Raw genomic sequence first — 57,671 nt, forward strand, 5'->3', positions numbered from 1 at the left:
GATCCGCCTCGGCGCGCTGGCGCTGGCCGCGGGGGTCTGCACACCGCCGCTCGGGCCGGTCATGCGGACCGTGTGGAGCGGCCTCGTACCGGCACCTCCCCGAGGTGCTCCGCCCGCCCTGGACTCCGTGATGTGCCCGTGGTCCGGGGAGAACGAAGAGTCGGGCTCCGGTGGAACGGGACCGCGTCCGGCGGTCGTGGGTGACGACGGCCACCGCGCCCGTCCCGATCCGCCACCGCTGCCCGTACGACAGATCCTCCATCCGTCGCCGCGCCGACGTCGTGGGCGGTGGGGGCCATCGCCTTCAACCGCCCGTCGGCGGAACCGTCTCCGCCTTCGGCCGCTCCGCCACCCGCCCGCAGCCCGGCGGGGATCATGGTGACCTGGAGGGACGGTGCCGGACGGCGGGGATCCGGTACGAGCCCCCTCCGCGAACAGCGGGACCAGGGCTGAGCGGCGAAGGGACAGCGATGGCGTTCACGGACGAAGCGGGGGGCCGGGACCCTGGGGAGGCGGGGGGCCGGGACCGTGACGAAGCGCTTCTGTGGTCCGCGCCCGTGGGTCCGCCGCCCGCGCCGCCGATCGACACCAGGGCGCAGGTGCTGCCCATCGGCGAGCTGGAATGGTCCGACGCCGAGCGCCTGTTCCTCAGGCTGCTGCACACCGTCCGGCCCGTCCAGTACGCCAAGCTCTTCGGTGTTCCGGGCCAGGCCCAGGCCGGGATCGACGCCTATGCCCGGCTGCCGCTCGCCCTGACGGGCGGGGGGTCCGGCGGCCGGGACTACATCGTCCTTCAGTCCCGGCGGGTCAGAACGATGACCGCGGACAGGATCACGAAGGCCGTCGACGACCTGCTGAAGGGCGAATGGGCCGACAGGGCGTCGATGTTCCACTTCGCCACCTCGTTCGACCTGCAGAACACGAAGCTGGACACCGCGATCCGTGAGGAGACCGAACGGCTGGCCGGGCTCGGGATCACCTTCGTCCCGTGGGGCGTTCAGGAGGTTTCCGGCCTGCTGAAGGACCATCCCCGTATCGTCGACGACTTCTTCGGCCGAACCTGGACGGAGCGCTTCTGCGGCCCGGACGCGGCCCGGGCCCTCGCGGACAACCTGCCCCACCGGGACAGCGGAGAACTGCGCGCCGGGCTGCGCGATCTCTACCGGGCCGTCTTCTCCGCACAGGGCGGAGTCCATCCGGCCGAAGACAGCGAGCCCGGCGGCGAGTTCGTCGTCCTGGACGTCGATCCCCACAGCCGACGGGCAGACCTGATCGACGCCGAGCAGCCCGAGCCGCCCGTGGAGGAGCGGCGCCCCGCGGAGGGATCGGGCGACGGCCACACCTACCTCGCCTCACGGCTGGGCACCCGCCGGCAGTCGTTCAGATCGGCCCGTCAGCTGCTCAGGGGCGGCAGCCCGGCGGCATCGGCCGACCCGGGCGGTCCGGGTCGCCCGGGTGGCCTCCCCGCCGACGAGTGGCTGGCGGGCGGCAAGTACCGGCTGCTCGTGGGCCGTCCGGGAGTGGGCAAGTCCAGCTTCCTGCGGTTCATGGCGACGGACCTGCTCTCGCCCCGGCCCCAGTCGGTCGCGCTGCAGCGGGAACACTCCTGCGACCTGCCCCTCTGGCTGCCGTTCGGTTTCCTGTGCCGCCATCTCGAAACGTCGGCCGAGAACTCTCTCGTCTCGGCCGCCGAGGCCTGGCTGAAGTCGCAGAGCGCCGGCCATCTCTGGCCACTGGTCCGGCGCGCGCTCCGGGACGACCGCCTGCTGCTGCTCGTCGACGGCGTCGACGAGTGGAGCGATGTCGGCGCGGCCGAGCGTGCCCTCGGGACCCTCGAAGCGTTCCTCGGCCGCACCCGGGCATCAGCGGTGCTCTCCACGCGCCCGTACGCGGTCGACCGGCTCAACTGGAGGCGCCGGTGGGCCCAGGCCGAGATCACGCCGCTGTCGGACGGGCAGCGCCGGACGATCGCCGCCGGGATCCTCCGGGCCGGACGGGCCGAGGCCGACACGGCCCTCCCCCCGGCCTGGAGCGCCGGCGTCGGACCGTTCCTCGACCAGCTGGAGGCCACCCCGGAACTCGACGAACTCTCCAGGTCCCCGCTCCTGCTGACACTGCTGGCCGCGACATGGCGCGGCGAACCCCTGCCGCGTCAGCGGTTCAAGATCTACGCGCGGCTCGTCGAGCTGCTCGTCGCCAAGCATCCCCAGATGCGGCAGCGCGCCTCACACGCGCGAGGGGCCCTGCTGTCGGCGACCGACATGACCACGCTGTTCGCCGCCGTGGCCTATCGCCTCCGCGTCAAGGACCCGGCCGGCGCCGTCACCGGGCCGGAGTTGCGCGCGCTCGTCGTCGAGTCGATGACCGACGACGAAGTCCTCGGCTACCAGCGCGCCGAAGCCCGCAGGATCGCCGATGCGGTCCTGGCCGTGGCGGAGGACGAGTTCGGGCTGATCGTGTCGCACGGCGCCGGATACCGCGGTTTCCTGCATCGCGTGGTGCTCGACCACTTGGCCGGGCGGTACCTCGCCACGCTGCCCGCCGACGAGCAGATCGCGGCCGTGCGGCGGTTCGTGCACGATCCGGCCTGGCGCGATGTGCTCCTGGCGCTGCTGACCGCGCAGGCCGGCTCCCGGACGCCCCCGTCCCTCCTGGCGGCGGCCCTCGACACCGACGGCACACGATGGGCGGACATCGACGGATACGAGCTGCTCGCCGAGGCGCTCGCGGCCGGTGTCGCGCTCACGCCGGCGTCGCGGACCGACTACATCCAACGGCTCGTCGAACGGGTGGAGACCCATCCTTCGCTGCGTCATCGGGCGAACCTCATCACCTCGCTCACCGGCGTGCTCGCGAGCCACACCGCGCGCCTCCAGCTGCTGCCGGTCATGAAGCGATGGCTGACGGCACCTCGCCCCGATCCCTCGCCGGCCATGTGGGCGCTGCGCGATCTCGGCATCGCCGACGACCTCGCCTCCGAGTATCTGCTCTGGGGCATTCGGCACCCGGAGGACGGCGTGAAGGTCAACGCCGCGCTGGCCTTCGCACACCGATTCGGTGGCCGGCCCGGCCCGCCGGACCGGCTGATGGCCTTCACCGAGACCGGGCCGACCTCGGCGACCCAGGCCGCCGCCGTCCTCGCCCTCGGCAACGGCTGGCCCGACGCGCCCGAGACCGCACAGGCGATCGACTGGGCACGCCGTCAGCCGTCCAGGGCGCTCCGGCTGGTGGGCCTGCATCTGGTGCAGCGCGGCACGGCGTCGGGTGACGCCGCGCTGTACCGGCCGGAGGAACGGGACTGGCTGCTGTCCCTGCTCCGCCGGGAGGACCACCTCTCCGGGCCGTGGCCCGCGGCGGACCTCGTCAACATCGCCGCCGCCGGGGACGCGCGGGCGGCCGATTTCGCGTGGGAGACCCTGAGGAAGAACGGGCACAACGGCGGCGACCGCGGCCTCGCGTGGACGCTGGCCTGCAACGCCTTCGCCGATGACCCCCGCTTCAAGGACTGGGTGGCCGCCGGGCTCGCGGACCCGGGCAAGCACGGCCTGATCCTGTACGACGTCGGCATGATCCCCCAGCGGTGGCGCGAGGACCCGGCGTTCGCCCGGGTCCTGCACCTCTACGTGGACACCGGGCTGCGCAACGTCCTGCCCGGCCGTGTGGCCGGCCTGGCCACCGCGCTCCCGCCCGCCGACGCCCGCGCGACGCTGTTGCGCGGTCTGGACGCCTCCCGGCCGTACGCCGCGGCCCGGACGCTGGTCGAGCGGTACGGGGACGACGAGCACGTACGCGCCGTCCTCACCGGCCGGCTGCACGGCGACTTCGCCCGCGCCGCCCCGATGGCCGGTGTGGCCGTCGATGTGCTCGGCCACCAGGAGGGTTTCGCCCTCCTGGTGTCGCTGCTGCGGCGGCCCGACGCGGATGCCCGGACCGAGAAGGGCGTGGTCGTGGCCGAGGCCGTGGCCCACGCCTGGACGCGGCTGGAGACCGCCGCCCGGGGAGCCGGTGCCGACGCCGGGACCGCACGGGAGACGCTCGCCGGCTACGACCCGGCCGAGCTGGCGGCGCTGTGCACCGCGGTGAGACCGCATCCCTTGATGTGGCACGTCCCCGCGGTCATCAGTGCCTGGCCGGGGCAGCCGGCCGTCCAGGAATTCGCCCAGCGGCTCATCCATGACCCACGGCCCCTCACTTCAGGAGTTCCGGACACCATTCCGGCCGCGGTCCTCAGGGCCTACTGCGGCAGGACCGAGGCCGCCTCCCGCCGGATCCTCGGCGACACCCTCGATCTGCTCAAGCACATCGGACCGGAACTGCGTGAGGTCCTGACCTACGAACTCGCACGCGGCTCGCTCGCCGCAACCGACCTCATCGACGTCATGACGCGGTGGAAGAGCGAACCGGACACCGAGATCCGCCGACTCTCCCTCATCGGGCTCGTCCAGGCGGTCGGACTCCACCAGCAGGCCCACATCGACCGGACGGGCCCCGGCACACCTGCGTCCGCGATGGACTGGCTCCGCGCGGAGATCAGGGACGAGCTGTGCGCGTACGGCCCTGAACTCGAAGAGCGCCGGCAACTGGCCTGGATCGGCATGCTCATGCTCGGCGACCTCACCCTGATCGACGGTATCGAGGAGACCATCGGTCACACGGGTGAACCCGGCGTCGAGCTGGACGCCCTCTACGACGGTGATGTGGATCAGATCCTCGTCGACCTCGTCGCCGAGAACTGGGAGGGGCTGTGCGCCCACTTCGGCGACAGGGTCTTCGACCGGCTGAACGGGACGTCCAGCCGTGCCCGGCGAACGGCGGGCGAGCGACGGCGCCATGTCATGTCGGCGCTCGCGACGGCCGCCTCCCGGTACCCCGCCGTCGCCGAGATGCTCCGCCGTGAGGCCGACACCGATGCCACGCTCCGCCGGGACGCGCGCTTCCTCCTGTGGGCCAAGGAGGAGAACAGGGGCGACGAGGGAGTCCTCCGTGCGGTCGTGGCCAAGCTCGGACAGCCGGCGGCCCAGGGGGAGGACCGCGTACTCGAATCGATGCTGGACCGGCAGAGCTGGAATGTGTCCGACGAGGTGTTCAAGGAGATCCTCACCGGGGACATGTCCGGCACCCGGTCGGGCCGCGTGCTCGCGAGCGGCGAACTGGCCGCGTTCGCCCAGATCTTTCCGGCGGACAGCGTGTCCGGAGACGCGTTCCGGGACCTCGAGACATGGTTCGGGACAGACCCCGCGCATCGCGGGCGGCGCCACTGGGACGAGACGTTGGCCATCGCGTTCGGCGCAGCCGCGCCACGGGATCTGCCGGCCCTGGTGGCCCGCGCCCACGGCCTGTTCCGCATGGGTCTCCCCGACGTCCATCTGCCCATGTTCGTCGGGCCGCTGATGCGGCGGCTGCGAACGGACACGGACGCCGTCGAGGCGTTCCGGGCCGCCCTGCGCGATCCCCTGGGCATCCGTGAGGACAGCCCCGTACTGGCGGCGTCCTGGGACCCGATCGCCGACGCGCATCCGGAGGTGCGGACGGTGCAGCGCATGTACCTGTTCGCCGTGGTCCTGCACCAGGCGGATGCCCTCCCGCGGCCGGACGCGGTCGCGGCCGTCCGGGCCCTGGGATCCGTGTCCCCCGACACCGTCGTCCACAACCCCTTCACCCACCAGGAGGGCCCTCTCCGTCTCGCCGCACTCGACCTCGTCGCGCGCTGAGAGCGCGACCCGGCAGCGGGGGGCCGCAGCCCTCCCGGAGCCGCACGGCCGTCCGGTCCCTGTTGACCGTGGCGGGCGGCGTCGGCTTCACTGGCGCCGCGCGCACGACCATCGCGCCGCACGACCGCCGCCTCTCCGTCCCCCGGATCCCGCCGTACCGGCCCCCGGGGCGTTGCGCGTGAGCGGCCACGAGGGCCGGTCCGGACGCACCCGCCCCGCCCCGGCGACCGCCAGGGCCGCCCGCCGGGGCGGGTGCGTCCGTCCGACCGCTCGAACCATCGCGACCACCTTGGAGTCTCCGCCGTGCCCATGAACCCGCCCCCCGCCCCCCGCCCCGCCGGTGCCGCCACCGATGCCACCGCGTTCGCCCGCCCGGGTGCCTCGGACCCCCAGACCCGGGCAGTCTGGTCGGTGATCACCGGCATGTACGCGGCCTACACCCGTCAGGACCGGTCGGCGATCGATGCCTGTCTGGACCCGGACGCCACGATCTGGGACTCCGCCGCCGCCCCGCTGCTGTGCGGCAAGGCGGATCTGGACCGTATCCGCGACGAACGCCCCGCGGCGGGCGAGGGCCCGCGCGAGGCGGGGCTGGAGGCCTACGACCCGGTGATCGATGTCTTCGGCGACCTCGCCCTGCTCCGGTACTGGCTTCGCGTCGACTTCGCTCCGGACGACTCGGGCTCGCCGCTGACGCCGGAGATCGTGCGCAACACCGCGGCCCTGCGCCGGTACGAGGACCAGGTCTGGCGCATCGTCCATCTGCACGAGGACGTGCGGCAGGCCGGAGGCGAGCCGGTGCGCTAGCCCACCCGCCTGTGCGCGCCGCATTGCCCGGCCTCCTCGACCGTGCGCCGCGCACAGGCCGCGTCCTGGTCCGTCCGGTTAGCTTCTGCCCATTCCCCGAGACAGCCGGGAGGCGGCATGACATACCGGGTGGCCATGGACATCGGTGGCACGTTCACCGACGTCGTCGCGTACGACGAGACGCGCGGCACCTACTTCGCGGCGAAGGCCCCGACGACGCCGGGGGATCTGGCCGAGGGCGTCTTCGACTCACTGGGACGGGCCGTGTCCGATCCCGGCGCCATCTCCTTCTTCGTGCACGGCACCACGCAGGGGCTCAACGCGCTCCTGGAGCGCAAGGGCGCCAAGGTGCTGCTGCTCATGTCCGAGGGGATGCGGGACGTCTACCACATCGCCCGCGGCAACCGGGACCGCATGTTCGACCTCCACTACCGCAAGCCCGTCCCGCTGGTGGACCGGTACTCCACCGCGGAGGCCGGCGGGCGGCTCGACTGGCGGGGCACCGAACTCCGGCCGCTGGACGAGGACGCCGTGCGCACGGCCGCCCGTCGGGTGCGCGCCGAGGGATACACGGCGGTGGCCGTCTCCTTCCTGTTCAGCTACGTCGAGCCCAGGCACGAGCTGCGGGCCGGCGAGATCCTGCGCGAGGAGCTCGGCGACGAGGTGATGGTGGTCCTCTCGCACGATGTCGCGGGCGAGTGGCGCGAGTACGAGCGGACCTCGTCCGCGGTGCTCGACGCGTACACCGGCCCCGTCGTACGCCGCTACCTGGGCCGCATCGAGGAGCGTTTCACCGAGCGCGGCCTCGGCGTTCCGGTGCAGGTGATGCAGTCGTCCGGCGGTGTCGTCAACGCCTCGTTCGCCCGTTCCCACCCGCTCCAGACGCTGCTGTCCGGGCCGGTCGGCGGCACCATGGGCGGCGTCGCGGCGGCGGACCTGCTGAGCCGGAGGAACGCCATCTGCGTCGACATGGGCGGTACGTCCTTCGATGTGTCGCTGGTCCTGGACGGGCGGCCGGACATCTCCAACGAGGGCACCGCCGACGGCTTCCCGGTGCTGATCCCGCTGGTGAACCTGCACACGATCGGCGCCGGTGGCGGCTCGCTCGCCTACGCCGAGGCGGGCGGGCTGCGGGTGGGCCCCGAGTCGGCGGGCGCCGTGCCCGGACCCGCCTGTTACGGACGCGGCGGCACCCTCCCCACCGTGACCGACGCCAACGCCGTGCTCGGCCGGGTCGACCCGGACTGGTTCGCCGGCGGTCATATGACGCTGGACGTCGCGGCGGCCCGTGCCGCGATGGGCGGACTCGCCGCGGAACTGTCCCTGGACCCGGTCGCCCTCGCCGGCGGCATCTGTGATGTCGCCAACGCGAAGATGGCACAGGCGATCCGTACCCTCACGGTGGAACACGGGCGTGAGCCAAGGGAGTTCACCCTGCTCGCCTTCGGCGGCGCGGGCCCCATGCACGCCGTGGAGATCGCGCGGGAGCTGGGCGTCGAGGAAGTCGTGGTGCCGCTGTTCCCCGGGGCGTTCTCCGCGTGGGGGATGCTCGGCACCGCCGTACGCCGCGATCTGACGCGGCAGTTCTTCACCCCGGGACACGCCCTCGACAACACCGCCATGGCCGCCGCTCTCGCCGGACTGGAGGCGCAGGGACTGGCCGCGCTCGACGAGCAGGGCGTCCCCGGCGAGCGCCGGACCGTCGAGCACGCGGTGGACATGCGGTACGAGGGCCAGGACTACACCTTGGCCGTACCGCTCACCGGTGCGGACGAACCGCTCACGGACGGCTTCCTCGATGCGGCCTCCGCCCGCTTCGCCGCACTGCACGAGCGCCGCTACGGGCATGCCACACCCCAGGCACCGGTCGAGTTCGTCACCCTGCGCACGACCGCGCTCGGCGCTCCGCCCGAGCGGGAGACCCGCCCGTACGCCCCGGAGACGGGCGACACCCCGCGCGCCGGGCGCACCAAGCCCGTCGTCTTCGGCGGCAAGACGCACGAGACCCCCGTGCTCCGGCGTGAACACCTGCCCGTGGGCGAGCAGTTCACCGGACCGGCGATCATCGTCGAGGCCACCTCCACCACCGTCGTCCCGCCGGACGCGCTCGTCACCGTCGACACGAACGGTTTCCTCGTCATCAAGCTCGGAGGCGCCGCATGAACTCCCCCGCCGGGACCGCCATCGACCCCATCACCACGGAGATCATCCGCTGCGCCCTGCTCCAGGCGGCGGAGGACATGAACACCACGCTGATCCGTTCGGCGTACACCCCGACGATCTACGAGGCCAAGGACTGCGCCGTCGCCCTGCTCGACCGGGACCACCACGTCCTGGGCCAGTCGTCGGGCCTGCCGATCTTCCTGGGCAACCTGGAGGAGTGCACCCGCGCCACCGAGCGCATGTACGGCCGTGACGTCTGGCGCGAGGGTGACGTCTGGGTGCTCAACGACTCGTACATCGGCGGTACGCACCTCAACGACGTGACCGTCTACGCGCCCATCCACGTCGGCGGCGAACTCGTCGGCTTCGCGGCCTCCCGCGCCCACTGGATCGACATGGGGTCCAAGGATCCCGGTGGCTCCATGGACTCCACCACGATCTATCAGGAGGGCCTGCGCATGGGCCCGTTGAAGATCTACGAGGGGGGCGAACCGTGCGTGCTCACACAGGATCTGATCGCCCGGCAGGTACGGTTCCCGCAGCCCACGCTCGGTGACATGCGGGCCCAGGTCGCCTGCGCGCTCACCGGGGCCCGGCGGCTCGCCGAGATCGTCGGGCGGTGGGGCACCGATACGCTCGCCGCCGCCCGGGACGCCATCTTCGAGCAGACCAGGCAGCTGGAACGCGCGCAGATCGCCGCCATCCCCGACGGGGTGTACGAGGCCACCGGCAGGCTCGACAACGACGGCATCGACCTCGGCACCCCGCTGCATGTCACCGTGCGCGTCACCATCGACGGTGAGCGCATGGTCATGGACGTCACCGACTGCGCCGACCAGGCGACCGGCCCGGTGAACTGCGGCGCGGCACAGACCGTCGCCGCCTGCCGGGTCGGCTACAAGCTCCTGGTCAGCGGCGAGGTGCCCCTCAACGGCGGCTCGTTCGATCCCCTTGAGGTGGTGACCCGGCCCGGCTCCATGCTGGCCGCCGTCGAACCGGCCGCCTGCCAGTACTACTACTCGCACCTCGGACTCGTCATCGACCTGGTGGTGAAGGCCCTGGCTCCCGCGATGCCGGACCGGGCCGCGGCGGCTTCGTACGGCGACTCCATGATCGTGCAGTTCACCGGGCTCGACCCCCGCAGCGGCCGGCTGTTCGTCTCCCAGGAGGCGACGGTCGGCGGCTGGGGAGCCTGGGAGGCCGGCGACGGCGAGAGCTGTCTGATCAACAATGTCAACGGCTCCCTGCGGGACATGCCCGTGGAGGTTCTCGAAACGCTGTTCCCGGTGCGGGTGGAGCGGTACGCCGTCCGTCCCGACTCCGCGGGTCCCGGCCGTACGCGGGGCGGCAACGGCGTGGTGCGTGAGTACCGCTTCACCGCCGACCAGAATCTGTCCCTGTGGTGGGAGCGGTCGGTCACGCCGGCCTGGGGGCTGTTCGGCGGCGAGGACGGCGCGGCCCCTCGCGTGACTCTCAACCCGGGCGGCCCAGAGGCCCGTTCGCTGCTGAAGGCGAACGCGCTGCCGGTGCGCGACGGTGACGTCCTGCGCTGCGAGAGCGGCGGGGGCGGCGGCTACGGTCCGGCGTCCGAGCGCGCCGCCGAGGCGCTGGCCCAGGACGTCCGGCAGGACGTGCTCACCGCGGACCACGTCCGGGAGCGGTACCCGCGCTGAACCGTGCGGGGATGGCTGGACGACGGCGGCGCCGCGCGGGGAGGACTCACTCCCCGCGCGGCGCCGCCGTTCATCCGGCGTCCTCGTCGAGCAGCACCTGGCACGCCAGATGCAGCGGAAGCCGAAGCGCGGGGTCCTCCAGATCGCAGCCCAGAGCGCGCAGCCGCTCCAGCCGCGCCGTCACCGTGTTGCGGTGGACCCCGAGACGGGCAGCCGCCGCCGACGGGGCGCCGCCGACGTCGAGCAGGACGGCCAGGGTCCGCAGCAGGGCGCCATCACGGTCGGCGGCGAGCAGGGGAGCGAGGAGCGCCGCGGCCGGTCTGCGCAGGGACTCCCGCGGCAGTGCGGCCAGCAGCTGGGCCGGGCCCGCGCGGTCCGCGCGCACGACCGTACCCGGCCTGGCGACACCCGCGGCGGCGACGGCGTCGTCGAGGGCGGCACCCAGCCCGGTGAGCGAGTCGACCGGTCCGGCGAGGGCCGCGGACACCCGCCAGGGCCCCGCGGCCGTGGCGAGGACCGCGGCCAGCCGCCGTTCGGCGGACGCGAAGAGTCCGGCCGGTGGACCGTCGCCGGCGAGCGTGTGCCAGGCGACCCATACGCCCCGGTACATCACGAGCGGACCACCGATCCCAGCGCGGTCCCACCACGGTGCGAGCAGCGGCCCCGCGTCGGCGGCCGGGGCGGCTTCCGGCCGCAGCGCGCAGGCGACGAAGGGGCCACTCGTCGCCCAGCCCAGCGCCACCGCCGAGCTCAGGACGAGGTCGGGTCCGCTGTCCCCGGAATCGGTGACCTCCTCGGACCGGTCCCCGGCCGGGGGCCTGCGGCCCACCTCCGGCGCGTACCGGGCGAGGAGCGTGCGCAGCAGGGCCGAGGCCGCGCGTTCGGACCGCTCCGCGCCGAGCCGTTCACCGGCCGCCCAGGCGGTCAGCGGCGCGACGGCCAGTTCGAGGATCTCCGTCATGGTCGTGGTCCAGTCCGGAGCGCGCGACCGCGACCGCGCCGTCAGCACGGCCAGCCGCCCGCCGTCGGGATCGGGCACCGGGACCCGGACACGCACCGCGCCGGCCTCGGTGCTCAGGGCGGACGCCCGGCCGGCGAGGACGGCACCGGACGGGCCGGTGAGCGCCACCGAGGTGCGGGGCAGTACGTCGTGCAGGGCGGCGAGCACGGCGCCCGGCCGGTGCCCCGCCCGCGCGATCCGCTGGGCGGCCCGCGCCGTCAGCGCGGTACGGCCCGCCTCGGGCCGCGCCACGGCCGACGCCAGGAGTACGGCGGTGTCCAGCGGGTCGCCCTCGACCACGAGGAGCGGAACACCGAGCCGGCCGGCCAGTTCGACCACCGAGCCGGCGCGGACCGGTCCCGGCGGGACCACGACGCAGGCCGCCGCGTGTTCCCACGCCTTGCGCAGCGCCATCTCCACCGTCCAGGCGGCCGAGGCGACGTGCCCGACCAGCACCACGGCGGTCCCGGGCTGCAGGGCGTCCAGCGACTCGACACGGTCCACGATCCGCACGGAGAGGATCTCCGCGGGCAGGTCGGTGGGGCCGTGCACCGCCACCTCGGGCAGGGGGCCGTGCCGCAGGAGTTCCACCAGTGTCAGCGGGCGGCTCATGGCAGTGCTCCGATCGCTCCGGCCAGCGCGCGGCCCCGGGGGGTGTGCCAGGCGGGTGCCGCCTCGATCACGACCACCTCGACGGTGAGTCCGGGCACGGCGCGCTCCACGTCGAGCACCCGGCCGTCGGCACCGGTGACCAGCAGGATGTGATCGGGGGCGGACGCGAGGACCGCACCGTCGGCGAGTACCAGCAGCACTTCGTTGTGGGCCTCCAGACGGAACCGCCGCCGCAGCCCGCCCTCCTCGTCGACCAGGACGCTGGTCGGCCGGGACGGCAGGGGGACGGGCACGGCGGCGCCCCGCGGGCCGTACGGCCCCGGCGAGGGTTCCAGGGCGACGAGCCGGCCCCGGCACAGACGGCGCGGACGCCACGCGGCGAAGCGCGCGGGCCCCTCCAGCGATCCGACCTCGATCGCCCGGCTGACCGTTCCCCGCACCAAGCAGCGCGCCAGGGCCGCGCCGTCCATGGGGTATCCGGCGACGACCGCCCAGCCGCCGGCGGCCAGCACCAGGGGACGGACCACTTCCTCCACGCTGCTGCGCGCCGACTCCAGCGTGATGACGTCGCCGCCGGGGGTGGCCAGGGCGAGTGGCGCCGCGTTGACGCCCGCCAGGGTGAACAGGGTCTGTTCGAGCAGTGGGAGCACGCGTCCGCAGCCGTCGCCGTCGACCAGGGGCAGGCCGCAGCGGGCGGCCGTGGCGAGGGCGATCAGGGCGTTCTCCGCGGCGGTGTTGAGCGGCACCACGGCCTCGGCGGTCCGGCCGGTGATCCGTTCCACCGCGCGTACGGCGCGCACCGGCTCGTCGCCGGTGGGCAGTGATTCGGCGAGTGCCGCGGAGGCCCCGGCCAGGGTCACGGCGACGCACAGGCCCGCAGGCCCGATCCGGTCGGCGGCGAGCAGGCGCACCGGGCCGTGGGCGGCCAGTTCGGCGGCGGCCCAGTCGAGTGCCACCTGGTAGGCGGACTCCTCGGTCCCGGCGGCGAGCACACGGGCGCCGACGGCCAGGTGCTCCAGTTCGTCCGGTCCGATCACCCGGTCCGGTCCGGACGTCATGAGGGCACGTCCGTGAAGGGTTCGCCGGTGGCCTGCACGGTCACCCGGTGCACTCCGGCGGGCAGGTAGGCGACCGGTGCGTGGGTGAGGGTCCGCACCCGTACGGTGGCGGGGGCGGCGCCCGCGGCGATGGCGAGCGACAGCGCGTGTCCGCGGGCGGCGTCCAGCAGCTGGTCCAGCTCCGCGCGGCCGGCCGCCGAGACGATGTGCTCGATCTCCGCGCGGCAGTCGGCGCGGGCGGCGTGGCGGGCGGCGTCGAAAAGGCTCTCCGGTGCGCCGGTGTCCGCGAAGGCTTCCGCCCCGCCGCCGGTACGGATCACGGGCGCTCCCGGCACCCGCTCCCCGAGCCGTGCGACGACTGCCCGGATCTCGTCGGCGGTCCCTTCCGCCGGTTCGGTCACCTCGGGGGCGCGGAGCTGGACCCGTACGCCCAGGGCTCCCGGATACGGCCGCTCGTGCCGCACGGGCTCCCCGTCGACGACGGTGAGACAGCGCACCGATCCGGCACCCGCGTCCACCACGACGGCACGCTCGCTGCCGGTGCGGGCGGCGGCTCCGCGAGCGGCGCAGGGGGTGGCGGGCGAGGTCGCGATGACCGGATGCCTGCGGAAGTAGTCGGCGGACACCAGTCCCCCGCTGTCCCGGGCGAACAGCAGGGGGGCGTCGATCCCGGCGGAGCGCAGGGCCCGTCGGCAGTCCTGGACGAGTTCACCGGCCCAGCCGCCGAGTGCCGCGTTCAGGACCGTGGCGTTCTCCCGCTCGCGCAGACCCGGGGAGCCGATCTCGTACGAGAGGCTGAGGGCGGCGTCCGGAACGCTGTCGGCGATGATCCCGGCGGCTTCCAGTTCCGGCCCGTGCGCGGTCGGGGCGCCCGCGGCGCAGACGGCGAAGGCCGTGACGCCGGCCGCGCGGGCACGGTGCGCGAAGTCGGCCGTGGCGACGCGGTCGAGCGCGGCCAGCGGCCGTCCCGTCACGGAACTGCCGCCGTCCACGGTCCGGTACGGTCCGGCCACGGCGGCGCGGGCCTCCGGCGGCCATCCGACGAACGGGCCGAGCGCCGGGTGGCAGCCGGGAGAGATCCGCAGCGCCGCGACACGGCGGGGGACGAGCGGGCGGCGTGCCAGGTCGCAGACCACGGCGACGGCCCGGACCGTGCCGGGGAGCGGGCCGAGCCGGGCCAGTGCCCGGCGCAGGCTCACCGCCGTCGTCGGCGCGCTGTCGGCCAGCGCCCGGCCGACGACCCGGCCGGCGGTGTCGGTGAGGACAGCCGCGGTCGTCGCACGTCCCACATCGATTCCGAGCCTCACCCGGTCATCTTCCCATCGGCCGCGCCGGCGGCCAGCCGGGCGCGGATCGGCCGGGGCCTATTCCAGGTCCTTGCCCTCGGTCTCCGGGAGCGGAGCGGCGCAGACCAGGGCGATGGCGAGGAAGGCCATGATGAACAGGATCGTGGACGAGGAGCCGGTCGCACGGGCCAGCAGGAAGCCGACCACGGACGGTGCGAGCGAGGTGGCCCCGAGCTGGGCGGCGGTCGCCCAGGAGTATCCCGTGGCCCGCAGCGCGGTCGGGTAGAACTCGCCGTTCCAGGTGTTCCACACACCCCAGGCGCCGAGACAGAAGAACGACAGGGCGAAGTTGGCCACGTACATGGTCGTGAGGGTGTCCGCGTAGGCGAAGGCCACCCCGGAGACCGCGGCGAGGCCGACGTACGGCAGGAAGACCTTCTTGCGGCCGTAGCGGCCCGTCAGCAGGGACGCCGAGATGTATCCCGGAATCATGAACACGGCGCTCAGCGCGACGAAGCCCAGGCTCGCCGACATGCTCAGCCCCTTGTCCTGCAACAGGGTGGGCAGCCAGGTCTGAAGCCCCCAGTAGCCCCAGTTGAAGGCGAAATTGACGACGAGCATGAGCAGGCTCACACGGAGCAGCGGTCCGCGGAAGAGATCGACGGGCCGCCCCGCACGGGCCTCGGCCGCCGGGGCGGAGGCGAAGACCGTCCCCTCGGGCACATCGGCCCCGAGCCGGCGCAGCACCTCGGCGGCCTCCTGGTGCCGCCCCTGCTCCGCGAGCCAGTACGGGGACTCCGGGACCCAGGCCCGGATGGCGAACACCCACAGTCCGGCGAGCCCACTGGCGATGGTCACCACGTGCCAGCCGAGGCCGCCCAGGACCTGGGTCACGCCGACGGCGAGCAGGACACCGATGGGCCAGCCGATGGACAGATAGACGGCCGCGCGGCCACGCAGCCGGGACGGCAGCAGTTCCAGGAAGTAGGGGAACGTCACCGTGTAGATGCCGGCGAGCGCCAGCCCGGACACGAACCGCGTCACCATGAGCACGGTGAAGTTCGGTGAGAAGGCGCTGGCCAGCGCGATGACCCCGTACGCGGCGAGCGACCACAGGCAGACCGAGCGCCGCCCGATCCGGTCGGACACCGGCCCCCACACCAGGCTGCCCGGGATCATGCCGAGCGCCACCGCGGACAGGGCCCAGCCGATCGCGGACTCATCGATGCCGAAGGCGCCGCCGAGGTCGCCGGACACGTACACCAGCGCCAGCTGTTCCCACGACTCGATCACGAACGCCATGAAAAGGGCGGCGGCGGCAAGAAGGTGCGCCCGTCCCAGGGGCATGCTCTCGAACCACGCGCCGACGGGGCGGTCCGCCGTCCCTGCGGCATCCGCGGCGTGCGTGATGCCACGGCCCGCATCTCTCATGGTGCTCATCGGCTGTCCTTCCGGCCTGCTCAGGCTACGGCCCCCGGGATCAGGGGTGGCGGCACCATAGACATCGGCGGCCTTCCGCACGCGTGCACGACGCACACCCGCCCCGCGGGGAGGGGGTGCGTCGTGCACAGGGCGACCGGATCGTGACCCGGCCGCCCCCTACAGCAGCTCCACGATCTCCCTCAGCTCGCCGGTGGTGGGCACCCACTCCCCGGCCGCCGCGTTGGCCCTCACCTGTTCCGGCTTCGTGGCCCCCGCGATCACCGAGCCGCAGCCCGGGAACGCGGCGAGACCGCCGACCGCGATCTCCAGGACGCTGCGACCGTGCTCCGCGCCCCACGCGATCAGTGCCTCCACGGTGTCGAGCCGCGCCTCCGTCACCTGATAGGCACTCCCGGCGATGCGGGTCCCTGCCGGGATGGCTCTGCCGCGCCGCACCTTTCCGGTCAGCAGGCCGTTCGCCAGCGGGAAGTACGGCAGCACTCCGAGTCCGAAACGACGTGCGGCCGGGACGACCTCCTTCTCGCTGTCGCGGTCCAGCAGCGACCAGTGGTTCTGCGCGGACACGAAGGGCTCGAACCCTCCGGAGCGGGCGGCACACGCGGCTTCGGCGATCTGCCAGCCCGCGAAATTGGAATTCCCGATATAGCGGACCTTGCCTTCACGGACCAGCTCGGTCAACGCCGCGAGCGTCTCCTCGATGGGAGTGAGCGGATCAGGCGTATGGATCTGGTAGAGGTCGATGTAATCCGTGCGCAGACGCCGGAGCGACGATTCGACGGCGCGGCGGATGTACGCGCGTCCGCCCTTGGCACCGGCCGCGGGTCCGTAGCCCATGTCCATGGTCCGGTGCCCGAACTTCGTCGCCAGGACGATGTGCTCCCGCTGCGTCCGAAGGCATGCGCCGAGCACGGATTCGGATTCTCCGTAGACGTCGGCCGTGTCGAAAAGGGTGATCCCCGCGTCCAGTGCGGCGCTCACCGTCGTACGTGCCTCGTCGAGCCCGACGGAGCGGCCCAGTTCATTGCATCCCAAGCCGACCGCGGAGACCCGTAGACCCGAATTCCCCATGGGTATATAGCGCATGGGCTCACAGTCTACGGATGCCTGGCGGGCATTCAAGAGGCCCGTTTCCGCGTGCGTGCCACCTGCCGGTGGTTCACTCGCCGGCCGTGTCCGCGTCGGCTGGTCCGCACTCCGCCCTTCGGGACCCTGCGGATTTCCGGGGCACCCGGGCGTCACGCGAGAGCACCTCCTGAATCAGGACTCATCGGCGTCATCGAGATCGGGGCGGAAGGGAGCGCCAGGTGTCCGTTGCCGTGGAGCGACGGGGTGGGAGTGGTGCGTGGGGCGGGCGGGACGGAGGATTCCGTTCCAGGACTTGGCCGAATCCACCGGCAGGACGAGCGGGGACTCTTGACGGACCCTCATGGCTGCCGACAATCGGATCGGTCGGCACTGATTTCGTCATGCGCCAGGCGGAGAATCCCGGCGGCAGGAGGGCGCGAGCGGTCCGCCGGGCATCACGGAACAGTCCTCGGCACCATGCCGCCCGATGACCCGCCCCACATCACCGCGATGGCGGCGCGGGAGGAAAAGGAGCTGGGCTGTCGCAGTCATGCGAGAACGTTCGCGCAAGGGAAACGGCGCGCCGCGGAATGCACTGTGCTTCGCCCGTCGGTCCCATCTGCCGCAGAGAGGATGTCGGCAATGGCGGATGACGCCACGCCTGTCAGGCTGACGGGCGTCGTGAGCCCGGCCGAGTATTTCCGTTTCGAGGAACGCGACGAACTCGACTGGGACGTATGGTCCGATGTCCTTCGTGGGAGAATTGTCGGCGCCGTCTTCCGGGGCGTCCTTTCTCCGGAGGCCTGCGAGAGTGTCCGGAGCAATTTCCGGAGAAGCCCTCTCCGGAAGGATTCGTCCGATGGACTGTCCCTCAACGGCGACGCGTTCGGCGCCCTGCTGGTGGGGAACTCCAGCCTGTCGGCCTATCTGGACGAGGTGGAACGCAACCGCCCCTGTGTCGAGGAGCTCTTCGCGGGACCGGGCCGCGCCGTGCCGGACCTGGTGGACGGGTGTTCCCGTCATCTGGCACGGCAGGGGATCCGGCTGCGGGTGGCGGAACACCGAGGCCGTCGGGCGGGGGTGTTCAAGGTACGGAGCCGGGGCGGTGACGGATCCTATGTGCTGGCGCCGCACACGGACGCTTCCGCCTTCCGGGCCATGCCGCACCTGCGGGGGTTCGAGATCCAGCGGGCCCTTCGCTACTACTCGGCGCTGGCGTGTCTGAAGAACGACGCGGGGGGTGAGCTGGTGTGCTGGAACATCACGCCCGACGAGGAAAGCAGCCGCGCGCTGCGCTCCGGCCCCGATCCCCGGTACCCGGAGGAGGCGCTTTCCGCGTTCGACAGGATCACGATTCCTGTCCGTACCGGTGATGTGTACCTGTTCGACGTGGGGAAGATCCACGCCGTCGCGCAGCGGCACGACGAGAAGGCCGTGCGTTGTGTCGCTCAGTGGAACATGGGTGTGCTCGACGACACGACCATTCTGCGCTGGGCTTGACCGAAGGGGCGGACTGTGACCGAGGAATCGTTCAGGACCGACGTACGCCGCATCGCGGGAAGGATCGGGGCGGAGATCCGCGGTGTCGAACTGCGGGAGCCGGACAAGCTGGAGCCCGAAACGATGGCGGAGATCCGGGCCGCCCTGCTCCGGCACAAGGTGATCTTCTTCCCCGGCCAGCACCTGAACCACGCCGACCATGTGGCTCTCGCCCGTCGTTTCGGCGAGGTGACCCGCCTGCCGGGCTCGAAGCACGGCACGCATCCGGACGGGTTCCCGGAGATCCTCGTCGTCGATCCGGACGTGAACGACGCACGGCACGGCATGAGGTTCGAGGAACGGCTGCACCGCAAGTCGCTGCGTCATGACTCCGGTTGGCACGTGGACGTGGCCTCCGTGGTGAATCCGCCGGCCATCTCGGTGCTCCGGTGCGAGGTGGCCACGGAGTTCGGCGGCGACACCCAGTGGACCAACCTCGTCGCCGCCTACGAGGGGCTGTCCGGTCCGCTCCAGCGGCTGGCCGACGGTCTGCGCGCCGAGCACGCTCTGCACGCCGGGGTGCGGCTGCTGTTCTCCGACGAGGAGGACCTGGCGATCATCCGCAAGCGGGTCCAGGAGACGCTGGTCTCCCTCCACCCCGTGGTGCGGGTGCACCCGGAGACCGGGGAGAAGGCGCTCTTCCTGCCACCGGCATCCGTCTCGCACCTCGCCGGACTGCTCCCCTGGGAGAGCGACGGTGTCCTCGACGTCCTCCTCGCCCACCTCAGCCGCCCGGAGTACACCCTGCGCTACCACTGGGCGCCCGGCGATGTCGCCGTCTGGGACAACCGCGCGGTCGCCCACCTCCAGCCCGCCGATCTCCACTACACCGACTACCGGCGCAGGATGTACCGGGTACTGGTCCTGGGCGACCGCCCGGTCGGACCGGACGGATTCGTCTCCGAGTCCGTCCGGGGCGAACCGCTCACGCCGTTCCACGGACCCGGGGAGAGCCTGCCCACCGGACCGGCACCGGAATAGAGGTGCGGCGGACGGGGCGTCGGCGGACGGACCGGCCCCCGCCGCGATGGCGTGCCCACGGTGTCCCCGCGGCTGTTCGCCGTCCACAGCCGCGCGAACCGGGCGGCGAACGGCACCGCGAACCCGCTTCCGCGCCCGCCCGCGCACATCCGCGCACCGGGTATCGGCCCGGTGCGCGGGCGCGTCGGTCCGCCGGATACGTCAGGTGCCGGTGAGGCCGCCGCCCATCGGCCGGACGTCGCGCAGCGCGTGTGCCATCAGATGGTCGGGGATGTCGCCGGCGCGGTCGTCCCAGGGGATGGGCAGCACACGGACACCCGGCAGGTGAACGGCGTGGTAGGTGGGGAGCGGCGTCGTGGTGCTCAGCGGGCGGGCGGCGAGGAGGACGCGTCCCTTGGGCACGACCGAGGCCAGGGCCTCACGGATGCCGGCCGTGGTGCCGGTCGTCTCGACGACCACTTCCGGCCGGTGCCCGGTGCCCGGCGCCGGTCCGGGCAGGGCGAGCCGGACGAGCCGGGCGAGCGCGCCGTCCCCCGTCACCTGGACGGCGGCCCCGCCCGCGGCCGTCGCGGCGGCGTGCGCGGTGGCGGCCCAGGCGTGCGCGGCGCGCTCGCCGGCGCCCGTCGGCGGGTACCCGTACGCCCAGGTCTCGGCCGCTTCCGGGTCGTCCGCGAACCACACCGCTTCGGCCGCCGCCGGGAGCCCTTCCGAAGGGCGCGTGACGCGCCGCCAGGTGCTCACGGTGTGCCGCCTTCGAGGAGACGGGCCGGGGAGACCGCGCGGCCGAGTCGCGCGGAGGCGTAGGCCGCCTCCACCACCGCCTGGGTGCACAGCCCGTCGGCGAGGCTCACGTCCACCGGGGTTCCCTCGTCGACCGCCCGCGCGAAGCGGGTGAACGCCCAGGTGCGCAGGTCGATCGCGGTCGGTGCCGCCCCGGTGGCCGCCCCTTCCGCCGGGTCGGACGTCCCCCGCCGGGTCAGTTCGTAGTCCGGCGTCAGCCGCACCTCGCCCTTCTCGCCCCAGACGCGGGTCCGCATGCCCCGGCCGCCGGCCACGCTGGCGCTGCCGACGAGGGTCGCGACGACGCTGCCGAAGCGCAGCACGACGCTGACCACGTCCTCGATTCCGGGAGCCGCGGCCGTCGCCGAGGGAGCGGTCTCGGCGTAGACGCGGTCGGGTTCCCGGCCGATGAGCGCCCGGACCGCGTCGATCTGGTGGATGAGGTTCATGATGAGGAATCCGCCGCCCGCGCGCTCCTTCGACAGCCGCCAGGTGGTGGAGACGCGACCGCTGATACCGCCGAGGAAGTACGCGACCGGCTTGTCGGTGAAGTACGTGGTGGCGACGCCGAGCGGGTCGCCGATCTCCCCCGCCGCGACGGCCGCGACGGCCTGACGGAACCTCGGGTCCGTGCGGGTCGGGAAGAGGACGCCGGTGCGCAGCCCGCTGCCCTCCGCGAGGTCGGCCATCCGCCGGGCCGAGACCAGGTCCTGGGCGACGGGCTTCTCCAGCAGGACGTGCTTGCCCGCGGCCAGGGCACGGGTGAGCAGCGGTTCGTGGGTGTCGTGCGGGGTGGCGACGACGACCACATCGACGTCGGGCCGGGCCAGCAGGGCCGATACCGATGTCTCCCACGCGCCGCCGAACCGGGCGGCGGTCTCCTCGGCCAGCTCCGCGACGGGGTCGTGGCAGGCGGTCAGTTCCGCCTCGTCCGCGGCGGCGAGCGCCCTGGCGTCCTCGATGCCGATGTCTCCGCAGCCGAGCAGGCCGAAGCGCAGCGGACGTGCGACGAGAGCGGGCCAGCCCGGGGCGGGGGGCGGGGTGTCCCAGTGCAGTACGGCGCTGACGAAGGCGCGATCGTCGGCGAGGCGCCGGTAGACCTCCGGGGCCCGGTGCGCCGGGTAGTCGGCCAGCACGTCCCTGACGGTGAAGCGGCGCTGTTCCAGCAGGGAGAAGAACAGGTCGGTGAGCCGGTCCTCGTCCGCCTCCGTCATCCCGGAGACATGGGCGCCGCGCAGGTCGATCCGGCGGTCGTGGAGTTGCTGGAGCGGGACATCAGCCTGCTCGGCCCGGGGTGAACCGAGCAGGACCACCCGGCCGCCGTCCGCGGCCGCGGCGATGGCGACGGCCAGGCCGGGGCCGCTGTCGGTGGCGTCCACGACCAGCGGGGTGCCTCCGTCGAACTGTCCCGGTTCCCCGAACACGGTGGAGGGTTCCGTTCTGCACGTCCATGTCCTGGCCGTGGACGCGGCGACCGCACGCACCCTCGGTGCGCCGAGGGCCGAGGCCAGACGTCGGGTGATGACGCCGAGCAGGCCCTGGCCGATCACCGTCACCGGCTCGCCCGCGAGCTGTCCTCCGGTGTCGAGGCCGTGCAGCGCTGTGAGGGCGAGCTGCCAGACGGCGGCGTCGGCCGGCGCGACACGGTCGGGCACGGCCCGCACATGGCGTGCGGGCACGACAGCCGTGTCGGCGTGGCGCGCCCGTCGCACCGCCACCCGGGTACCCGGGGCGAACCCGGGACCGCCGCGCACCGTGCCGGCGGCCATGTAGCCGGGGAACTCCGGGAAGCGGGAGCCGGCGGTCGGGCGGTCCAGCAGGATCGCGCGTTCGGTACCGGGCGACAGGACGCTCACGCCGACGTCGACCACGACATGCCCGGGACCGCCCGGCGGCTCGTCCCGTTCGACGATCTCGCACCTGCCGGGGCCGGGCAGAACCACCTGTCGCATGCACGCCTCCACGGGGAATTCAGAGATTTCGATCGAGGACAGGATCAGATTTCCTGAGGGATGCCCGAATGCCGCGTCCCACAGGCATGGTTGACCGGACGTTGTTTCTCAGGCACGGTAAATCGGGTGATAGCTTTGACATTGCGAAAGCTGAATTTTGATCCCCGCACCATCGCACTCGTCGAGCATGATGTCTCCCGCCTTCTCGCGCGGTTCAGACAACGCCGCCGGGTACGGAGGCCGGAGGGTGTGCCGCAGGCTCGCAGAATCCATTTGGGCTGTGGCGACCGGCGCGTTGCCGGCTGGCTCAACTGCGATGTCGCCGACTCGGAATTCGACATCGATCTGGCGGCCGGCCGGCTGCCGTTCCCGGACGGCTCGGTGTCGGTGGTGGTGATGCAGCACGTCGTCGAGCACCTCGAACTGCACGGTCAGCTGATCCCGCTGTTCCGGGAACTGCACCGGGTCTGCGCGGACGACGCCACGCTCTGGCTGTCCTGCCCCGATCTGGCCAAGGTCTGCGCCGCCTACGACGCGGACCGGGGACAGGCCCTCAAGGACGACCGGTGCAGCCGCTGGCCGGACTACTCCCTCGGCGGGGCGCCCGTCCAGCAGTTCATCAACGACCTCTTCCAAGCGCGCGGCAGGCATCGCAACCTCCTCGACCTCGAACTGCTCGCCTGGGCTCTCGACCAGGCAGGCTTCACCGCCGGCGAGCGGATCACGGAGGCCGACCTGCTCGCCGCTCACCCAGAGTTCCCGCCGCGGCACGACGACGCGCAGTCCCTCTATGTGCGGGCGTGCAAGTCCCGGTAGTGGCACCACAGGTCGTAGAGGGGGATGTCCGCCGGGTCGGCCTGGGTCGGTTTGACCGGCTCGGTCCAGTGGACCATCAGCGGCGGGGGGACGGAGGGGTGCACGATCGCGCCGTCCTTCGCCCGGACGCCGGGTGTCCAGGCGAAGACCTCGGCCGGGACGGTCCGGTCTCCGGTCGTGGTGCGCAGGTGGTGCAGGCTGGTGTAGGCCAGGCCCGACGTGACGATGAGGTAGTTCAGGAACGGCTGCTCATATCCGAGTTTCATGTGCGGGGCCAGCTCGCGGGCCGCGGGCAGCGCCGCGGTGATTCCGGCCATCGTGAGCGCGCCTTTCCGGGAGGCCACGAATCCCGTGTTGGCGGCGTATTCGTACTGCTCCGCCGTCAGCTTTCCGGACTCCTTGACGCTTTCCAGCCAGGCGCGTCCCGGAAGGTTGGACGTAGCGGTGACGAATCCGTAATCCATGAGGTAGTCGAAGACGAAGTCGATGTTCCGCAGAACTGCCGTGTCGCTGTCGATGTAGAGGAATTCGTCGAATTCGCCCTCCCACGCCGCGAGTTTCCTGAAGTGTCCCCTCCGCCGCTGATGGAACGACAGGCTGGTCCCGTCGCACCGCGCCAGCAGCTGTTCGTCCTCCCACACGGTGAAGCCGTACCGCTCGCCCAGGGCGGCGACCTGCCCGTACTCCCCGTCGAAGGGGATCAGCCGGAGCGGGATGTCGGGGTTGGTACGGCGGAAGCTGCTGAGGAACACGGTGACCAGTTCCACCACACGGTCGTTGGCCACGAAGTACACACCGCGTTTGCCGGGCATGGCATCTCGCCCCTTCTCGTCCGGGAGTGTTGGGTGGGGACAGCCTTCTGGGATCGCGGAGAGCAGGACGTCCCCCGGTGGGTCCGGGGGTACGAGGGGCGGGTGAACCGGTCCGGTGTACGAGGAGCCGGGGCACCGGTCCGGTGTACGAGAGGCCGGTGTACGAGAGGCCGGTGAACCGGTCCGGTGCGCGGGCCCCGCCCGGAACCGCTGGTTCCCGCCCCGCCCGCTTCCCGGGCGCTCCTCAGTAGGCCGCGCTCACCACGGTGTTCGGTGACCCGTGCACCTTCTGCGCGCGCTCCTGCATGGCCATCAGTCCGGCCAGCCCCTCCGGGGTGTAGAAGGCGCTCAGTTTGGTGTACCCGTCGAACTTCACGTCCTCCCCGCTCCATGAGACGGCAGCGGCGGGCTCCGCCAGCAGGCGCGCGTCCTGGGCGACCCAGAGATGGCCCGCCGCGGTGTCGGCGCGGACACGGTCGAAGAGGGCGCGCAGCGCCGTACCGGAGAAGCTGCCCGCGTAGTAGACGGCGCGGCTGCCCCAGTTCAGCGTCGGGTGATGGCTGCCGAACTTCACGTAGTAGCGACGCCTCCCCTGACCCAGCCGGCAGTACTCGTCCAGGGTGATCCAGGTGCCGTCGGGCAGGTGGAACCCTTCGGGGGTGATGATCTCGGTGTGCGGGAAGATCCCGCGGATCTCGTCGGGGTAGAACTCCCGGGCCTTCGACCAGAACGGCCAGGCCATCGTCACCTTGGCGTCGTACAGCGGCGTGGGCGGATGGTCGAAGACGAGCTCGCCCTGTTCGCACGCCTCCATCCACTGGTCGAAGAAGCCGTTGTACCTGAGGTCGTAGAACTCGTGGGCACGGACGAACCCGCAGTCCTTCCAGTGAACGGCGTCCCAGGCGAAGTGCCGGATGCCGGCCTCGCGCAGTCGCTGCACGGTGTAGTGGACGCCGTGCGGCCGGGAGGCGTTGCCGGTCAGGTGGTGGATGACGGGGCTGTCGCCGAACCGGGTGCGCAGGGAGGCCGCGAGGTTGTCGATGAGCGGGTCGAAGCGCCGTCCCGCGGCGTCGAAGTCGTCGGGAAAAGCCCGGTAGAGCGCGTGCACCTGGTCCGCGATCTCCCAGCCGGAGGCCGGACACTGGACCTCCGCGATCGCGCCGGGGGCGGGCTCGTCGGTACGGAAGTAGAGCGGGAGTGCCAGATGGCGCTCCGTCAGCTTCAGATGGAACTCACGGCCCCGCTCCGGCGGCTGTCCGGCCACGATGGTCTCCGCGATGGCGGGGTCGGCCTCACCGTGCAGACTGGCCAGGAAGACGTCGCGGGTGATCCGCTGGAATTCGCGGATCAGGGCGTTCCGGTCGATGAACCCTCGCAGGGTTCCGGGATCCAGTGTGTAGGGACGGCTGGAGATCAGGTTGGTGAAGCCGACGTCGGCCCGGGTCCTGCGCTCGATGTCGTCGCCGATGAAGCGGTACCAGGGGTGTGTGCTCTGTTCCGGCATACGGGTCTCCTTCACTGGGCCGACAGTGCCGCGAGATCGAACCGGTACAGGCGCGCGCAGTTGCCCGAGGTCACCTGTTCCCGGGCCGCTTCGCCGGCGTCGGCCAGGCCGCGGTCCAGCACCTGCGCGGAGTGCGGCCAACTGCCCTCGTAGTGCGGGTAGTCGCTCCCCCAGAGGAAGTTGTCCGCACCCAGCCGGCGCATGGTCAGCACGCCCACCTCGTCCTCGGTGAAGGTGGCGTGGACCTGGCGGCGGAAATAGTCGCTCGGCGGCATCGTGAGGTCGGTGCGCAGCGCCGGGCCGAGCTTGTCGTAGATCCGGTCGGCGTGCAGCAGGTGGTAGGCGATCCAGCCGATGTCGTTCTCGGCCAGGACGACATGGAGGCCGGGGAAGCGCTGGAGGACTCCGGAGAAGATCAGGTCGGTCAGGGTGTGCGTCATCTCCTCCGGGTAGGCCATGTTGCGCTGGATGCGGCCCATCGGTGTCGCGTAGTCGAAGAGCCGGGGACTGTCGCGGTAGCCGCTGAGGCAGTGCATGGAGACGGGCATGCCCAGCTCCTGCGCCTCCCGCCAGAACGCGTCGTTGGCCGCTCCGGCGAAGTCCCGCTCGGCCGGGGCGGAGGCCCAGACGGCAGCGCCCCTGAGGCCGAGGCCGTGGCAGCGGCGCAGCTCCCGAACGGCCTCCTCGGTGTCCCAGAGCGAGATCAGCCCGAGGCCGGCCAGCCGCTCGGGCGCGTACCGGACGTAGTCGGCGAGCCAGTCGTTGTAGGCCCGGAAGCAGGCGCGCTGGAAGTCGCCGTCGGCGAGCCAGAACAGGTGCAGGGCCAGGCTGGGGTACAGCACCTCCCCGGCGACTCCGTCCAGGGCCATGTCCTTGAGCCGCGCGGCCGGATCGCTCCCGCCGGCGCGGGCCGCCTCGACCACGGTCTCCGCCCCGTCGGCGAAGTTCTCCGGCGTGGTGTCGGTGGCATAGAGGGTGTTGACCAGAGCGGGTCTCAAGTCGTCGCAGGTGAAGTACCAGCCGCCGCGTCCGGAGTCCCAGGTGACCCGGGGCGCGCGGTCGCGGTACCGGCGTTCCAGCCCCTCGGTCCACAGCCGTACGGGTTCGACGACGTGGGAGTCCGCTGACAGCACAGGGGCGATCACAGGCCCACTCCTCCCCATGGGTGGAAGCGGCAGGCCCACAACGGCAACCGTGACCTGCGGCGATGACGGAAAGCGGTAGGACGCTTACGCGGAAGGCCGCCGCGGAGTCCCGTTCGGACGGCGGCGACGCTCCCCCATCCTCCGGGTTGCTCATGACCAGTCAAGGGTGCGGACAACCGAGCGCACCGATTCGGACACCCGGCGTGACGGACGGCTGGCGCGGTGAACCGCAGCGTGTCACCATTCGCCGCATGCTGGTCGACCACACGACCGCCCGAGCGCGACAGGGCGCGGACATCCTTCTCCTCAGCGCCTCCAACTACCCGGCGCTGCCCATCTATCCCTACGCCTTCGTCCAGGTCTCGGCGCTCGCCGCGCGGCACGGCCTCTCGACCGCCCGCCTCGACCTGCTGCACACCCCCAAGGAGTCATGGCGCGCGACCCTGCGCGAGGCCCTGGAGCGCACCGACCCCCGGCTCATCGGCATCCATCTGCGCCAGCTGGACTCCATCTTCATCTGGAACTACGCCGACCACGACCTCCCGGGCGCCCCGCCCGTGCGCAGGAACAGCTACTGGCCGTTTCATGACACCCAGCAACTCATAGGAATTTTACGAGAGTTGACGGAGTGTCCGATAATGCTCGGCGGCTTCGGCTTCACCACCCGCACTCCGGACCTGCTGGAGCGGCTCCAGCCCGACTTCGGGGTGACCGGCGAGCCGGACGAGGTACTGGAGCATCTGGACGACGTACTGGCCCATCGCGACGTGGAGCGGATCGGCAACCTCGCCCACCGCTCGGGCGACGGCTACACCCTCACCCCCCGGGTCTTCCTGCCGCCCGCCGACCACACCGAGTACACCGAAGCCGTCCTGAGCGACCTGCTGGACTTCTACGGTCCGCAGCGCGTCACCGGACCGGACGCGGATGTCCATGTCGCGGTGGAGATCCAGCGCGGCTGCCCGTACCGCTGCTACTTCTGCACGGAGCCGATGGTCAAGGGACGGCGCCACCGCGTCCGTGACCTCGATGTGGTGATGGCCGACATCACCTTCCTCGCCGACCGTGGGGTCTCCCGTGTGTGGCTGGTCTGTTCGGAGATCAACGTCGGCAGCAACGAACTGCTCTTCGAGATGGCCGCACGGATGCGGAAGCTGAACCACGGCCGCGCGAAGCCCGTGAGCTGGACCTGCTACCTGCTGCCCAACCCCGCGCTGGAGCGGGGAGAGATCCGGGCGCTGCTGGAGTCGCGCTTCGAGCCGAGCTGGAACCAGTTCGGCTCGTACGACGACGACAACCTCAAACGCACCCGCGTCCCCTACCGCGCCCGGCACGCCGTACGGGCCCAGGTCGACTGGCTGGAAGAGGACGAGGCGTTCCGCCGCGACCACGGTCTGCCCCTGCCGCCCCGGCGGCTGGACATGTTCCTGGGGAACACCTACGCCACCCCGGAGACGGTCTCGGCCACCTTGCGCACCGTCAGTGAGCTGCGCCTGGGCGAGCGCTTCGACGACTCGCTCATCACCCGCGCCACCCGGGTCTTCGACCTGGGCGACGGCCTGATCGAGGACACCTCGGCCGCGGCGTACTCCGTCGGCCCGGACGGGCCGCTGGACGAGGTCGACCTGGTGCACCCCACCTTCAGCTACCCGGCAGCGCTGGTCGAGGCCCTCGGCAGCGCCCGCGCCGTGGACGAGTTCTTCGCCCACGTGGAGAAGACGTTCCTGTCCCGCGCCTACCGGGCCCGCCTCGACTGGCCCGCGTTCCTCGCCCGCCATACCGACGAGGAGCGGCTGTACGAGTGGTGCGAGCGCCTCCGTTCCGCACCGGGTCGGCCCGATGAGGACCGGGCGGCGGGAAGGGTCCGGGCCATCATCGCGGCGGACGGGGTCATGGCGCTGCTCAAGCAGCTACGGGAGAGCGGCCCGGCGCGGGAGAACGCACCGGCACGGGAAAGCGCCCCGGCGCGGGAAGTTACGCCGGCGCGGGAAAGCGCCCCGGCGCAGAAGAGTCCTCCGGCGCGGGAGAGTGCCGGTCCGCTCGCCCGCGCGCTCGTGGAGCTGGTCGTCGGCACCGAGCCGGACAGCACCCGCGCGGTCCTCGCGGCGATCGGTCTGCCGGGCTACTGGGACGACCGCGCCGCCCGGACCGCCTACGACGTCTGCGCCGGGCTCGCCGCCCGCTTCGCCACCGTCGACGCCGTGCGCGACGCGGCGCGCGCGGCGGCGGGCCCGGACGACCCGGCCCTGCCACTGCTGGCCGTGGAGTACTGCCTGTACGACAACAACGTCCTGCTGCGCCCCGACTACTCGCGGGTCATGTTCCCCGCCTGACGGTCCCGTATCACCGGCCGTCGGGCACGGACAGATATCGCGCGGGCCCGCCCTCACGCACGGTGTCCAGCGTGACGCAGTGGAAGGATCCGCCGAAGGTGTAGACATGCCGGAAGTCCACCGGTACGCAGCGGAATCCCCAGGCCGTCAACGCGTCGATGAGCGGCTGTTCCTGGCGCTCGACCACCACCGTCTCCGGGTCGAGTGAGAGCACGTTCATGCTCACCCATGGGCTGCAGAAGTACATCGGCCAGTCCTGGGGAAGGGTCGGCGCCGGGGCGGGCCGGATCTCCCAGCCCTCGAAGAGCTCATGGGGGACGTACCGCTCGGGGTGGACCAGGAGTTTGCCCGGCGCCAGCGGAGCCATGGTGGCATCGATGTGCATCGCGTGCGGGTCGTCGGTGTCGACCACCGTCACACTGAACTCCGGGCCGAGGGAACGCCGCACCCAGTCGATGCCGAACTCGTTGGTGACATGGCTGCGCTGGACCACGAGATCACGGCCGAAGCGCAGGAAGTCGGCGGCGTCGAAGACGGGCTCGAACTCGGTCACCGCCCACTCGCCCGGCTCGGCCCCGGTGCGGTACAGCTCATCGGTCAGCTGCGGGCGCGGAGCCGGCAGCCACCGGGCGCCGCGCCGGAAGTACGACTTGATCAGCGAACGGAAGGCATCCACCTCATGGTGGCGGCAGCGCCAGGACATCGGGGCCTCGATGATGGCGTCGCCGACGACCATCAGCAGATCTCTGGGCATCCCGGCGTAGAGTCCGCCGCCGGAACTCCATCGCGGCGTCCGGAACGGCACCTGGTGCTGAACGGTGTCCGGCCGGACCACCGCGATCCCGTGGTCCTCCAACACCTGGGCCAGGCCCTCCAGTTCCTCCTCGGCCGCTTTGAGAAGGTCTGCGGGCAAGGGGGACCCGCCCAGCTCCCGGAAGACGGACTGGGCGGATTCGGGCACGACGTGCGCCATGGATTCCTGCCAGTCGGGAAAGACCCCGCCCAGCAGGCTCCCCACCACCACCTCCCGCAACGGGTCCCACTCCGTGTACGAGCTGACCGCCGGGAGCAGTGCCCGCTCCGGTGCCTCCGGCTGCTTCGCGTCGTTCATCGTGCTCCCCCACTCATGCGCGGTCCTGTTGTCGGTTCCCTGTGTACGTCGATTGCCCGGGTCCGTCGGGTCCGTCGTGCCGCCGGGCGGCACTGGCCAGTCCCCCGGCCGTCTCGCCCCCGTCGATCACGAACGTCTGGCCCGTGACGAACGCGGCCTCCCGGGAGGCCAGATAGGCCGCCAGGGCGGCGATCTCCTCCGGGGAGCCGAGCCGCTTCAGCGGCAGTGTCCCGGCCTGCTCGGCAAGCTGCGCCTCGGTGTACTCGGCCCGTTGCATGGGTGTGAGCACATAGCCGGGACAGATGGCGTTGACCCGGACCCCCGGTGCCAGCTCCAGGGCCAGGGTCCTGGTGAGTTCGATCAGCCCGGCCTTGCTCACGTTGTACGCGGCGTAGTCGGGCATGCCCACCATGCCGCTGACCGACGCGGTGTTGATGAGGACACCGCCGCCCGTCACCATCCGGCGCCCCGCCTCGCGGGCGACCAGGAAGGCTCCGGTGAGGTTCACCCGCAGCGTCTGTTCCCACTCCGCGAGCGAGGTCTCCAGGAAGGGCCGCCGGATGCTGATCCCGGCGTTGTTGCACACCACGTCCAGTCCGCCCCAGGACGCGTCCGCCTCGGCGAACGCGTCCTGTACGGATGTCTCCTCCCCCACATCCGCGTGGAGCAGCAACCCCGCTCCGGGAGTGTCCTTCGCGAACCGCGCGAGGGCGTCCCGGTCGCGGTCCAGAACCGCCACCCGCGCGCCGTCCCGTACGAAGCGCCGCGCGATGGCGGCGCCGATGCCCGAGGCGCCGCCGGTGATCAGCACGCGCCGCGATTGATGTCCGGCCTTCTCTGCCAAGCCTGGTCTCCTGAGTCGGTGAGGTGTCCCGCTGCGCTGCGGGAAACCCTGGCGGGCCGGCCCTCAAGGGCTGTCCCGGAGTCTCCGGCGGATCAGCGCGCGGCATCGGATGCGGTGCGTCGCGGGACGGAGGGACATCCGCGTACGGGATGTACGCGGACGTTCCGGCGACGCCGCGAGGTGCGGCGGCCGTCGTCGCGCGCCCGCCGGGGATGACGGGCCGGCCCCTAGGACGCGCTGGGATCGTTCCCTCGGGAGAAGTCGCCCGAACGCAGCGCGTCGTAGAGCCGCTTGCCCGTGGACGGGGGGCTGAAGAAGAAGCGGGTCGGCTCCTCGCGGCGCAGCAGCCCGTGCGCGATGAAGTCGCGGGCGGTGGCCTTCCAGTAGGCCGGCCCGAGAATCCCGAGCAGCGCCAGATACTGCGGGAGGCCGATCGGCCGCCCGAACCAGTGGTTGACCGAGACCGACGGGGTGTGTGCCCGGATGTCGTGCCACCAGCCGCGCGGGATGTAGAGCAGGTCGCCGGGGCCCACGCGCACATGGTGGAGCACCGCGTCCCTCAGGCGGGGGAAGCGGCCCATGTCCGGAGCGGCGATGTCCACCTGGCTGTTCACCAGGTTGTCCGGAAAGGGGTACGCGGCCCTGCTGTTGCGCCAGGAGAGCAGGGTCACGCTCTTCTCCCCCCAGAGCTGGCAGAAGAAATTGTCCTTGAGATCCGAATGCAGCATCGACCGCGTCCCGGCGGAGCCGATCCACACCCGTGTATCGGTGGGGTACCGGTCGGGCGGCAGCAGGGAGGCGAAGTCGCAGTCGGCAGGATCGAAGATCTCGTGAGCCCGCTGATACGCCAGGTAGCAGGGTGCGGAGGGCCCGGCCGATTCCATCCGCCCGATGAACTCGGCGAAGCTCAGCTTCCGCTCGTAGTGCCGCTGGTCCCTCGGAAAGAGGACACCGGTGTCCGGGAGGTCCAGCAGGGCCGTCACCTGCCGTGCGCCGTGGTGCTCCGCCAGGGCGGCCGGATTCCACGCGCTGCGGGCCGGCCAGGTGTCGAGGAGGCCGGAACAGAGCAGTGGTCCGGAACGCCGGGCGACCGCACGGCGCAGTGCGCCGATGTCGGAGGCGGCGGCCCGCGCCACCGGACGGGCCTCCAGCCCTTCGCCCAGCGGCTCCATCGCCGTCATGGCCGCCGGATTCGGTACGCCCGCAGGCGAGTCCCGCCGCCTTCCGAACCGTAGTGCTCCGGATCGTTCGATTCGGCTCATGACACCTCACTGTCCGGGCTCACCCGCTCCTTGCCTAGACCCCCTCGTTCGGGCCCCCCGCACCAGCACCCACTTCCGGCCAGCGGTGGACCGGGGGCCCGTGCGCGTGGGGATCAGGTGGCATTCGGGGCAGGCGGTACCGCGTCCGGGCGGGATGGAATCCGCGGCGCGGCGTCCACCACGGACGGCCGGACGCCCCCGCCCGCCGGCGGGCGGGGTTCGGTTTCCCGAACCCCTGAACCGGGGGCCGGCACGATCGATCGCCGTGCCGTGTCCGCCGAGGATGAGGGCATGGCTGGGACGACGACGGAAAACGGGGCGGGAACCGCCGCCCGGACGAATGACCTGCACCGTGAGTACGGGCGCGGCGCTGCCGCGGTGCATGCGCTGCGCGGGGTGTCGGTAGACCTCGCGCCCGGGACGTTCACAGCGGTGATGGGGCCGTCGGGCTCCGGCAAGACCACCCTGTTGCACTGCCTCGCGGGAATGGACCGGCCCACCCGTGGCTCCGTGTGGTGGGGCGGTACCGAGGTGTCCCGGCTGCCCGAGCGGCGGCTGGCGGAGCTGCGGCGCGGCCGGGTCGGGTTCGTCTTCCAGGCGTTCAACCTGATGCCGGCGATGACAGTCGCGCAGAACGTCGAACTCCCCGGTCGGCTGGCCGGAAAGCGACCCGACCGGGGCCGGGTTCTGCACGCGCTCGACCGGGTCGGACTGGCCGGGCGTGAGCGGCACCGCCCCGGGCAGCTGTCCGGCGGGCAGCAGCAGCGGGTGGCCATCGCCCGGGCCCTGGTCTCCCGCCCTCAGCTGCTCTTCGCCGACGAGCCGACGGGTGCGCTCGACCGGGCCACCGGCCACGAGATCCTCGCTCTGCTGCGCGCCGGTGTGGACCGGGACGGCCGGACCTGCGTGATGGTGACCCACGATCCGGTCGCCGCCGGATACGCGGACCGCGTGCTGCTGCTCGCCGACGGCCTGGTGGTGGACGAACTCGACCGGCCCTCCGCCACCCAGGTCGGCGAGCGCCTGAACCGGCTGGGCGGGTGAACACGATGGCCTCGATCGCCCTGGGACAGATGCGCCGGCGCCCGGCCGCCTTCGCCGGTCCGGCAGTCGCGCTCTTCCTCGCCATTGCCACCGTGACACTGTTCGGCTCCCTCTTCGCCGCCGATGTCACCACACCGGCCTCCGTCCGAGAGGCGACCGCAGGCCCCGGGCTGATGGTGATCGCCGGCGCCTTCGGCGAAATCGCCGTCCTGGTCGCGTTCTTCGTCGTGGTCAACGCCTTGGGTTTCGCTGTCCGTCAGCAGCACCGTGAGCTGGCCCTGCTGCGCACCATCGCGGCGTCGCCCCGTCAGGCACGGCGGCTGGTCCGTTTCCAGGTCCTCACGACCACCCTGCTGATGGCCGCGCCGGGCTGGCTCGTCGGGGTGGCCGCGGCCCGGCGTCTCCTCGCCGAGCTCCAGCGGCTGGGGTTGGCCGCGCCGGGCGTTCGGGTACCGGTGACACCGGTACCGATGCTGGTCGCGCTGGCCGCCGCGCTCGCGGTCGGCCTGGCAGCCTCGGCCGTCGCGGCCCGGAGGATCTCCCGCATCGCGCCCGCGGCAGCCCTCACCGCGAGTTCGACAGAGCACGGGCGGACGGGTGCGCCACGCCTGCTCGCCGGAATCGGCGTGCTGGTGGGCGGCGTCCTGCTGCTGCGGCTGGCCGCGACGAGGCCGGCGGAGCAGTCGGACAAGGCGGGGCAGGCGGCGTTGCTCGCTTCGCTGGTCCTGCTCATCGCCGTCGCCCTGACCGGGCCGTTCACGGCGCGTCTCCTGGCGGCCGCGTTGGGAGCACCGGTACGGGCGCTGGTACCCGGTGCAGGATGGCTGGCCGACGCCAACCTGCGCGGGTACGCGCGGCGGATGTCGTCCGCCGTGGTCCCGGTGGCACTGCTCGTGGGACTGTCGGGCACCATGCTGATCATGACAAGCACCGCCGAGCATGTCGCGAACCCGGCGGCGACGAGCGTCACCTCCGCGACGGACGTCTGGCTGCGCCAGGCCGAGTTGGCGCTGCTGGCCTGCTTCGCCGCCGTCTCCACCCTCAACACCCTGGTCGCCGTGACCGCTGAACGACGCCGCGAGTTCGCGCTGTTGCGGCTGGTCGGCGCTACCCGGCCGCAGCTGATGCGCATGCTGACCGTGGAAGCGGCGCTGACCACGGCGGTGGGTGTCCTGCTCGGAGCGGCGGTCGCGGGCGCCGCGTCGGCGGCGTTCAGCACGGCGGTGACCGGCTCGCCGGTGCCGTCCGTCCCGGTGGCCGCCTGCTGGTTCATCGTCGCGGGTGCGGCGCTGCTGACCGTCCCGGGCATCCTGGCCACGGGCCTGCGGGCGGTCAACGGCCCGGCCGCGGAACTGGTGGGCGGTGGCCGTGACTGAGCACGGCAGCGGATCCGTTGCCGGAGATGCGGCGGGCGACCGGACGCCCACCCGCACGGGACTCCGGACCGGGGTGAAGGCACCGCCCGCAGGCTCGGCCGTGCCGCCCGCCACGCGGGACCGGCCGGGGCGCCCGGTGCCGGAGACGGCTGAGCGGCGGCGATACCTGTCCGTCCGGGGCGGCGAATGGGCCTTCGCCGTCGTCGGGCTGCCGTTTGCCCTGCTGGGCGGTGTCTACGCTCTCGCCGTCCTGTACGCGGGGGCGCTGCTCTCGCTCACCGTGCTCGGTCTGCCGTTCGTGGTCGCCGCACTGCTGGGCACGCGGGGCCTGGGGGCGCTGCACCGGCGGCTGGTCGGCCGGTTGCTCGGCGAGTACGTCGAGGCACCGGCGAAGCCGGTTCTCCCGGCGGGCGTCATCGGCCGTGGCCGTACGGTGCTGACCGATCCGGTCGCCTGGCGGACGCTGCTCTATCTGGTGCTGCGGTTGCCCCTCGGAGTGCTCGGATTCGCCTCCGCCGTAGCGCTTCCCCTCGGCTGCGGCTGGCTGATCGGCTTTCCGCTCTGGATCCGCCTGCTGCAACCGGGCCCGCGGCCGGCCGGCTGGCCGGCCGCCGCCTCCACCGTGCTGGGCCTGCTCCTCCTGTCCGCGGTGCCCGCCACGATCCGTTCGCTGAGCGGGGCGAACCGACGACTCGCACGGCTGCTGCTCGGCCCGGCCCGTGCCCAGCGGCGCGTCCGGGAGCTGGAGACTGCCCGTGCCACCCTGCTCACGGACACCACCGACCAGTTCCGCCGCCTGGAGCGTGACCTGCACGACGGCACCCAGGCACGGCTCGTCGCCCTGGCGATCACCCTCTCGTTGGCCGACGACGCGCTCTCGCCCACCGCGGGTCCGGACCTCGGGCGGCTGCGGACCCTGGTGGACCGCGCCCGCACCCAGACCGACGACACCGTCGCCGAACTGCGGCGGTTCACCCGGGGAATCCACCCGGTGGCGCTGGACGGCGGTCTCGGCGAGGCGCTGCCGGGCCTTGCCGCCGCCTCGCCGGTACCGGTCGCCGTCCACCTGGACCTGCGGGAACACCCGCACCCAGCCGTCGCACGGGCCCTCTACTTCTGCGCCGCCGAGCTTCTCACCAACATCGCCAAGCACAGCGGCGCCCGCTCGGCCGGCCTCATGGCCGTCGCCGCGGACGGCCGCATCCGGCTGATCGTGCGCGACGACGGCCGCGGCGACGCGACGCTCGGCACCGGCACCGGCCTGACCGGTCTGGCCGAGCGGCTCGCGGCGGTGGACGGAACCCTGCGGGTGGACAGCCCACCCGGCGGGCCCACGGTCGTCACCGCCGAGCTGCCGACGAATCTGTGCTGAAGCCTCGACCGCCGCTCTCCGCCAAGTAGGTCAGGACGGCCTTCACCCGCCTGTTGTCGGTGTGGGTCGCCCGGAGACCGAACTTGCTGAAGACAGCGGCGACATGCTTCTCCACCGCACGCTCCGACACCACCAGCAGCGCGGCGATGGAACGGTTGGAGTGGCCTTGCGCCATCAGCTCCAGTACCTCGCCCTCGCGCGGCGTCAGAGTCTCCACCCGTGTGCGCCCGCCACCGCGCATCAGGAGGGTGACCACCTCGGGGTCGAGCGCCACGCCCCCTTCGGCGACCCGGTGCAGCGCGTCCACGAACTCCGAGGTCCGGGCGACCCGTTCCTTCAGCAGATACCCGATACCCACCGCGCCGCCGGCCAGCAGCCGGGAGGCCCAGGCCGTCTCGACGTGCTGGGAGAAGACCAGGATGCCGACCTCGGGAGTCCTCGCACGGATCTCGACCGCGGCGCGAATGCCCTCGTCGGTGTGGGTGGGCGGCATCCGGATGTCCACCACGGCCACGTCGGGCCGGTGCTCGATCACCCCGGCGAGCAGCTCGGGTGCCGTCCCGGCGGTGGCCACCACCTCGCATCCGCGGGCGCCGAGAAGCTCGACCATACCGTCACGGAGAACGACGGAGTCCTCGGCCAGCACCACACGCAGACGCCTCTTGATCATGACGCCATTATCGGGCCCGGCCGACGGCCGTCGTTGTGCCCGGTGCCATGGCCCGAGCACATCCCGGGCACGCGGTGTTCGCAGTACTTCCGCGGGCTCCACCGCACGGACCAGGAGTGGCTCCAGACATGGGAAACCGATCCGGCTCCACTCGCGGCCGGGAGGGGTTCGGGGACGCACCCGGGGCACCGACCGCGCCGCCGGACCCGCGGTTCCGATTGACGGCACGGCCCGGGCGGTGTGACGATGCGCCGATGTCGGACCTGCACGCCCGGATGGCCGCCCGGGTCGGTGACCTCACGGCCGTCGTGGTCGCCCGCTGCGCGGCGGAGGCGCCGTTCTACGGGGCGCTGCCCCGCGCCACCCTCCAGGGCGAGGTGACGCGGTCCATCGCGGCGGTGCACGCGCTGTTGCTCAGGGCCCTGCGCGACGGCGTCGGCGAGGGTCCGATGGGGCCGGGCGATCTGACCCGGCTCATCGAGTGGTCGGCGCGCCGGGCCGAGGAGCGCGTCCCCCTGGAGGCGGTGATCGCCGCGTACCTGATCGGCGCCGAGGTGTGGTGGCAGACGCTGACCGAGGTCGCGGAGCCCGGTGAGCTGGCCGGGGCGGGCGGCAAGCTGCTCGCCTGCCTGCACACCGCGCTGCCCGCGGTCGTCCTCGCCCACCAGAACGCCCAGGAGGACCTCCACAGCGAGGACAAGCGCGTACGGCGGGCCCTGCTCGGCGCCCTACTGGCAGGACGGCCCTACGAGGAGCTGGCGGGCGTGGCACGGGTGGCCGTGGTGGGTGAGCACGAGGTGGTCGCCTTCGCGTTCGAGTCCGACCCGCCGAGCAGACTGGTGCAGTCCTCGCTCGACGCCTTCACCGGCATTCCCGTACTGATGGACCACGTCGCCCGGATCGCCTTGTTGCCGGGCACGTCCGACGTGCCGGGCCTGGTGGCCCGGCTGGAGAAGGACGTGGGGCAGCCCGTGCGCGCCGCCGCCGCCCGCTCCTCCGTACCGGCGGCCATCTCCTCGGCGGCGCAGGAGGCCGTCCGCGTGCTGGACCTCGTCCGGCGCCTGGGACGCCCGCCCGGGTGCTACCGCCTCGACGACGTGCTGCTGGAGCACCAGATCGCGCGCCCCGGGGACGGCCTGGTACGGCTGGCGGCCAAGCTCGATCCCTTGGAGGAGCATCCGTACCTGCTTGAGACGCTGCGCGTGTTCGTGGAGCGGGGGCTCAACCGCCGCCGGACGGCGCTGGAGCTGTGCGTCCACCGCAACACCCTGGACTACCGGTTGCAGCGAGTGAGCGCGCTGACGGGCCTCGACCTCGCGATTCCCGCGCAGGCGCGGCTGATCCAGGCTGCGCTCGTCGCCAGGGACCTGGCCGGGCCCGCGGATCAGCGCGGGGTCACCGGAGGGCAGGGATCCGCGGGAGCCGCGGAAGGCGGATGAACCGTGGCCGGATTCGGCGAGCGCCCGGCGTGGGCGAGCAGCCGCCCTCGCCGGGCGCCCGGCCCGTCATCTCTCAGAGCCAGGCGCCGAGTTCCTCGTCACGGGGTGCGAGGACCGGGCCGGTGCCGGGGTGGTCGAAGACCATGACGGGCCGGTCCGCGTTCCAGCCGGACCAGCCCGGCTGTCCGGTCGTGGCGAAGGCGACCCAGGCCCGGTGCATGGCGTCGGCCAGTGGCTGGGGCGCGCCGGGCCCGGTCAGGTCCTCGGCGGCGCGCAGGTTGTCGAAGACGAAGCCCAGTTCCAGCGCATGGCACGCGCCGAGCCCCATCACGGGCGAGCGCCAGCGGAATTCGTAGACGAAGGTGCGGGCGGGCCGGGAGTCGGCGAGTCGGTTGATCGGCCCCCGCAGCAGCAGATCGGTGGCCATCTCCCCCAGGATCTCACCGGGTTTGGCGTGCGGCCGGGTGGCTCGGTACAGGCGTGCCACGCGTTGCGGGACACGGATCTTCAGCAGCGCCAGCCGCAGGGTGAGCCGGCTGATCCGGTCCACGGTTCCGCCGGGTACGAACCACAGCCGGTACTCCTCCCGGTTGCAGCCCAGCAGCAGGTCGGCCTCGGGAAGCGGCGGGGCGGCGGGCACCACGTCGCCGTCGACCACGATATGGAAGCCGGGACCGCCGCCGATGGGGTCGGACCGGTCGACGACGGCGGCCTGCGCGTCCAGCAGCAGGTCCCGGTCCACCGCCGCGAACGCCTCGGCGGTGGCGGGGATCCGCAGTCTCTTCGCCATCGACCGTACGGTCCTCGCGCCCTCGCGGCGCGACACCGTGTGCGGCGGGCCGCTCTGCAGGATCGCCCGGTGGAACAGCCCGGCCGCGCCGGGGCTGGTCATGAGGGCCGCGATGCTGATCGCGCCGGCGGACTCCCCGCACACGGTGACATTCGCCGGATCCCCGCCGAAGGCGGTGATGTTGTCGCGGACCCACTTCAGGGCCGCGATCTGGTCGAGGAGGCCCCGGTTGGCAGGGGCGTCGGGAAAGACCCCGAACCCCTCGACGCCGAGCCGGTAGTTGACGGAGACGAGGACCACCCCGTCGCGTGCGAAGGCGCCCCCGTCGTAGAGCGGCAGGCTCGCCGATCCGTTGCGCAGGGAACCCCCGTGGATCCAGACCATGACGGGCAGCCGGCCCTCGCCGACGGACGGGGTCCAGACGTTGAGGTTGAGACAGTCGTCCCCGGGGATGCTCGGATCGGGTATCAGCCGGTCGAGGGGCGGGCGGTAGGGGCGTTTGGGGGCGGTCGGCCCGTACTCCAGAGCGTCTCGTACCCCTTCCCAGGGCTCGACCGGGGCGGGAGCGCGGAAGCGGTGGGCGCCGAAGGGCGGGGCGGCGTACGGGATGCCGAGGAAGGTGGCGATCCCGTTGTGGAAACGGCCTCGGACCTTGCCCTGCCCGGTGGTCGCGATGAGGTCCATGGCAGTCCTTCTATGTGCGAACGGGAACCGGCCGCCCCTGGTCGCGGTCGCGTCAGGGGCGGACGGTGTGGATCGGGACGGCCGCCGGTCACGGCGGCAGGGGTCTCCGGGAGCGGGTCACCGGTTCGCGAGGCCGTTGCGGCGGACGTCGGACCAGGTGCCGCTGTCGGTGCAGATCCCGCAGTCGGCCCCGAAGAACTGCGCACGCGCCGTCTGGTCCCCCATCAGGTGTGCCTTGAACCAGGCGGTGGTGGGCGCGGCGAACGGGCCGGGGTCGCCCACGACCGTGAGGTGATCGGCGCCGCGCAGTTCCCCGTAGATGGCCGGTATGTGGTCGGCGTCGTTGTAGAAGGCCTTGACCAGGAAGGGGAAGACGATGCTGTCCTTCTGCCCGGCCAGCAGGAGCGCGGGTACGTGTACACCGTCGATGTCGGCGAGCGGTCCGGGCTGGATGGGCAGGATGGTGTCGATGCGCGGGTCCGCGCCGACGACGATGGCGGCGGCGCCGCCCTGCGAGTGACCGGACGCCCCGATGTGCTCCAGGTCGACACGGTCGTGGAAGGGGCTGCCCTGGTCGGCGTTGCGGCGGGTGAGCAGGTCGATCCCGGCGCGCATGGAGATGCCGAGGTTGGACTGCGGGGTGTTGGCGGCGGCGACGATGAAGCCCTGACTGGCCCAGTGGAGCAGCAGGTCGCGGTAGACGACCGGGAAGGCGAAGGTGCCGTTGCCCCACACGATCACGGGGTGGCGGCGGTCGCTGGTCGCGATGTCACGCGGGTAGTACAGGGTGGTCACCGCCCCGACCTCCACGGCGGTGGCGTAGGGGCCGGGAGCGCCGTAGTCGGCCGCGGCCACTTCGGTGCCGGCACCGGCGGGGGAACCGGTGGACGCCGCCGCCGCTCCCGCGCCGGCGGAAGCCGTCACAAGGAGCAGGAGCGAGGTCAGGGGGACGAGCAGTTTTCTCCAGTGCACAGCGGACTCCCGATGTCGTCACGGTGAACTGGATGTTTCATCCGGCTCACGCCTTGTCTGATCGCACATCCTGAAGCACGGTTCGAGACCCGTCTCTGCGCAATCGCGGCAAGCAGCGACGTCGGAGTTTGTGCAACCTACCGAGAGGCCCGAGCGCGGTAGGGGTGCCATGCTCGGTTCCACCACTACGACGGAGAGCCCGCCGCCCGGTCCCGGGAGGAGAACTCGGGAAGGGTCGGCCGCCTCCCGGCCCGGGTCAGCTGGTGGATGAAGCGTTGCGGTAGAAGTCCTCGACCGCGCCGACCCGCCCGGCGTCGGGGTCGGCCCGCGGATCCCCCACTCGACCGGCTTGTCCAGTGCCTTGACGACCCCGTCGAGCTCACCGGGCCGCCCTTCCCCGGGCAGCGTCCGGTCAACGCCGGTACGCGGGGCGTCCGGCCGCCTCCGAGTGACCGGATGCCTTGGACGACGAATCCCCCATGGCTCTTGCAACCGACAGGCCCGGGAGTGCTGATGCCCTGCGTGTGCGCGCCCGCTGAGCTCAGGGGTCCTACTGACGGATGCTCTGCAGCAGATTCCCCGTGGACGTGACCGTCCAGAACGCCCAACCGTTGCGGTTCGGTTTGACGAGCGGGTTGAGAGCGCTCACCACGGCCGCTGCCGCTCCGCTGGGCGACTCGTACTCACCTCGGCCGGGACCGGAGTGAATGCTCACGACGCGGGACGACGGATCGTAGAAGGCCTGGGCGCGCCGGCCCTCGTAGATCGCGTGGATCTCGATGCCTTGTTCTGTCCGGAGCTCCTGAACCCGCGTCCCGACGAGTGTGGGTGCAGCTCTTTCCTCTGCGATCACCGCCTCGTCGTCCGGCAGTTCGTCGGTGTCCTGGTGAGCTGCTTGCCCGGCGTAGGCGGGAAGCCCCAGCAATCTGTTGAGGACATCGACCAGCAGGGCCCTGCGCGCGGCCAGAAAGTCGGGGAACCGATCGAGAGTCCGCAACTCCGGATCGGCGGGGATCCACTGTTCCGCCAGCCGTTCGGTGGCGACGCCCTGCATGTACGCGTCGGGGAGGCTGGACGAGATCATCTTGTTCGTCTGACCGGTGATGAAGGCCAGGTTGGCCAGGCTGTTCCACTCCTCCTTCGCGTAGACCGGCTGCACCCGGGCGCGCGGGAACACATGGTGGAACTCGATCCTCGCGCCGGTGTTCATCGGCTGGTCGTTGATCGTGATGTTGGTCGCCCAGTCCCGCGCTCCGCCCCGCAGCGCGGCAATGTAGAGCAGCTTGAAGAAGGGATGAGTGGAGTACTTCTGCTCCAGGTCCCTGGGGTGCAGAGAGCTGTCGGCGGAGCGGGGGCCGGAGGCCCGGCGGATGAGTTCGGCGAACAGGTCCTCGCCACCCCGCGCCCGGATCAGCCTGGCCTCCGCTTCCAGCTTTCCCTCGACCTGCAGCGAATAGTGGCTGAACGCCATCGCCGTGTAGACCCATCGGCGCAGCAACTGCGCCTCGCCCGGACGGAGCTTGCCGCCCCGATCGTGCAGCAGGAGCGCCGGCACGATGGTGAGGTTGGGAGAAGACAGGATCTCGGACCGGGGGATCGAGCACTCAGCCCGCAGAAAGTCGATGGCGTGGCGCAACGCCGCTTCGGTGGCCTGCCAGGCTTCCTTCAGCGCGACTTCGTCGACCTCCGCCCCGATGAGCTTGATGTGGTGTGCGCCGGTCCCCGCGAGAAGGCTCATGAGGCGCAGCACGGCCTCCCTGTTCAGCGCGAAGTTGCTGTCCTGCAGTTCCTGGTGGAAGGCGTCCATGGCATCCAGGCCGTCGGACCACCGCGCCGCGATGGCGCTGTACACGAGATCCCCCTTGGACAGCCGGCGACCGCCTTTGTTCAGTCGAGCGAAGAGCTCCGCGACCTCCTCGTAGTCATCGGACTCGTAGGTGATGACAGCCATCTGGTGGTGCCTGATGTTGTTCACCTTTTGCAGCCGATGCATCCAGGCGGCGAACCCGGGATCGGTGAGAGGCACGCCAGCGTCTTGCAGAACCTGATAGAACTGCACGTTCTCCTGCAACAGCAGCGACACGGGAAACAGCAAGGGGTCCTTGCGCTGAACCGCGCTCGGATTGACGAACTCCTCGGTACGCACATCGAAGCGCAGGTCGATGTGACGGCCGTCGGCCTTCGATTCCGGTCGGTACACCCAGGCCAGGGAAGTCAGCCGCTGCTGGCCGTCCAGCAAATAGAGAGGCTGATGCCGCGACTTGGCGGTCTGAACGACGGCAGCTGTCTTGAAGGGGACGGTCAGATTGGTCTTCCAGAGCAGCAGGGCTCCGACCGGGTACCCCCGGTACAGCGAATCGAAGAGGTCCCGGACATCGGGCCGCATCCATACGAAGTCACGCTGGATGGAGGGGATCACGACCCTTCCGGTCAGCAGGTCCTCCACCTGCGAGATGATTTTCTCGTTCGCCAGCCCCATGGTTCCCCCACCTCGTGTGTCGCCCAGGGGAATGTTACCGATCGTGAGTGACACGGCATCGGGTTGAACGGGTACTCCCGGCCACCCCGGAGCGACTCGGCGACGCACCCGAAAGCGCACGCCACCCGCTCCCCACTCGTTGACATCGCCCCATCGATCAGAGCCATGCGTCTGCCCGGTGATCTCGTGACGGCCAACACGCTCCTTCCAGTGCCGGGCTCGCCGCTCACCGGATGGCCGGACAGGTGCGTGCGGTCGGGCCCGCGCCTGCCCGGCCCATGCGTCGTCGTGCGTCAGGAGACGGGGAACCAGGCCGACAGGCGTTTGGCGATGACCGGTACGTCGATGATGTCCTGCGCGACCTCCTCGACGAACGGGCCGGCGATGGAGACGGGCGGCGGGGCAGTACCGGCACTGACGCCGTTGAACCGCAGGAAGACGCGCATGGCGAGCCACGCGGTGCGCTTGTTGCCATCGATCAGCGCGTGATTGCGGGCAACGGAGTGCAGCAGTGCCGCCGCCTTCTCGTGCAGCGTGGGATACAGCTCGGCTCCGAACACGTGGGTCCGGGGCCGTTCGACCGCTGACACCAAAAGCCCCATGTCACGCACGCTGTGCTCGGTACCGTTGACCGTGCGGGCGATGGCCAGGATCTCGTCGATCTGGATGTAGCGCACTGCGGTCACTTCAGGTAGTCCAGGATCTCCGCATCGCTGTGCATCAGCTCGGCCAGGACATCGTCGACCTTCAGCTCCGCCCTGTCCTGGGCATCACGGATGGCCTCGATGGCGAGTTCCTGTTTGCTGCGGCCCTCGCGGCGGGCACGCTCGGTGAGCTTCGCATCAAGGTCATCGGGAAGCCGGAGTGTCATCGCCATACAACGATGATACCGGACTGGTATCAAGGTGCGAGGTGATCCAGCCGCTCAAGATCCCGGACCACGGAGCCACGTTGTCCGGCTCGGCCGGGCCGCGCTCCCGGCTCCGAGGAGCGTGGGCTCCGGTGAGCAGCTCGTGCCCTCGCCAGGGATCTGCGGCGGGACGCCCGTACCGAAGTCCTTTGCCCCCTGAAAGCGTCCCCGCCGCAGCCCCTCCCTCATGAATGCGCAGGTCAGGTGGCCTGCGAGAGTCGATCCGTCCACTCGACCCGCTGCATGGCGGAAACAGGCCGAACGACCGCCCTACGCCACAAACCCGCAGGTCACGCGTCTTTCTTCACCGGCTCCAGAATCGCCACGCACTCCACGTGGTGCGTCATCGGGAACAGGTCGAACGCCCGCAGCGTCCGCACCGTGTAGCCGCCGTCGCGGAAGTACGCCAGGTCGCGTGCCAGCGCCGCCGGGTCGCAGGCCACGTAGGCGATCTTGCGGGCGCCCAGGCCCGAGAGGTGCTTGACGACCTGCTTGCCGGCGCCGGCGCGGGGCGGGTCCAGGACGATGAGGTCGCACTCGGTGATGCCGGTGCGGGGCAGGACCTGGTCGACCTTGCCGTGTTCGATGCGGACCCGGTCGAGGTCCTTGAGGTTGTGGCGGGCGTCCTCGACCGCGCGCTTGCCGGACTCGATGCCGAGCACCGCGCCCTTCTCGCCGATGCGCTGGCCGATGGCGCCCGCGAACAGGCCGACGCCGCAGTAGAGGTCGAGGGCGGTGTCGTTCTTGCGAGGCAACAGGCCCTGCATGACCGCGCGGACCAGGGTGTTGGCGGCCTGCGGGTGGACCTGCCAGAAGCCGCCGGAGCCGACCCGGTAGGTGCGGTCGTCGGCGCGCTCGCGGACGAAGGCGCGGCCGTGGACGCGGTGGATGCCGCCGTCGTGCTCGTCGACGCGCAGCACGGAGACCGGCTTGTCGAGCTCGACCAGGGGCAGCCGGCCACCGGCCTTCGGGGTGAGGATGACCTGGCGGTCGTGGGAGCCGGTGGCGGAGATGGCCTCCACCGCGGCCATCTGCGGCCACTCCCGCTTCTCGATGCCCAGCTCGGTGACACCGGGCGCGGCGATCATGCAGTGCTCGATGGGCTGAACGTCGTGCGAGCGGTGCTTGCGCAGACCGGCGCGGCCGTCCTCGTCGATCGTGTACTGGACCCGGGTGCGCCAGGCGGGCACCTCGCCCGGGGGGAGCTTGTCGCCCTCGGCCGGCATGACCGTGCCGTCCCAGCCGGCCTCCTCGGGCGTGAGGCCCGCGAGGCGCTGGAGCTGCTCGGCGATCACTTCGCCCTTGAGCCGGCGCTGGGCGCCGGGCTTGGCGTGCTGCCAGTCGCAGCCGCCGCACATGCCGGGCCCGGCGTACGGGCACGGGGCCTCGACGCGGTCCTTGGACGCCTCGATGATCCGTACCGCGTCGGCGCGCAGGAAGCGGGAGTCGCTCTCGCCGTCCGTGACCCTGGCGACGACCTTCTCGCCCGGGAGGGTGTGCCGTACGAAGAGGACCCGGCCCTCGTCGGTACGGGCGATGCAGTGACCGCCGTGCGCGACGGGCCCGATCTCGACCTCGTACTCCTCCCCGACCAGCGACGACGTGGATTCGTTCTGCATGAGGGGAGGCTCCAGAGCTCAAAGGACAAACGGCCGGGCGTACGGCCGGACAACAGCCCACCAGTCTACGTGTGCGGCGTCCGACCGCTTACCACAATCACCGGCCGGGGCGTCAGCCCCTGTTGCTGGGCTCCTTCTGCCGGCGTTCCACCGGCCCCCGGCGCACCGAACCCGGCGCGCTCCACTCCGCGCGCTTCCTCGCCCGCTTCTTCGCGGCCTCGGAGGACTCCAGCTGGTACGGCACGGAGGTCACCATCACCCCGGGGGTGAACAGCAGCCGGCCCTTGAGGCGCAGCGCGCTCTGGTTGTGCAGCAGGTGCTCGTACCAGTGCCCGACGACGTACTCCGGGATGTAGACACTGACCACGTCACGCGGGCTCTCCCGGCGCAGGCCCTTCACGTACTCGATGACCGGACGGGTCACTTCGCGGTACGGCGAGTCGAGGATCTTCAGCGGTACGTTGATGCCGCGCCGCTCCCAGTCCTCCTTGAGCGCCTTCGTCTCAGCAGCGTCGACGCTGATGGACAGGGCCTCCAGATGGTCGGTGCGCATCAGCTTGGCGTACGCCAGGGCCCGCAGCGTGGGGCGGTGGAGCTTGGAGACCAGCACGATCGAGTGGACCCGGGACGGCCGGACGCTCTCGTCCGAGGGGGTCTCGTCGGCGGCGATCTCCTCGGCGACCCGGTCGTAGTGCCTGCGGATCGCGCTCATCGTCCCGTAGAAGATCACCATGCCGAGCAGGGCGACCCAGGCGCCGTGGGTGAACTTGGTGGCCAGGACGACCACGAGGACCAGGCCGGTGAAGAAAGCGCCGAAGGTGTTGATCGCGCGGGAGCGGATCATGCGGCGCCGCTTGGCCGGGTCCTTCTCGGTGCGCAGATGGCGGTTCCAGTGCCGGACCATGCCGGTCTGGCTGAGGGTGAAGGAGACGAAGACCCCGACGATGTAGAGCTGGATGAGGCGTGTGGAGTCGGCCCCGTAGATCCAGACCAGCAGGATGGCGGCGCCCGCCAGCAGCACGATGCCGTTGGAGAAGGCGAGCCGGTCCCCGCGGGTGTGCAGCTGGCGCGGCAGATAGCGGTCCTGCGCCAGGATCGAGCCGAGCAGCGGGAACCCGTTGTACGCGGTGTTGGCCGCCAGGAACAGGACCAGCGCGGTGGCGGCGGCGAGGACGATGAAGAAGAACGAGCCGTCACCGAAGACCGCCGCCGCGACCTGCGAGATCACCGGGTCCTGGACGAAGCTCTCACCGACCGCGGCGCCGTTGTGGATCAGGTCCTTCGCCGGGTTCTCCGCCATCTTCACATCGGTGGCCATGGCCAGCCCGATGATGCCGCAGAACATGGTGACGGCCAGCAGGCCCATCGCGGCCAGGGTGGTCGCGGCGTTCTTGCTCTTGGGCTTGCGGAAGGCGGGGACACCGTTGCTGATCGCCTCGACCCCGGTGAGGGCCGCACAGCCGGAGGAGAACGCGCGCAGCAGCAGGAAGACCAGGGCGAAGCCGGCCAGTCCCTCGCGTTCGGGCCTGATCTCGTAGTCCGAGGTGGGCGCGTGCATCGTGTCGCCGAGGACCAGTCCCCGGAACGCGCCCCAGAGGATCATGATGAAGACGCCCGCCACGAAGAGGTACGTGGGAATGGCGAACAGCTTCCCCGACTCCTTGACGCCCCGCAGGTTCATCAGGGTCAGCAGCACGATGGCGGCGATGGCGCAGAGCGTCTTGTGCTCGACGACGAACGGGATGGCGGAGCCGAGGTTCTCCACGCCCGAGGAGATGGACACGGCGACGGTCAGGACGTAGTCGACCAGCAGCGCGCTGGCGACGGTCAGCCCCGCCTTGGGGCCGAGGTTGGTGTTGGCGACCTCGTAGTCACCGCCACCACTCGGGTACGCGTGCACGTTCTGCCGGTACGAGGCGACGACGGTGAACATCAGGACCACGACGGCGACCGCGATCCACGGGCTGAAGTGATATGCCGACACGCCCGCGATGGACAGCACCAGGAGGACTTCTCCCGGTGCGTACGCCACCGAGGACAGCGGGTCGGATGCGAAGACGGGGAGCGCGATGCGTTTGGGGAGGAGCGTTTCTCCCAGCTTGTCGCTGCGCAGCGCCCGGCCGATCAGGATCCGTTTGGGCACGTCGGTCAGTTTGGACACGCAGAGGATCGTAAGCGCTGGGCAGCGGGGTCACCGCCGCCCAAACGCCGTGGCCTCGCATTCTCCTGCGATCAGCGGAAAAGCTCACACATTCCTTAACGCAATCCTTGCGCCAGCCCCTACGAGAACAACGCGCTGTAACCGTTCAGTGCCGGCTGGCCGCCCAGATGGGCGTACAGAACGGTCGACTCGCGGCCGATCTCACCGCGTGCGACGAGGTCGGCCATGCCCGCCATCGACTTCCCCTCGTAGACCGGGTCGGTGACCATGCCCTCGGTCCGGGCGGCCAGCCGCATCGCGTCGAGCGTGGTCTCGTCGGGGATGCCGTACGTACCGGCGTGGTACCGCTCGTCCAGCTCGATGTCGTCCACGGTCAGCTCCCGCCGTACACCGATGCGGGCAGCGGTGGCGCGGGCGATCCTGGCGATCTGCTCGCGGGTACGGGCCGGCTCGGCGGAGGCGTCGACGCCCAGCACACGACGGGGTCGGCCGCCCGCCTCCTGGACGGCGGCGAAGCCGGCGACCATGCCCGCCTGGGTGGAACCGGTGACCGAACAGACCACCACCGTGTCGAAGAAGACGCCCAGCGCGCGCTCCTGCTCCACGACCTCGTACGCCCAGTTGGCGAAGCCGAGTCCGCCCAGCGGGTGGTCGGAGGCGCCGGCCGGAATGGCGTACGGGCGGCCACCGCCTTCCTCGACCTCACGCAGCGCCTGCTCCCAGCTGTCCTTGACGCCTATGCCGAATCCGGCGCGGACCAGACGGATGTCCGCTCCGGCGAGCCGGCTGATCAGGATGTTGCCGACCTTGTCGTAGACCGCGTCGGGCCACTCGACCCAGCTCTCCTGGATCAGTACGCACTTCAGTCCGGCGCGGGCGGCGACCGCGGCCACCTGGCGGGTGTGGTTGGACTGGACTCCGCCGATCGAGACGAGGGTGTCGCAGCCCTGGGCCAGCGCGTCGGCCACGAGGTATTCGAGCTTGCGCGTCTTGTTGCCGCCGTAGGCGATCGGGGAGTTGCAGTCCTCTCGCTTGGCCCAGAGGTCGGCGCCGCCGAGGTGCTCGGTGAGCCGTTCCAGCCGGTGCGTCGGCGAAGGGCCGAAGAGGAGCGGGTAGCGGTGGGGAGCGGAGAGCGCCTCGGGGAGGACGGGGGCGGGCGTGGGAGTGGAGGCTGTGGTCACGGGGGCTCCTGAAGGTGAGGTCGGGTCCGGTCGTCCATGGAGTACGTGAGGTGGTTCATGGGACGCGTCGGGTGCTGGGGGCTCGTGGAGTAAGTGGGGTGCTGGGGGGACGGGGGGTGCTGGGGGTACGGGGGGTGCCGGCGGAGGCGGACCGGCTCGGTGCCGTTCCCGGAGGCCCGGCGCGCTCGGCTGTTCTGGCCGCTCACACCTCCGGGGCCGTGGCGTTCTCCTCCTCGTCCGCCAGCCCCTCCAGCGCGCTCCAGATGTCCGCGGTGATCCGCGCCGCCGCCTCCGCGTCGCCCTCCGCGCAGGCGTCGATGAGGCGGTCGTGGAGTTCCGCCGAGCCGTGCGCCGCGTCCGCCGTGCCGAACTGACGCCACTCCAGCCGGCGGATCAGCGGCGTGTAGCGCTCGATGGTGGCGGCGACCGCGCGGTTGCCGCAGGCGGTGACGAGGGTGTCGTGGAGTTCGTCGTCCGCGCGCAGCGCGGCCGCGACATCACCCACCCTCGTCGCCGCCCGGAACCGCTCGTTCGCTTCGCGCATCGCCGCGATGTCCCGCTCCGTGAGCCGCGGCACCGCCCCGCGCGCCGCCAGCTCCTGCATGGCCTGTACGACGGCGGCGGCATCCCGGACATCGCGCGGGACGAGCCTGGTCACCCTCGTATAGCTCTGCGGCTTGCTCTCGACGAGCCCCTCCCCCACCAGCCGGGACAGCGCGTCGCGGACCGGCGCTCGGGAGAGTCCGAGACGTTCGGCGAGGTCGGCGTCGCGGACGGCGGCCCCGGGTGGGATGTCCCCGCGGACGATGGCGTCGCGGATCGCTTCGTACGCGGTGTCCCGCAGCAGTGTCCGCCGGACCGGGCGAAGAGTGTCCATGAACTGACATGTTAGATGTCTGTTCATCGGTACGGAAGGGTGCGCAGGGCGACACGTTCGGGGACGGGAGCCCGGGGGGGGCGGGAGTCCGACGGGAACCCCGGGGCGGGAGTCCGACGGAAGTCCGGGGGCAGGAGTCCGGGGGCAGGAGTCCGGGGGCAGGAGTCCGGGGGCAGGAGTCCGGGGGCGGCCAAGGGCCGGGGTGGTAGCACGCCCGTCCCACCCCCTTTACTTCCCCTTTGCCGGAGCGTCCCGCCGAACGCACACTCGGATGAGGCAAAGGATTCAAGGCCGCATAAGCTCATCCCGGGGCAACGCCGAAGGTGGTTGCCCCGTTGTTTGCCCGGCAAGCTGAGAGAGAAGTGTGAGCAGGGTGTTTTCGCAGGTCAGCCGGACGACCAGGACTGCGAGGTAGGCGCAAGGTGCACATCGTCATCATGGGCTGCGGGCGAGTCGGAGCCGCGCTCGCGCAGACTCTGGAGCAGCAGGGGCACACGGTCGCGGTGGTCGACCAGGACCCCACGGCGTTCCGTCGCCTCGGGTCCGGATTCGGCGGCCGTCGGGTCACCGGGGTCGGTTTCGACCAGGACACCCTCCGCGAGGCGGGCATCGAGGAAGCCGGGGCGTTCGCGGCGGTGAGCAGCGGCGACAACTCGAACATCATCGCCGCCCGGGTGGCCCGCGAGATGTTCGGCATCGAGAACGTCGCCGCCCGGATCTACGACCCGCGACGTGCCGAGGTCTATCAGCGTCTCGGCATTCCCACCGTGGCCACGGTCCGCTGGACGGCGGACCAGATGCTGCGGCGGCTGCTGCCCTCGGGCGCCGAGCCGCTGTGGCGCGACCCGAGCGGTGGTGTGCAGCTCGCCGAGGTGCACACGACGCCGTCCTGGATCGGCCACAAGATCAGCACGCTCCAGGAGGAGACCGGCGTCCGCGTGGCTTTCCTCACCCGTTTGGGTGAGGCGATCCTGCCGACGTCGCAGACCGTGCTGCAGGAGGGCGACCTGGTCCACGTGATGATGCGTACGGACGAGATCGCCAAGGTCGAAGAGGCCTTTGCCGAGGGTCCTGAGGAAGGCGGTCACTGATGCGCGTGTCGATTGCCGGGGCCGGAGCGGTGGGCCGTTCCATCGCGGCCGAGCTGCTGGAGAACGGGCACGAGGTGCTGCTGATCGACAAGGCACCGACCGCCATCTCGGTGGAGCGGGTCCCGATGGCCGAGTGGCTTCTCGCGGACGCCTGTGAGATCACCTCGCTGGACGAGGCCGCCCTGCAGCGGTGCAACGTCGTCATCGCCGCGACCGGCGACGACAAGGTCAACCTGGTCGTCTCGCTGCTCGCGAAGACCGAGTACGGGGTGCCGCGCGTCGTCGCCCGGGTCAACAACCCCAAGAACGAGTGGCTGTTCAACGAGTCCTGGGGCGTCGATGTCGCCGTCTCCACACCACGCCTGATGTCGGCCCTGGTCGAGGAGGCGGTGAGCGTCGGTGATCTGGTCCGGCTGCTGCGCTTCAGCCATGGCGACGCCAACCTGGTCGAGCTGACGCTGCCGCCGGAGTCGGCGCTGGCCGGCACCTCGGTCGGGGACGTGGCGTGGCCGGAGGACACCTCGCTGGTCACCATCATCCGCGGTACGCGGGTGCTGACGCCCAGCACCGAGGAGACTCTGGAGGCCGGTGACGAGCTGCTGTTCGTGGCCGCCCAGGCGCGCGAGGAGCAGTTGGAGGACCTGCTGTCGGTCCGCCGGGGTCCCGAGGACGACTGAGCCGGCGCTGTCGGCGTCGTACAACCCGCAGACGCCTCGGCTCGTACCACCGCGGACAGCCGGACACCCGCAGATGCACGGGGAGGGGCCGGGAACCGTGAGTCACGGTTCCCGGCCCCTCCCCGTCGGTCTGCGGGTGTCCGGCGGTCAGGCCTCGTGGTGCCGGGCTGCCGCCGCCTGCTCCTTGCGTGCCTTCTCGGCCTGCTCCTCCGCCTCCATCTCGGCGAAGACGTCGATGGGCGGCGGTGCCTTGGCGAGGAAGACCCAGGTCAGATACACCGCGAGCAGGAACGGCGGAATCTTCAGCGCGACGAGCACCCAGCCCAGCTGGGTGGTGTCGGCCCACCAGTAGAGCGGGAAGAGGATCGCGCACTTGGCCAGGAGGATCAGCCCCCAGGCGTAGCTGGCCTTGGCGTACGCCTTCTTGCGGCCGGGGTTCCTGGCGCGCCAGGAGAGGTTCTCCTTGAAGACCGGGCCCAGGATCAGGCCGATCAGCGGCACCCCGGCGAGGGTCGTGACGAGGTAGGCCAGCGCCAGACCGAGCGTGTAGATCATGCCCGGCAGATAGAAGTCCTTGGCGTTGCCCGTCATCATCGCGAAGACCACGCCGAAGGCCACTCCGAAGACGCCGCTGAAGGCGTGCTTGACGGTGTCCTTGCGGATCAGCCGTACGGCGACCAGCGCGAGGGACACGACCAGAGCGGCGATGGCCGAGGTGTGCAGGTTCTTGTTGATGGTGAAGATCGTGACGAAGAGCAGCCCGGGAAGGACTGTCTCCACCATGCCGCGCACGCCGCCGAAGGCCTCGAAGAGTGCGGCCTCGGTGACCGCTTTCGCTTCTGCTTCCTGCTGTTCGGTGCGGTGGGTCTGGTCCGTTTCGGACGTCGGCTTGTCGAGAGACGTCACCGGCTACTCCTTGCCGAGCGGTCGGAGTTCGTATTTGGGGTTGAACAGCACCCGGCGCCCGTGGCTCATGGCGATGCGGCCCGAGGCGATGAGTCTGCGGCCGGGCTCGATGCCGACGATGGAGCGCCGGCCCAGCCAGACCACGTCCAGCGGCGCGGTCCCGTCGAAGAGCTCCGCCTCCAGTGCGGGCACTCCGGCCCGCGGACGCAGGGTGACGGTCCGCAACGTACCAGCCACCTTCACGATCTGGCGGTCCGAGCACTCGGAGATGCGCGTGCACCCCGACGCCTGCGTGTCCTCCTGCAGCTCCTCGGACTCCAGGTCCTGCTGGGAGCTGGACAGCCGGTCGAGCATGCGGCGGAAGCGGCCGGAAGGCTTCTCCGCCTTCCCGCCCTTCTCGAATCGAGGAACAGCACTCATACCCGAAGGGTACCGGTCCCCTGTGCTACGGGCGGGGGCCAGGGAGGATCACTCGAAAGGGTTACCCGGACGGACGCCGCGGGTTGCCGGGCCTGGCCGTCAGCCGCGTTCGAAGCGGTAGCCCATGCCCGGCTCGGTGACGAAGTGCCGGGGGTGCGAAGGATCGGCCTCCAGCTTCCGGCGCAGCTGGGCCATGTAGACCCGCAGGTAGTTGGTCTCGGTGCCGTACGAGGGGCCCCACACCTCCTGGAGCAGCTGCTTCTGGCTGACCAGTCGGCCGCTGTTGCGGACGAGGACCTCCAGCAGGTGCCATTCGGTCGGGGTCAGCCGTACGTCGCGGCCCTCGCGATGGACCTTCTTCGCCGCCAGGTCGACCGTGAACCCCTCGGTCTCGATGGTCACGACATCGTCGGCTCCGCCCTGGCCGACCGGTTCGGCCCGGCGTACGGAGGCCCGCAGCCGGGCCAGCAGCTCGTCCATGCCGAACGGCTTGGTGACGTAGTCGTCGGCCCCTGCGTCCAGCGCCTCGACCTTCTCGTCGGAGGTGTGACGGGCCGAGAGCACCAGGATCGGTACCCGGGTCCAGCCGCGCAGCCCCTTGATCACCTCTACGCCGTCCATGTCGGGCAGCCCGAGGTCCAGGACGACGACATCGGGGTGGCGGGCGGCGGCGAGCTGAAGGGCGGTCGCCCCGTCGGGCGCCGCGTCCACCTCGTACTTGCGCGCCTTCAGGTTGATCACGAGGGCGCGTACGATCTGCGGCTCGTCGTCGACCACAAGCACCCGGGTCATCGCGGACCTGCCTTTCTGCTGTACGGAGAGTGTGTGCTGTACGGGGGTGGGGCTGCCGTCACGCGAGGGGAACCGCGTCACGAGGTGACCCGGGCGGGCAGGTCGGGGCTGGCGGCGACGTATCCCGGTGCCGCTTTCAGGGTCAGCACCATGGTCAGTCCGCCGCCGGGGGTGTCCTCGGCGTCGAGCGTGCCGCCCATGGATTCCACGAAGCCGCGGGCGACGGCGAGTCCGAGGCCGACGCCGGCACCGCGCGGGGCGTCACCGTACCGCTGGAAGGGCTCGAAGATACGCTCCTTGCCCTCGTCGGGGACACCGCGGCCGCGGTCGACGACCCGCAGTTCGACCCGTTCGCCGAGCGCGCTGGCGGCCACGGCGACGGGCTGCCCGTCGGGGCTGTACTTGACGGCGTTCTCGACGATGTTGGCGACGGCCCGCTCCAGCAGCCCCGGGTCGACGGCGACCATCGGCAGCGTCTCGGGGATGTCCAGGTCGACGCTGCCCTCGGGGACGCCGCCCAGGGCCATCGGCACGACCTCGTCGAGATCGATCTCGCGGATCAGCGGGGTGACGGTGCCGGTCTGGAGGCGGGACATGTCCAGCAGATTGCCGACCAGGTGGTCGAGGCGGTCGGCACCGTCCTCGATGCCTTCGAGGAGCTCGGCCTCGTCCTCGTCGGACCAGGCGACGTCGTCGGACCGCAGGGAGCTGACGGCGGCCTTGATGGCGGCCAGCGGCGTACGCAGGTCATGGCTGACGGCGGCGAGCAGGGCGGTCCTGATCCGGTTCCCCTCGGCGAGCCTGCGGGCCTGCTCGGCCTCCCAGACCAGGCGCTGGCGGTCCAGGACGACGGCGGCCTGGGCGGCGAACGCGCCGAGCACCCGCCGGTCCTCGGCCGGCAGCACCCGCCCCGAGAGGGCCAGCGCCATGTGGTCACCGACGGGCATGTCCACATCGGCGTCGTCGGGGCGGACGGCCGGAGCCGGACCGACGGACCCGGCGCAGGTCCACGGGTCGACGTCGCTCTTGCGCTCCAGCAGGGCGACGGATTCCATGGCGAAGGTCTCGCGGACCCGGTCCAGGAGGGCGTCCAGGGTGGTCTCTCCGCGCAGGACGCTGCCGGCGAGGAAGGAGAGGATCTCCGATTCGGCGCGCAGCCGGGCCGCCTGGTGGGTACGGCGGGCCGCCAGATCCACCACCGAGGCCACCGCCACCGCGACCGCGAAGAAGATCACGATGGCGACGAAGTTCTCCGGGTCCTGCACCGTCAGAGTGTGCGTGGGCGGGGTGAACCAGTAGTTCAGGAGCATCGAGCCGACGGCGGCCGAGGCGAGGGCGGGCCGCAGCCCGCCGAGCAGGGCCGCGGAGACCGTCAGGAAGAGGAAGAGCAGGACATCGTTGGCGAGTCCCGGGCCGTTCTCCAGGCTGGTGAGGAGCAGGGAGAGGAGTGCGGGTCCCCCGACGCCGACGATCCATCCCCAGATGATGCGGGCGCGGCCGAGGCGGGCGCCCCGGGCGATGGGCAGGCCGCGCCCCTTGGCGACCTCCTCGTGCGTGACGATGTGGACATCGAGGTCGGGGCCGGACTCGCGCGCGACGGTGGCGCCGACGCCGGGGCCGTAGATGTACTGCCAGGTCTTGCGGCGGCTGGAGCCGAGCACGATCTGAGTGGCGTTGACCCCGCGGGCGAATTCGAGGAGGGCCGCGGGTATGTCGTCGCCGATGACATGGTGGAACGTTCCGCCGAGATCCTCGACCAGGGTGCGCTGGACGGCGAGCTCCTTGGGGGACGCCGCGGTCAGCCCGTCGCTGCGCGCGATGTACACCGCCAGGATCTCGCTCCCCGAGCCCTTCGCCGCCATCCGGGAGGCGCGCCGTATCAGCGTCCGGCCCTCGGGGCCTCCGGTGAGGCCGACGACGATGCGTTCGCGGGCCTGCCAGGTGGTGCGGATGTTGTGTTCGCCGCGGTACTGCTGGAGGTATTCGTCGACGCGGTCGGCGACCCAGAGCAGGGCCAGTTCCCGCAGGGCGGTGAGGTTGCCGGGGCGGAAGTAGTTCGACAGGGCCGCGTCGAGCTTGTCCGGCTTGTAGATGTTGCCGTGGGCCATCCGTCGCCGGAGCGCCTGCGGCGACATGTCGACAAGCTCGATCTGGTCGGCCCGCCGGACGACCTCGTCGGGCACGGTCTCCCGCTGCCGCACACCGGTGATCGACTCGACCACATCGCCCAGCGACTCCAGATGCTGGATGTTCACCGTCGATATGACGTCGATCCCCGCACGCAGCAGCTCCTCCACGTCCTGCCACCGCTTCGCGTTGCGCGAACCGGGAACATTCGTGTGGGCCAGCTCGTCCACCAGGGCGACCGTCGGGGCCCGCTCCAGCACGGCGTCGACATCCATCTCGGTGAAGACCGCCGAGCGGTACTCGATCTCGCTGCGCCGGACCTGCTCCAGACCGTGCAGCATCACCTCCGTGCGCGGCCGGTCGTGGTGCTCCACGAACGCCACGACGCAGTCGGTGCCCCGCTCCACCCGTCGATGTGCCTCGGACAGCATCGAGTACGTCTTGCCCACACCGGGTGCCGCACCCAGATATATCCGAAGCTTGCCGCGCGCCATGGCCCCATTGTCTTCTCGAATCCGGCTTCGTCTCTCCTCAGCCGGCGGCGGCCTGTGCGGCAACCGCTGTCGACGCTACTCCGAGGATTTCGGACATGTGGGACCGAGAGTGGGGGCGGAGGACGTATTGACGGAATTCTGATGCCCGGCCGGTAGCCGGCCGGGCACGGAACGGAGCCCCTGACATGGAACGGACGAACGGACCGCCGCACGGTCTCCCTGAGCGCGCCGCACGGTCTCCCTGCGCGCGCTCGGGTCTTCTACGCGGCTCGGCCTCGCTTACGCGTGCTCGACGATGTGCCCGTCGCTCAGCTCCAGCACCCGGTCGGCGAAGCCGAGCAGCTGCGGGTCGTGGGTGGCCACCAGGGCCGTGACGTTCTCGCTGCGGACGACCGCGCGCAGCAGTTCCATGACCGCGAGCCCCGTCTCCGCGTCGAGCTGCCCGGTGGGTTCGTCGGCGATCAGGAGGGCGGGGCGGTTGGCCAGCGCCCTGGCGATGGCGACGCGCTGCTGCTGGCCGCCGGAGAGCTCTCCGGGGCGCTGCTGGGTGTGGTCGCCGAGGCCGACCAGGGAGAGCAGCAGCGCTACTCGCTCCTCGCGCTCGGCGGGGTCCGCCCTGCGCAGCCGCATCGGTACACCGACGTTCTCGGCGGCGGTCAGGATGGGGATCAGGCCGAACGACTGGAAGATGAAGCCGATCCGGTCGCGTCGCAGTTCGAGCAGCCCGTCCTCCCCCAGATCGGAGAGGTCGGTGCCGTCGACGGTGATCCGTCCGCTGTCCGCCGAGTCCAGGCCGCCGACCAGGTTGAGCAGCGTCGTCTTGCCGGAGCCGGAGCGGCCCTTGAGCGCGACCAGTTCACCGCGCGGGATCTCGAACGAGACGCCGCGCAGCGCGTGTACGGCGGCGGAGCCGGTCCCGTACGAGCGGTGCAGGTCCTCGACGCGCACCATGGGCCCGCGGGCCGGATCCTCGGCGACGGCCGTGCTGCTGTGTCCGCCGGTGCTGCTTTCGGTCATGTCTCTCCCCGTGCGTACGCGTGTTCACCGCCGTCAGTATGTGCATGAGGCACACGGCCGGGCAATGGCCAGTTCTCGGGAGGCCGGACGGATCGCCCCGAGGCACACCCGTCACAGCGGCCCCAGTGGCGCCGCACCGCCATCGGACCGGGCCCGCAGCGGGATCCGGACCGGGCCCGCCCGTAGCCCCGTGCCCGCCCCACCGTGGACCCTCCCGTGGTTGCACGGGGAGTCCTTGCGGCGGGCGGGCACGGCGGCTCGCGGCAGACCTCGGGCATTCGGCCTGGTCAGGCGCCCTTCACCAGGTCACGGAGTGCGATGTTGAGTTGGAGGACGTTGACGCGGGGTTCGCCCATGAATCCGAGGACGCGGCCGGTGGTGTGTTCCTTGACGAGTTTCTGGACCTGGTTGACGTCGAGGTGGTTCTTCTCGGCGACGCGGCGGGTCTGGAGTTCGGCGTAGGCGGGTGAGATGTCGGGGTCGAGGCCGGAGCCGGAGGAGGTGACGGCGTCGGCCGGCACGTCGTCGGGGTCGATTGGGTGGCCGGGGACGGAGTTGTCCTTGATGACGGCGGCTTTGGCGGTGGTGACCCAGTCGATGAGTTCCTTGTTGTCGCCGGAGCGGTTGGTGGCGCCGGAGAGGATCAGTGCGTACTGGGTGTTGACGCTGTTGGTGC

43 protein-coding genes (1 of these 43 running past the window's edge) are annotated in these 57,671 nt (G+C 71.5%); 14 read left to right on the top strand and 29 right to left on the bottom strand.

Features of this window, described 5'->3' with window-relative positions; genetic code table 11:
* Window positions 1-557: 557 nt before the first annotated feature.
* The 4 genes from ABT170_RS22010 (at window position 558) to ABT170_RS22025 (ending at window position 10,354) form a co-directional block, all read left to right on the top strand.
* Window positions 558-5,711 carry an NACHT domain-containing protein gene (locus tag ABT170_RS22010; protein WP_351869969.1) on the top strand — a complete coding sequence of 1,718 codons (5,154 nt, stop codon included), beginning with the start codon at window positions 558-560 and terminating at the stop codon, window positions 5,709-5,711.
* Between the two features lie 309 nt (window positions 5,712-6,020).
* Window positions 6,021-6,518 (top strand): nuclear transport factor 2 family protein, encoded by a 498-nt coding sequence (locus ABT170_RS22015; RefSeq protein WP_351869972.1) that lies wholly within the window; start codon window positions 6,021-6,023, stop codon window positions 6,516-6,518.
* A 117-nt stretch (window positions 6,519-6,635) separates the two neighbouring features.
* On the top strand, window positions 6,636-8,681 hold the full coding sequence (locus ABT170_RS22020; RefSeq protein ID WP_351869975.1) for a hydantoinase/oxoprolinase family protein: 2,046 nt from the start codon (window positions 6,636-6,638) through the stop codon (window positions 8,679-8,681).
* On the top strand, window positions 8,678-10,354 hold the full coding sequence (locus tag ABT170_RS22025) for a hydantoinase B/oxoprolinase family protein (RefSeq protein ID WP_351869977.1): 1,677 nt from the start codon (window positions 8,678-8,680) through the stop codon (window positions 10,352-10,354). The genes ABT170_RS22020 and ABT170_RS22025 overlap by 4 nt, the downstream gene beginning before the upstream one ends.
* Window positions 10,355-10,424: 70 nt before the next feature.
* On the opposite strand, the gene ABT170_RS22030 is transcribed toward ABT170_RS22025, so the two are convergent.
* The 5 genes from ABT170_RS22030 to ABT170_RS22050 form a co-directional block, all read right to left on the bottom strand.
* On the bottom strand, window positions 10,425-11,966 hold the full coding sequence (locus ABT170_RS22030; RefSeq protein WP_351869980.1) for a PucR family transcriptional regulator: 1,542 nt from the start codon (window positions 11,964-11,966) through the stop codon (window positions 10,425-10,427).
* Window positions 11,963-13,024 carry a DUF917 domain-containing protein gene (locus ABT170_RS22035; protein WP_351869982.1) on the bottom strand — a complete coding sequence of 354 codons (1,062 nt, stop codon included), beginning with the start codon at window positions 13,022-13,024 and terminating at the stop codon, window positions 11,963-11,965. The genes ABT170_RS22030 and ABT170_RS22035 overlap by 4 nt, the downstream gene beginning before the upstream one ends.
* Window positions 13,021-14,331, bottom strand: coding sequence for a hydantoinase/oxoprolinase family protein (locus ABT170_RS22040; RefSeq protein WP_351869984.1), 1,311 nt, complete (start codon window positions 14,329-14,331; stop codon window positions 13,021-13,023). The genes ABT170_RS22035 and ABT170_RS22040 overlap by 4 nt, the downstream gene beginning before the upstream one ends.
* A 57-nt stretch (window positions 14,332-14,388) precedes the next feature.
* Entirely contained in the window at window positions 14,389-15,750 is a 1,362-nt protein-coding gene (locus tag ABT170_RS22045) for an MFS transporter (RefSeq protein ID WP_351869987.1), read from the bottom strand.
* Window positions 15,751-15,909: 159 nt separating this feature from the next.
* Complete coding sequence (locus ABT170_RS22050) at window positions 15,910-16,836, bottom strand: aldo/keto reductase (RefSeq protein ID WP_351869989.1); 927 nt, start codon at window positions 16,834-16,836, stop codon at window positions 15,910-15,912.
* A 624-nt stretch (window positions 16,837-17,460) separates the two neighbouring features.
* On the opposite strand from ABT170_RS22050, the gene ABT170_RS22055 reads away from it, so the two are divergent.
* A complete protein-coding gene (locus ABT170_RS22055) occupies window positions 17,461-18,318 on the top strand; it encodes a 2OG-Fe(II)-dependent halogenase WelO5 family protein (protein ID WP_351869992.1) in 858 nt (285 codons plus the stop codon).
* 15 nt (window positions 18,319-18,333) lie between these two features.
* Window positions 18,334-19,338 carry a TauD/TfdA dioxygenase family protein gene (locus ABT170_RS22060; RefSeq protein ID WP_351869995.1) on the top strand — a complete coding sequence of 335 codons (1,005 nt, stop codon included), beginning with the start codon at window positions 18,334-18,336 and terminating at the stop codon, window positions 19,336-19,338.
* 201 nt (window positions 19,339-19,539) lie between these two features.
* On the opposite strand, the gene ABT170_RS22065 is transcribed toward ABT170_RS22060, so the two are convergent.
* Both ABT170_RS22065 and ABT170_RS22070 read right to left on the bottom strand, forming a co-directional pair.
* A complete protein-coding gene (locus tag ABT170_RS22065; RefSeq protein ID WP_351869998.1) occupies window positions 19,540-20,079 on the bottom strand; it encodes a hypothetical protein in 540 nt (179 codons plus the stop codon).
* Window positions 20,076-22,070, bottom strand: coding sequence for a Gfo/Idh/MocA family oxidoreductase (locus tag ABT170_RS22070; RefSeq protein ID WP_351870001.1), 1,995 nt, complete (start codon window positions 22,068-22,070; stop codon window positions 20,076-20,078). Before ABT170_RS22070 ends, ABT170_RS22065 begins: the two co-directional genes overlap by 4 nt.
* A gap of 273 nt (window positions 22,071-22,343) precedes the next feature.
* Here ABT170_RS22070 and ABT170_RS22075 point away from each other — a divergent pair, with 273 nt between their 5' ends.
* Complete coding sequence (locus ABT170_RS22075; RefSeq protein ID WP_351870004.1) at window positions 22,344-22,886, top strand: methyltransferase domain-containing protein; 543 nt, start codon at window positions 22,344-22,346, stop codon at window positions 22,884-22,886.
* Here ABT170_RS22075 and ABT170_RS22080 read toward each other — a convergent pair.
* The 3 genes from ABT170_RS22080 to ABT170_RS22090 form a co-directional block, all read right to left on the bottom strand.
* Window positions 22,859-23,698 carry a glycosyltransferase family protein gene (locus tag ABT170_RS22080; RefSeq protein ID WP_351870007.1) on the bottom strand — a complete coding sequence of 280 codons (840 nt, stop codon included), beginning with the start codon at window positions 23,696-23,698 and terminating at the stop codon, window positions 22,859-22,861. The two genes, ABT170_RS22075 and ABT170_RS22080, sit on opposite strands and share 28 nt — an antisense overlap.
* A 244-nt stretch (window positions 23,699-23,942) precedes the next feature.
* The gene (locus ABT170_RS22085; RefSeq protein ID WP_351870010.1) at window positions 23,943-25,202 is read right to left on the bottom strand and encodes a hypothetical protein; all 1,260 of its coding nucleotides are present in this window, start codon (window positions 25,200-25,202) and stop codon (window positions 23,943-23,945) included.
* An 11-nt stretch (window positions 25,203-25,213) separates the two neighbouring features.
* Window positions 25,214-26,347 (bottom strand): amidohydrolase family protein, encoded by a 1,134-nt coding sequence (locus ABT170_RS22090; RefSeq protein WP_351870013.1) that lies wholly within the window; start codon window positions 26,345-26,347, stop codon window positions 25,214-25,216.
* Window positions 26,348-26,598: 251 nt separating this feature from the next.
* Between ABT170_RS22090 and ABT170_RS22095 the strand changes: the two genes are divergently transcribed.
* Window positions 26,599-28,680 carry a radical SAM protein gene (locus tag ABT170_RS22095; RefSeq protein ID WP_351870019.1) on the top strand — a complete coding sequence of 694 codons (2,082 nt, stop codon included), beginning with the start codon at window positions 26,599-26,601 and terminating at the stop codon, window positions 28,678-28,680.
* Between the two features lie 10 nt (window positions 28,681-28,690).
* Here the strand turns inward: ABT170_RS22095 and ABT170_RS22100 are convergent, their stop codons facing one another.
* The 3 genes from ABT170_RS22100 to ABT170_RS22110 all read right to left on the bottom strand — a co-directional run bounded on the left by ABT170_RS22100 (window position 28,691) and on the right by ABT170_RS22110 (window position 31,816).
* Window positions 28,691-29,791 carry an amidinotransferase gene (locus ABT170_RS22100; protein WP_351870022.1) on the bottom strand — a complete coding sequence of 367 codons (1,101 nt, stop codon included), beginning with the start codon at window positions 29,789-29,791 and terminating at the stop codon, window positions 28,691-28,693.
* A 13-nt stretch (window positions 29,792-29,804) separates the two neighbouring features.
* Window positions 29,805-30,635 (bottom strand): SDR family NAD(P)-dependent oxidoreductase, encoded by an 831-nt coding sequence (locus tag ABT170_RS22105; protein WP_351870025.1) that lies wholly within the window; start codon window positions 30,633-30,635, stop codon window positions 29,805-29,807.
* A 227-nt stretch (window positions 30,636-30,862) separates the two neighbouring features.
* A complete protein-coding gene (locus ABT170_RS22110; protein ID WP_351870028.1) occupies window positions 30,863-31,816 on the bottom strand; it encodes a cupin-like domain-containing protein in 954 nt (317 codons plus the stop codon).
* Between the two features lie 372 nt (window positions 31,817-32,188).
* Between ABT170_RS22110 and ABT170_RS22115 the strand changes: the two genes are divergently transcribed.
* The 3 genes from ABT170_RS22115 (at window position 32,189) to ABT170_RS22125 (ending at window position 35,689) form a co-directional block, all read left to right on the top strand.
* Window positions 32,189-32,941: an ABC transporter ATP-binding protein gene (locus ABT170_RS22115; protein WP_329946914.1), complete on the top strand. Its 753-nt coding sequence runs from the start codon at window positions 32,189-32,191 to the stop codon at window positions 32,939-32,941.
* A 5-nt stretch (window positions 32,942-32,946) separates the two neighbouring features.
* The gene (locus ABT170_RS22120) at window positions 32,947-34,317 is read left to right on the top strand and encodes an FtsX-like permease family protein (RefSeq protein ID WP_351870032.1); all 1,371 of its coding nucleotides are present in this window, start codon (window positions 32,947-32,949) and stop codon (window positions 34,315-34,317) included.
* A gap of 136 nt (window positions 34,318-34,453) precedes the next feature.
* The gene (locus tag ABT170_RS22125; protein ID WP_329946912.1) at window positions 34,454-35,689 is read left to right on the top strand and encodes a sensor histidine kinase; all 1,236 of its coding nucleotides are present in this window, start codon (window positions 34,454-34,456) and stop codon (window positions 35,687-35,689) included.
* Here the strand turns inward: ABT170_RS22125 and ABT170_RS22130 are convergent.
* On the bottom strand, window positions 35,658-36,359 hold the full coding sequence (locus ABT170_RS22130) for a response regulator (RefSeq protein WP_329946911.1): 702 nt from the start codon (window positions 36,357-36,359) through the stop codon (window positions 35,658-35,660). The two genes, ABT170_RS22125 and ABT170_RS22130, sit on opposite strands and share 32 nt — an antisense overlap.
* Before the next feature lie 254 nt (window positions 36,360-36,613).
* On the opposite strand from ABT170_RS22130, the gene ABT170_RS22135 reads away from it, so the two are divergent.
* On the top strand, window positions 36,614-37,798 hold the full coding sequence (locus ABT170_RS22135) for a PucR family transcriptional regulator (protein ID WP_351870035.1): 1,185 nt from the start codon (window positions 36,614-36,616) through the stop codon (window positions 37,796-37,798).
* Between the two features lie 73 nt (window positions 37,799-37,871).
* Here ABT170_RS22135 and ABT170_RS22140 read toward each other — a convergent pair whose 3' ends face one another.
* The 9 genes from ABT170_RS22140 to ABT170_RS22180 form a co-directional block, all read right to left on the bottom strand.
* Window positions 37,872-39,272, bottom strand: a complete 1,401-nt coding sequence (locus ABT170_RS22140; RefSeq protein ID WP_329946909.1) for a carboxylesterase/lipase family protein — start codon at window positions 39,270-39,272, stop codon at window positions 37,872-37,874.
* Between the two features lie 117 nt (window positions 39,273-39,389).
* A complete protein-coding gene (locus ABT170_RS22145; protein WP_329946908.1) occupies window positions 39,390-40,244 on the bottom strand; it encodes an alpha/beta hydrolase family protein in 855 nt (284 codons plus the stop codon).
* A 550-nt stretch (window positions 40,245-40,794) separates the two neighbouring features.
* The gene (locus tag ABT170_RS22150; RefSeq protein ID WP_351870039.1) at window positions 40,795-42,723 is read right to left on the bottom strand and encodes a GmrSD restriction endonuclease domain-containing protein; all 1,929 of its coding nucleotides are present in this window, start codon (window positions 42,721-42,723) and stop codon (window positions 40,795-40,797) included.
* 293 nt (window positions 42,724-43,016) lie between these two features.
* Entirely contained in the window at window positions 43,017-43,409 is a 393-nt protein-coding gene (locus tag ABT170_RS22155; RefSeq protein WP_329946906.1) for a type II toxin-antitoxin system death-on-curing family toxin, read from the bottom strand.
* Window positions 43,406-43,600, bottom strand: coding sequence for a ribbon-helix-helix protein, CopG family (locus tag ABT170_RS22160; RefSeq protein WP_329946905.1), 195 nt, complete (start codon window positions 43,598-43,600; stop codon window positions 43,406-43,408). Before ABT170_RS22160 ends, ABT170_RS22155 begins: the two co-directional genes overlap by 4 nt.
* Window positions 43,601-43,923: 323 nt before the next feature.
* Window positions 43,924-45,252: a class I SAM-dependent RNA methyltransferase gene (locus ABT170_RS22165; RefSeq protein ID WP_329946904.1), complete on the bottom strand. Its 1,329-nt coding sequence runs from the start codon at window positions 45,250-45,252 to the stop codon at window positions 43,924-43,926.
* Between the two features lie 112 nt (window positions 45,253-45,364).
* On the bottom strand, window positions 45,365-47,413 hold the full coding sequence (locus ABT170_RS22170) for an APC family permease (protein WP_329946903.1): 2,049 nt from the start codon (window positions 47,411-47,413) through the stop codon (window positions 45,365-45,367).
* Window positions 47,414-47,532: 119 nt separating this feature from the next.
* A complete protein-coding gene (locus ABT170_RS22175) occupies window positions 47,533-48,594 on the bottom strand; it encodes a 1-aminocyclopropane-1-carboxylate deaminase (RefSeq protein WP_351870044.1) in 1,062 nt (353 codons plus the stop codon).
* Between the two features lie 202 nt (window positions 48,595-48,796).
* A complete protein-coding gene (locus ABT170_RS22180; protein ID WP_351870046.1) occupies window positions 48,797-49,471 on the bottom strand; it encodes a GntR family transcriptional regulator in 675 nt (224 codons plus the stop codon).
* A 422-nt stretch (window positions 49,472-49,893) separates the two neighbouring features.
* Here ABT170_RS22180 and ABT170_RS22185 point away from each other — a divergent pair, with 422 nt between their 5' ends.
* Together ABT170_RS22185 and ABT170_RS22190 are read left to right on the top strand one after the other, a co-directional pair.
* Window positions 49,894-50,562, top strand: a complete 669-nt coding sequence (locus ABT170_RS22185; RefSeq protein WP_329946900.1) for a potassium channel family protein — start codon at window positions 49,894-49,896, stop codon at window positions 50,560-50,562.
* Window positions 50,562-51,239, top strand: coding sequence for a potassium channel family protein (locus ABT170_RS22190; RefSeq protein ID WP_266924718.1), 678 nt, complete (start codon window positions 50,562-50,564; stop codon window positions 51,237-51,239). Before ABT170_RS22185 ends, ABT170_RS22190 begins: the two co-directional genes overlap by 1 nt.
* A 147-nt stretch (window positions 51,240-51,386) precedes the next feature.
* Here the strand turns inward: ABT170_RS22190 and ABT170_RS22195 are convergent, their stop codons facing one another.
* From ABT170_RS22195 to ABT170_RS22220, 6 genes are all read right to left on the bottom strand, one after another.
* The gene (locus tag ABT170_RS22195; RefSeq protein WP_351870049.1) at window positions 51,387-52,145 is read right to left on the bottom strand and encodes a DUF3159 domain-containing protein; all 759 of its coding nucleotides are present in this window, start codon (window positions 52,143-52,145) and stop codon (window positions 51,387-51,389) included.
* A gap of 3 nt (window positions 52,146-52,148) precedes the next feature.
* A complete protein-coding gene (locus ABT170_RS22200) occupies window positions 52,149-52,499 on the bottom strand; it encodes an OB-fold nucleic acid binding domain-containing protein (RefSeq protein WP_443034402.1) in 351 nt (116 codons plus the stop codon).
* Window positions 52,500-52,664: 165 nt separating this feature from the next.
* Window positions 52,665-53,357, bottom strand: coding sequence for a response regulator (locus ABT170_RS22205; protein ID WP_266924715.1), 693 nt, complete (start codon window positions 53,355-53,357; stop codon window positions 52,665-52,667).
* 77 nt (window positions 53,358-53,434) lie between these two features.
* Complete coding sequence (locus ABT170_RS22210; protein ID WP_329946898.1) at window positions 53,435-55,978, bottom strand: DUF4118 domain-containing protein; 2,544 nt, start codon at window positions 55,976-55,978, stop codon at window positions 53,435-53,437.
* A gap of 279 nt (window positions 55,979-56,257) precedes the next feature.
* Window positions 56,258-56,995 (bottom strand): ABC transporter ATP-binding protein, encoded by a 738-nt coding sequence (locus ABT170_RS22215; protein ID WP_329946897.1) that lies wholly within the window; start codon window positions 56,993-56,995, stop codon window positions 56,258-56,260.
* A gap of 287 nt (window positions 56,996-57,282) precedes the next feature.
* Window positions 57,283-57,671 carry the 3' portion of a potassium-transporting ATPase subunit C gene (locus tag ABT170_RS22220; protein WP_329946896.1) on the bottom strand. Its footprint extends 280 nt past the window's final position, so the window shows 389 of its 669 coding nt (coding positions 281-669); its start codon lies beyond the right edge, outside the window; it ends in the stop codon at window positions 57,283-57,285.

Source organism: Streptomyces sp. NPDC001787, assembly GCF_040297465.1.
GTDB lineage: Bacteria > Actinomycetota > Actinomycetes > Streptomycetales > Streptomycetaceae > Streptomyces.

Coding starts and splice junctions, on each gene's coding strand:
- ABT170_RS22055 (WP_351869992.1), top strand. CDS start 17,461: ATGGCGGATGACGCCACGCCTGTCAGGCTGACGGGCGTCGTGAGCCCG.
- ABT170_RS22035 (WP_351869982.1), bottom strand. CDS start 13,024: ATGACGTCCGGACCGGACCGGGTGATCGGACCGGACGAACTGGAGCAC.
- ABT170_RS22015 (WP_351869972.1), top strand. CDS start 6,021: ATGAACCCGCCCCCCGCCCCCCGCCCCGCCGGTGCCGCCACCGATGCC.
- ABT170_RS22130 (WP_329946911.1), bottom strand. CDS start 36,359: ATGATCAAGAGGCGTCTGCGTGTGGTGCTGGCCGAGGACTCCGTCGTT.
- ABT170_RS22215 (WP_329946897.1), bottom strand. CDS start 56,995: ATGACCGAAAGCAGCACCGGCGGACACAGCAGCACGGCCGTCGCCGAG.
- ABT170_RS22115 (WP_329946914.1), top strand. CDS start 32,189: ATGGCTGGGACGACGACGGAAAACGGGGCGGGAACCGCCGCCCGGACG.
- ABT170_RS22025 (WP_351869977.1), top strand. CDS start 8,678: ATGAACTCCCCCGCCGGGACCGCCATCGACCCCATCACCACGGAGATC.
- ABT170_RS22020 (WP_351869975.1), top strand. CDS start 6,636: ATGACATACCGGGTGGCCATGGACATCGGTGGCACGTTCACCGACGTC.
- ABT170_RS22135 (WP_351870035.1), top strand. CDS start 36,614: ATGTCGGACCTGCACGCCCGGATGGCCGCCCGGGTCGGTGACCTCACG.
- ABT170_RS22190 (WP_266924718.1), top strand. CDS start 50,562: ATGCGCGTGTCGATTGCCGGGGCCGGAGCGGTGGGCCGTTCCATCGCG.
- ABT170_RS22050 (WP_351869989.1), bottom strand. CDS start 16,836: ATGCGCTATATACCCATGGGGAATTCGGGTCTACGGGTCTCCGCGGTC.
- ABT170_RS22045 (WP_351869987.1), bottom strand. CDS start 15,750: ATGAGCACCATGAGAGATGCGGGCCGTGGCATCACGCACGCCGCGGAT.
- ABT170_RS22120 (WP_351870032.1), top strand. CDS start 32,947: ATGGCCTCGATCGCCCTGGGACAGATGCGCCGGCGCCCGGCCGCCTTC.
- ABT170_RS22100 (WP_351870022.1), bottom strand. CDS start 29,791: ATGAACGACGCGAAGCAGCCGGAGGCACCGGAGCGGGCACTGCTCCCG.
- ABT170_RS22200 (WP_443034402.1), bottom strand. CDS start 52,499: ATGCTCGACCGGCTGTCCAGCTCCCAGCAGGACCTGGAGTCCGAGGAG.
- ABT170_RS22165 (WP_329946904.1), bottom strand. CDS start 45,252: ATGCAGAACGAATCCACGTCGTCGCTGGTCGGGGAGGAGTACGAGGTC.
- ABT170_RS22140 (WP_329946909.1), bottom strand. CDS start 39,272: ATGGACCTCATCGCGACCACCGGGCAGGGCAAGGTCCGAGGCCGTTTC.
- ABT170_RS22110 (WP_351870028.1), bottom strand. CDS start 31,816: ATGACGGCGATGGAGCCGCTGGGCGAAGGGCTGGAGGCCCGTCCGGTG.
- ABT170_RS22205 (WP_266924715.1), bottom strand. CDS start 53,357: ATGACCCGGGTGCTTGTGGTCGACGACGAGCCGCAGATCGTACGCGCC.
- ABT170_RS22150 (WP_351870039.1), bottom strand. CDS start 42,723: ATGGGGCTGGCGAACGAGAAAATCATCTCGCAGGTGGAGGACCTGCTG.
- ABT170_RS22210 (WP_329946898.1), bottom strand. CDS start 55,978: ATGGCGCGCGGCAAGCTTCGGATATATCTGGGTGCGGCACCCGGTGTG.
- ABT170_RS22030 (WP_351869980.1), bottom strand. CDS start 11,966: ATGAGCCGCCCGCTGACACTGGTGGAACTCCTGCGGCACGGCCCCCTG.
- ABT170_RS22160 (WP_329946905.1), bottom strand. CDS start 43,600: ATGGCGATGACACTCCGGCTTCCCGATGACCTTGATGCGAAGCTCACC.
- ABT170_RS22085 (WP_351870010.1), bottom strand. CDS start 25,202: ATGCCGGAACAGAGCACACACCCCTGGTACCGCTTCATCGGCGACGAC.
- ABT170_RS22095 (WP_351870019.1), top strand. CDS start 26,599: ATGCTGGTCGACCACACGACCGCCCGAGCGCGACAGGGCGCGGACATC.
- ABT170_RS22070 (WP_351870001.1), bottom strand. CDS start 22,070: ATGCGACAGGTGGTTCTGCCCGGCCCCGGCAGGTGCGAGATCGTCGAA.
- ABT170_RS22180 (WP_351870046.1), bottom strand. CDS start 49,471: ATGGACACTCTTCGCCCGGTCCGGCGGACACTGCTGCGGGACACCGCG.
- ABT170_RS22080 (WP_351870007.1), bottom strand. CDS start 23,698: ATGCCCGGCAAACGCGGTGTGTACTTCGTGGCCAACGACCGTGTGGTG.